The 57,671-nt window shown below is 52.1% G+C and carries 48 protein-coding genes and 2 pseudogenes (1 of these 50 cut by a window edge); 43 read left to right on the forward strand and 7 right to left on the reverse strand.

What is annotated here, in order from left to right; all coding sequences use genetic code 11:
* The 30 genes and pseudogenes from PsW74_RS29925 to PsW74_RS20660 form a co-directional block, all read left to right on the forward strand.
* Positions 1–209 (forward strand): annotated as a pseudogene (locus PsW74_RS29925) (phage portal protein); the annotation flags it as partial.
* Positions 202–390 (forward strand): hypothetical protein, encoded by a 189-nt coding sequence (locus PsW74_RS20520; protein ID WP_063288169.1) that lies wholly within the window; start codon positions 202–204, stop codon positions 388–390. The pseudogene PsW74_RS29925 and the gene PsW74_RS20520, both read left to right, overlap by 8 nt.
* A 51-nt stretch (positions 391–441) precedes the next feature.
* Positions 442–621: a hypothetical protein gene (locus tag PsW74_RS20525; RefSeq protein WP_057465885.1), complete on the forward strand. Its 180-nt coding sequence runs from the start codon at positions 442–444 to the stop codon at positions 619–621.
* Between the two features lie 25 nt (positions 622–646).
* Entirely contained in the window at positions 647–1,072 is a 426-nt protein-coding gene (locus PsW74_RS20530) for an HK97 family phage prohead protease (RefSeq protein ID WP_063288170.1), read from the forward strand.
* An 83-nt stretch (positions 1,073–1,155) separates the two neighbouring features.
* The gene (locus tag PsW74_RS20535) at positions 1,156–2,487 is read left to right on the forward strand and encodes a phage major capsid protein (protein WP_082830656.1); all 1,332 of its coding nucleotides are present in this window, start codon (positions 1,156–1,158) and stop codon (positions 2,485–2,487) included.
* 32 nt (positions 2,488–2,519) lie between these two features.
* Positions 2,520–3,092: a head-tail connector protein gene (locus PsW74_RS20540; protein WP_193775944.1), complete on the forward strand. Its 573-nt coding sequence runs from the start codon at positions 2,520–2,522 to the stop codon at positions 3,090–3,092.
* Positions 3,089–3,427, forward strand: a complete 339-nt coding sequence (locus PsW74_RS20545; protein ID WP_063288172.1) for a phage head closure protein — start codon at positions 3,089–3,091, stop codon at positions 3,425–3,427. Before PsW74_RS20540 ends, PsW74_RS20545 begins: the two co-directional genes overlap by 4 nt.
* Positions 3,411–3,821, forward strand: a complete 411-nt coding sequence (locus PsW74_RS20550) for a DUF3168 domain-containing protein (protein WP_063288173.1) — start codon at positions 3,411–3,413, stop codon at positions 3,819–3,821. Before PsW74_RS20545 ends, PsW74_RS20550 begins: the two co-directional genes overlap by 17 nt.
* 24 nt (positions 3,822–3,845) lie before the next feature.
* Positions 3,846–4,262, forward strand: a complete 417-nt coding sequence (locus tag PsW74_RS20555) for a phage major tail protein, TP901-1 family (RefSeq protein WP_063288174.1) — start codon at positions 3,846–3,848, stop codon at positions 4,260–4,262.
* Between the two features lie 10 nt (positions 4,263–4,272).
* Complete coding sequence (locus tag PsW74_RS20560) at positions 4,273–4,623, forward strand: gene transfer agent family protein (RefSeq protein WP_063288175.1); 351 nt, start codon at positions 4,273–4,275, stop codon at positions 4,621–4,623.
* Positions 4,620–4,847, forward strand: a complete 228-nt coding sequence (locus tag PsW74_RS20565; RefSeq protein ID WP_063288176.1) for a phage tail assembly chaperone — start codon at positions 4,620–4,622, stop codon at positions 4,845–4,847. The genes PsW74_RS20560 and PsW74_RS20565 overlap by 4 nt, the downstream gene beginning before the upstream one ends.
* On the forward strand, positions 4,844–5,389 hold the full coding sequence (locus PsW74_RS20570) for a phage tail tape measure protein (RefSeq protein WP_063288177.1): 546 nt from the start codon (positions 4,844–4,846) through the stop codon (positions 5,387–5,389). Before PsW74_RS20565 ends, PsW74_RS20570 begins: the two co-directional genes overlap by 4 nt.
* 210 nt (positions 5,390–5,599) lie before the next feature.
* Positions 5,600–6,244 carry a DUF2460 domain-containing protein gene (locus tag PsW74_RS20575; RefSeq protein ID WP_063288291.1) on the forward strand — a complete coding sequence of 215 codons (645 nt, stop codon included), beginning with the start codon at positions 5,600–5,602 and terminating at the stop codon, positions 6,242–6,244.
* A 22-nt stretch (positions 6,245–6,266) separates the two neighbouring features.
* A complete protein-coding gene (locus PsW74_RS20580) occupies positions 6,267–7,154 on the forward strand; it encodes a DUF2163 domain-containing protein (protein WP_063288178.1) in 888 nt (295 codons plus the stop codon).
* A gap of 2 nt (positions 7,155–7,156) precedes the next feature.
* A complete protein-coding gene (locus PsW74_RS20585) occupies positions 7,157–7,597 on the forward strand; it encodes a peptidase P60 (protein ID WP_063288179.1) in 441 nt (146 codons plus the stop codon).
* Positions 7,598–7,615: 18 nt separating this feature from the next.
* The gene (locus PsW74_RS20590; protein ID WP_063288180.1) at positions 7,616–11,494 is read left to right on the forward strand and encodes a glycoside hydrolase TIM-barrel-like domain-containing protein; all 3,879 of its coding nucleotides are present in this window, start codon (positions 7,616–7,618) and stop codon (positions 11,492–11,494) included.
* A 137-nt stretch (positions 11,495–11,631) separates the two neighbouring features.
* The gene (locus PsW74_RS20595; RefSeq protein ID WP_208988084.1) at positions 11,632–11,925 is read left to right on the forward strand and encodes a hypothetical protein; all 294 of its coding nucleotides are present in this window, start codon (positions 11,632–11,634) and stop codon (positions 11,923–11,925) included.
* Positions 11,926–12,116: 191 nt separating this feature from the next.
* On the forward strand, positions 12,117–12,782 hold the full coding sequence (locus PsW74_RS20600) for a response regulator transcription factor (RefSeq protein WP_057465896.1): 666 nt from the start codon (positions 12,117–12,119) through the stop codon (positions 12,780–12,782).
* Positions 12,775–14,196 carry an ATP-binding protein gene (locus PsW74_RS20605; protein WP_057465897.1) on the forward strand — a complete coding sequence of 474 codons (1,422 nt, stop codon included), beginning with the start codon at positions 12,775–12,777 and terminating at the stop codon, positions 14,194–14,196. The genes PsW74_RS20600 and PsW74_RS20605 overlap by 8 nt, the downstream gene beginning before the upstream one ends.
* 223 nt (positions 14,197–14,419) lie before the next feature.
* Positions 14,420–14,851 (forward strand): RT0821/Lpp0805 family surface protein, encoded by a 432-nt coding sequence (locus PsW74_RS20610; protein ID WP_208986598.1) that lies wholly within the window; start codon positions 14,420–14,422, stop codon positions 14,849–14,851.
* A 208-nt stretch (positions 14,852–15,059) separates the two neighbouring features.
* A complete protein-coding gene (locus PsW74_RS20615; RefSeq protein WP_063288182.1) occupies positions 15,060–16,526 on the forward strand; it encodes a hypothetical protein in 1,467 nt (488 codons plus the stop codon).
* A gap of 138 nt (positions 16,527–16,664) precedes the next feature.
* On the forward strand, positions 16,665–17,825 hold the full coding sequence (ccmI, locus tag PsW74_RS20620) for a c-type cytochrome biogenesis protein CcmI (RefSeq protein WP_063288183.1): 1,161 nt from the start codon (positions 16,665–16,667) through the stop codon (positions 17,823–17,825).
* Between the two features lie 155 nt (positions 17,826–17,980).
* Complete coding sequence (gene ccmE, locus PsW74_RS20625) at positions 17,981–18,454, forward strand: cytochrome c maturation protein CcmE (RefSeq protein WP_082830659.1); 474 nt, start codon at positions 17,981–17,983, stop codon at positions 18,452–18,454.
* A gap of 70 nt (positions 18,455–18,524) precedes the next feature.
* On the forward strand, positions 18,525–20,540 hold the full coding sequence (locus tag PsW74_RS20630) for a heme lyase CcmF/NrfE family subunit (RefSeq protein ID WP_063288184.1): 2,016 nt from the start codon (positions 18,525–18,527) through the stop codon (positions 20,538–20,540).
* A gap of 5 nt (positions 20,541–20,545) precedes the next feature.
* Complete coding sequence (locus PsW74_RS20635) at positions 20,546–21,028, forward strand: cytochrome c-type biogenesis protein (protein ID WP_206599771.1); 483 nt, start codon at positions 20,546–20,548, stop codon at positions 21,026–21,028.
* A 167-nt stretch (positions 21,029–21,195) separates the two neighbouring features.
* Positions 21,196–21,954 (forward strand): annotated as a pseudogene (locus PsW74_RS20640) (alpha/beta hydrolase); the annotation flags it as partial.
* Between the two features lie 172 nt (positions 21,955–22,126).
* Positions 22,127–23,677 carry a Do family serine endopeptidase gene (locus tag PsW74_RS20645; RefSeq protein ID WP_063288293.1) on the forward strand — a complete coding sequence of 517 codons (1,551 nt, stop codon included), beginning with the start codon at positions 22,127–22,129 and terminating at the stop codon, positions 23,675–23,677.
* Between the two features lie 299 nt (positions 23,678–23,976).
* Positions 23,977–24,657, forward strand: coding sequence for a response regulator transcription factor (locus PsW74_RS20650; RefSeq protein ID WP_057465903.1), 681 nt, complete (start codon positions 23,977–23,979; stop codon positions 24,655–24,657).
* Entirely contained in the window at positions 24,641–26,137 is a 1,497-nt protein-coding gene (locus tag PsW74_RS20655) for a HAMP domain-containing sensor histidine kinase (protein ID WP_063288186.1), read from the forward strand. The genes PsW74_RS20650 and PsW74_RS20655 overlap by 17 nt, the downstream gene beginning before the upstream one ends.
* The gene (locus PsW74_RS20660) at positions 26,101–29,130 is read left to right on the forward strand and encodes a bifunctional [glutamine synthetase] adenylyltransferase/[glutamine synthetase]-adenylyl-L-tyrosine phosphorylase (protein WP_063288187.1); all 3,030 of its coding nucleotides are present in this window, start codon (positions 26,101–26,103) and stop codon (positions 29,128–29,130) included. Before PsW74_RS20655 ends, PsW74_RS20660 begins: the two co-directional genes overlap by 37 nt.
* Before the next feature lie 74 nt (positions 29,131–29,204).
* On the opposite strand, the gene PsW74_RS20665 is transcribed toward PsW74_RS20660, so the two are convergent.
* Together PsW74_RS20665 and pepN are read right to left on the reverse strand one after the other, a co-directional pair.
* The gene (locus PsW74_RS20665) at positions 29,205–31,580 is read right to left on the reverse strand and encodes a PAS domain-containing sensor histidine kinase (protein WP_057465906.1); all 2,376 of its coding nucleotides are present in this window, start codon (positions 31,578–31,580) and stop codon (positions 29,205–29,207) included.
* Between the two features lie 192 nt (positions 31,581–31,772).
* Positions 31,773–34,409 (reverse strand): aminopeptidase N, encoded by a 2,637-nt coding sequence (gene pepN, locus PsW74_RS20670; protein ID WP_063288188.1) that lies wholly within the window; start codon positions 34,407–34,409, stop codon positions 31,773–31,775.
* A 270-nt stretch (positions 34,410–34,679) separates the two neighbouring features.
* Between pepN and PsW74_RS20675 the strand changes: the two genes are divergently transcribed.
* The 7 genes from PsW74_RS20675 (at position 34,680) to PsW74_RS20705 (ending at position 44,703) form a co-directional block, all read left to right on the forward strand.
* Positions 34,680–35,855, forward strand: coding sequence for a CaiB/BaiF CoA-transferase family protein (locus PsW74_RS20675; protein ID WP_063288189.1), 1,176 nt, complete (start codon positions 34,680–34,682; stop codon positions 35,853–35,855).
* Positions 35,856–36,026: 171 nt separating this feature from the next.
* Positions 36,027–37,814, forward strand: a complete 1,788-nt coding sequence (locus tag PsW74_RS20680) for an adenylate/guanylate cyclase domain-containing protein (protein WP_208988085.1) — start codon at positions 36,027–36,029, stop codon at positions 37,812–37,814.
* A 140-nt stretch (positions 37,815–37,954) separates the two neighbouring features.
* Complete coding sequence (locus PsW74_RS20685) at positions 37,955–39,856, forward strand: ABC transporter ATP-binding protein (RefSeq protein ID WP_063288191.1); 1,902 nt, start codon at positions 37,955–37,957, stop codon at positions 39,854–39,856.
* Positions 39,853–41,769 (forward strand): ABC transporter substrate-binding protein, encoded by a 1,917-nt coding sequence (locus PsW74_RS20690; protein WP_063288192.1) that lies wholly within the window; start codon positions 39,853–39,855, stop codon positions 41,767–41,769. Before PsW74_RS20685 ends, PsW74_RS20690 begins: the two co-directional genes overlap by 4 nt.
* A 126-nt stretch (positions 41,770–41,895) precedes the next feature.
* Complete coding sequence (locus PsW74_RS20695) at positions 41,896–42,924, forward strand: ABC transporter permease (protein WP_063288193.1); 1,029 nt, start codon at positions 41,896–41,898, stop codon at positions 42,922–42,924.
* Entirely contained in the window at positions 42,921–44,093 is a 1,173-nt protein-coding gene (locus tag PsW74_RS20700) for an ABC transporter permease (protein ID WP_063288194.1), read from the forward strand. The genes PsW74_RS20695 and PsW74_RS20700 overlap by 4 nt, the downstream gene beginning before the upstream one ends.
* A 16-nt stretch (positions 44,094–44,109) precedes the next feature.
* Positions 44,110–44,703 (forward strand): class I SAM-dependent methyltransferase, encoded by a 594-nt coding sequence (locus PsW74_RS20705; protein ID WP_063288195.1) that lies wholly within the window; start codon positions 44,110–44,112, stop codon positions 44,701–44,703.
* Here PsW74_RS20705 and PsW74_RS20710 read toward each other — a convergent pair.
* Genes PsW74_RS20710 through PsW74_RS20730 form a run of 5 tightly spaced genes read right to left on the reverse strand, consistent with a single transcriptional unit; the run spans position 44,678 to position 50,330 of the window.
* Complete coding sequence (locus PsW74_RS20710) at positions 44,678–45,529, reverse strand: polysaccharide deacetylase family protein (RefSeq protein WP_208988086.1); 852 nt, start codon at positions 45,527–45,529, stop codon at positions 44,678–44,680. The genes PsW74_RS20705 and PsW74_RS20710 overlap by 26 nt on opposite strands.
* A complete protein-coding gene (locus tag PsW74_RS20715; RefSeq protein WP_063288295.1) occupies positions 45,519–46,718 on the reverse strand; it encodes a glycosyltransferase in 1,200 nt (399 codons plus the stop codon). Before PsW74_RS20715 ends, PsW74_RS20710 begins: the two co-directional genes overlap by 11 nt.
* Entirely contained in the window at positions 46,718–47,848 is a 1,131-nt protein-coding gene (locus PsW74_RS20720) for a glycosyltransferase family 4 protein (protein WP_057465914.1), read from the reverse strand. The genes PsW74_RS20715 and PsW74_RS20720 overlap by 1 nt, the downstream gene beginning before the upstream one ends.
* Entirely contained in the window at positions 47,848–49,086 is a 1,239-nt protein-coding gene (locus PsW74_RS20725) for a glycosyltransferase family 4 protein (RefSeq protein WP_063288196.1), read from the reverse strand. Before PsW74_RS20725 ends, PsW74_RS20720 begins: the two co-directional genes overlap by 1 nt.
* Positions 49,087–49,088: 2 nt before the next feature.
* Complete coding sequence (locus PsW74_RS20730) at positions 49,089–50,330, reverse strand: glycosyltransferase (RefSeq protein WP_063288296.1); 1,242 nt, start codon at positions 50,328–50,330, stop codon at positions 49,089–49,091.
* A gap of 253 nt (positions 50,331–50,583) precedes the next feature.
* Between PsW74_RS20730 and PsW74_RS20735 the strand changes: the two genes are divergently transcribed.
* The 6 genes from PsW74_RS20735 to PsW74_RS20760 all read left to right on the forward strand — a co-directional run.
* Positions 50,584–53,175 (forward strand): ABC transporter ATP-binding protein/permease, encoded by a 2,592-nt coding sequence (locus PsW74_RS20735; protein WP_063288197.1) that lies wholly within the window; start codon positions 50,584–50,586, stop codon positions 53,173–53,175.
* Positions 53,176–53,275: 100 nt separating this feature from the next.
* A complete protein-coding gene (locus PsW74_RS20740) occupies positions 53,276–53,716 on the forward strand; it encodes a cyclic nucleotide-binding domain-containing protein (protein ID WP_193757786.1) in 441 nt (146 codons plus the stop codon).
* A 13-nt stretch (positions 53,717–53,729) separates the two neighbouring features.
* Positions 53,730–54,551: an MBL fold metallo-hydrolase gene (locus tag PsW74_RS20745; protein ID WP_063288198.1), complete on the forward strand. Its 822-nt coding sequence runs from the start codon at positions 53,730–53,732 to the stop codon at positions 54,549–54,551.
* Positions 54,552–54,637: 86 nt separating this feature from the next.
* Positions 54,638–56,107: an adenylate/guanylate cyclase domain-containing protein gene (locus PsW74_RS20750; protein ID WP_057465918.1), complete on the forward strand. Its 1,470-nt coding sequence runs from the start codon at positions 54,638–54,640 to the stop codon at positions 56,105–56,107.
* Between the two features lie 111 nt (positions 56,108–56,218).
* On the forward strand, positions 56,219–56,986 hold the full coding sequence (locus PsW74_RS20755; protein ID WP_057465964.1) for an SDR family NAD(P)-dependent oxidoreductase: 768 nt from the start codon (positions 56,219–56,221) through the stop codon (positions 56,984–56,986).
* Positions 56,987–57,170: 184 nt separating this feature from the next.
* On the forward strand, positions 57,171–57,671 hold the beginning of the coding sequence (locus PsW74_RS20760; RefSeq protein WP_063288199.1) for an FAD-binding oxidoreductase. 840 nt of this gene lie beyond the right edge of the window; 501 of the gene's 1,341 nt are visible here — the first part of the coding sequence; the start codon lies at positions 57,171–57,173; the stop codon falls past the right edge of the window.

Genomic DNA, 57,671 nt, shown 5'->3' on the forward strand with positions numbered 1-57,671 from the left:
CGCTCGCCGCGCGGGTTCTCTCCGAGCTCTCCAATTGGCTCTCAGCTGCTTACGATGAGCAGGTCACGCTGGAGCTGGACCTTGATGCTGTCGAAGCGCTGGCGCTGGAACGCAAAGCACTGTGGGATCGCATCACCGCAGCGGACTTCCTCTCCCGTGATGAAAAACGCATTGCCGTTGGCTATGGGGCGGAGGGCAAAGATGAATGAGCTGCTGGCTGCGCTCGCTGCAAAAGGAGATCTTGCCCATGTGGCGCTTGGTGCCTGGGCAGGCACCTCCACATCATTGCTCTTGTGGGTACTTAAGCAAGTCATCCGGTTCAATCGCAGGTTCGAGGAGTTCATGAGTGAACTGGAAAAACTCAACCAGCTGCTCCGCATGGATCAATGAAAATCGCACCCTTTGACTATTGAGATAATTTGAAAGGTTGAAGGTGACGCCTTGACCCAAAATCACAAAACACAAGCCGTGCCCGTTGAGCAAAAACAACAGCCAACGCAGCGCGGCAATGAAGCCCCTGCACAGACCTTCGCCAACTTCACCAAGGCCCTCGCCGGAGCACTGGTGGAGCGACGCGCGGCAAAGTCGGAGGGAGCAAACTCCGGCAGAAAAAACAATTGAAAGCTCGCTAAGGGAGGCAATCAATTTGAACACAGATCACCCCATCGCCATTGAGGGCTATGCCAGCCGGTTTGAACTGAGCGATCAGGGCGGCGACGTGATGCGCAAAGGTGCGTTTCAAAACACGCTGCAAAAGCAAAAACTCACGGATGTAAAAATGCTCTGGCAGCACGATCCATCCCACCCCATTGGCAAGTGGCTGCACATTCAGGAGGACAGCATCGGCCTCTTTGTAAAGGGCTTGCTCTATCCGGGCATCACACAGGGCCAACAAGCCATCGCCATGGTGCAAACGGGTATTCTGGACGGACTGTCCATCGGCTTCAAAACCCGCCGCGCCCAGCGCAACAGCAAAACCGGCAGACGGGATGTGCTGGCGGTAGATCTCTGGGAGATCTCGCTGGTCACGTTCCCGTTGCTGCCATCAGCACGGCTGACTGTGGTCTCCTGAAGCTCCTGACTATTTGAAAGTACGATCTGTGGTTCCAATCGGCGCCGCATTTTTTTTATATGCTTTACAAGGAAAATAATCCTATGAAAAACACATGCAATCCAGCATTAGAGACCAAAGACTTCGCAAGGGAAGCTGCAGGAAAATCAGCTCATCCCGCACTTTCTGGTCCGGCAACAGGGCAGTTTGTGTCTGGAATGGAGGCCTCTGGCAGCTTTAACCAGCTGAACCACGCTTATTCTGAGTACACCCAGACCAACGACATGCGTCTGGCCGAACTAGAGCAAAAATCCGGCTCGGATGTGCTCCTGGACGAAAAACTGGCCCGTCTGGACGAGATCATCGACGGTCAGCTGCGTCATCTGAACGAACTCCAACTCAAATCCCAGCGCTTGCCGCGCTCTACGCCAGAAACCACCGGCGGCCCATCAGCTGAGGTAGAGCACAAATCTGCGTTTGAGACCTACATGCGTGACGGGCAGGAGGCCCGCCTTAAAACGCTGGAGCAAAAGGCCATGTCCTCCGGCACTGCTGGCGATGGCGGATATCTGGTGCCGGAGCAGCTGGAAACGGACATCCTGCGCCGCATCACGGCCCTGTCCCCCATCCGTTCCATCGCGTCCAACCGCAAGATCTCCGGCGCATCCTACCGCCGTCCTGTCGTAACGGTGAACCCGGATGCGGACTGGGAAGGCGAAACCGATGCCCGCAGCACGCCCACAAACGCAATGAAATTTGAGATGCGGGAGGTAAAGATCTTCGAGCTTTCTGCTTTGCCAGCCGTCACCCAAACCTTGTTGGACGACGCAGCGGTCAACATCGGGGAAATTCTGGCGGAAGAGGTGGAAACCGTCTTTGCAGAAAAGGAATCCGCTGCCTTCCTCAATGGCAACGGCACCAGTCAGCCACAAGGGCTGCTCAAAGGCACAATTCACGGCACGCTGAATGATACAGGCCTCTCCATCGGGTCCATCAAGACAGGACAGGCAGGGGCGTTTCCCTCTTCCAACGGAAGCGATCTGCTGATCTCGCTGATTTACGGCGTCAAAACCGCCATCCGCCGCAACGCCCGCTTCCTCTTCAATCGCAGAACGCAAGCTGCCATCCGCAAGCTGAAGGACGGGCAGGGCAACTACATCTGGCAACCACCAGCCGCTGCAGGTGCTGACCCAAGCCTCATGGGCTTCCCGGTCACGGAAGCTGAACACATGCCAGACATGACCGCTGGCTCTGATCCATACGCCATCGCGTTTGGTGACTTCCACCGTGGCTACATGGTGGTGGACCGCGTCGGCATCTCTGTTCTGCGTGATCCGTACACCAGCAAACCAAACGTGCTGTTTTACATCACCAAACGCGTCGGCGGCGGCATCATGGATTTCGACGCCTACAAACTGCTGAACTTTAGCGCCTAATCATCTTCAACAACAATCGAGGAGGAGCCGCCGTGACGGCTATACTCACAGTGCCACCGGTTCTGGAGCCGGTTTCTCTCGCCCAGGCGCATGCGCAGCTCAGGGTCTCCCACACCCACGAGGATGATCTGATCGAGCGTCTGATCAAAGCCGCGCGGGAACAGGTGGAGACCCTCACACGGCGGGCTCTTATCGATCAGGAGTGGCGACTGCTTCTGGATGATCTTTCACCAGACCGCCTGATCCGCCTGCCTGTCGCGCCGGTCGCACAAGTCCTGCAGGTCTACACCTATGACAGGGAAGGCAACCAGCATCTGGTACCAGCGTCGAACTATCAGGTGGATTTGGCCGGAAATCCCGCCCGCCTGCGCTTCAAGGCAGGTGCGGTTGGGCCATTGCGAGACCTCAACGGCATCGAGGTTGACTTCAAAGCTGGCTATGGCTCAGCAGCAACCTCGGTTCCCGCAGGCCTGCAAACCGCGATCCTGATGCTGGTCGGCTTCTGGTACGAGCGCCGCACCATGCTGGAAGAAGACCGCCTCACAGGCCTCATGCCCCACGGCTTCGAGGCAGCACTCTCGCCTTACAAGGTGCTCAGGATATGAGAGCAGCAGGCACACTCAACGAACCCCTGCTGTTACTCAGGCCAGAGATCACCAATGGCACGGATGGCTCTGTCACAAGGAGTTACCAGCAAATCGCCATGGTCTGGGGGCTGGTAGAGGCATCCACTGGCTCACAGAGTACCGTGGCAGGCCGTATCGCCAGCACTTACCCGCTCACGCTCACCCTTCGCCGCCGCACAGATGTGGCGGAGGGCTGGCGGGTGGAGCGGGATGGACAGAGCCTCAGGGTAAAAGCAGTTCTCCCGCACTCAGAGCAGGCGCCCTTCATGCAAATCCTTTGTGAGCAAGAGGAGGGCAATGATGGGGGAGCTTGAGTTCCGCAAAGCCCTATTTCAGGCAATCCACGCCAAGGCATCGCTAAGGCCCTATCTGGGAGATCCAATGCGGGTGTTTGACGGCGTGCCAAGAGGGGCAACTCTGCCCTACGCCACGCTGGAGGCTGTCACCACACAATTGCTGACAGGTCATCTGGATGACGGCGGCAGGCTCACAGGCTCCATAGGCATCTACTCCCGCCATGCAGACCGGGCTCAAACCCAGGAAGTCCTGCAGATCTTCAACGAACTGCTGGAGACGGGTGTCACGCCACCTGCTGGACTTGAAACCTCAGGCCTGACCATGACTGAAACAAGCTGCCGCCGTCTGGGCGATGGTCGCACATGGTACGGACGCATCAAATTCTCCGTCCTGCTGCAAAAGACTGCTTAACACCAACCTTTGAGAGGAAAACAGATGGTCGCTCAGGCCGGAAAAGACTTGCTGTTGAAACTGGATACAGTAGGAGACGGCACCTTTGAAAGCGTGGCAGGCCTGCGCTCAAGACGCCTCGCCCTCAACGCCACACCCGTTGATATCACTGATGCCGAAAGCACAGGCCGCTGGCGCGAGCTGCTGGCAGGAGCCTCCACTCGCCACGCCTCGCTCTCTGGCAGTGGTCTGTTTCGCGATAAAGCATCCGCAGAAAAAGTCCGCACCGCCTTCTTTGCTGGAGAGCTGCGTACATGGCAGGTCATCCTGCCCGGCTTTGGAACACTGGAAGGCCCGTTTCACCTGTCTGCATTGGAATACTCCGGCGACTACCGATCTGAAGTTACCTTTGAGATCTCGCTGGAATCCGCCGGTGCTCTCACGTTCACCCCGCTAACCTGAGGAGTACAGGATGCCACCTAAAACCTATGGCAGAGGTGTTAATCGCAGGCGCGGTGAAGTCCTCGCAGACCTTGGCGGTCAAAAGCACATTCTTGTGCTCACACTCGGGGCTCTGGCAGAGCTGGAGGACGCGCTCAGCTGCAGCACATTACAGCAGCTGACCGAGCGGTTTTCCTCTGGGCAGCTGAGTGCTGCCGACATCATCAAAGTGCTGGGTGCAGGCCTTCGCGGGGGTGGACTTGTCATTGAGAACGAAGAGGTCGCAGAACTCTCCCATGAAGGCGGCGTTGCAGCCCTTGCCAAGCTGGCAGGGGAACTGCTGGTCGCCACGTTCTCTCCACCTCAGCAGTCAAAACCGTGAAACCCGGGCAATCTGAAAATCAAGCTGTGCCCTGGCATGACCTGATGCACAAAGCCTGCCGGGAGCTTGGCTGGTCACCGCACACCTTCTGGCAATCAACACTGGTTGAGCTGGAAATGGCTTTCACTCCACCGGGAACCCGCAGTGCCCGCACGATCACACGAGGTGTACTGGAAGGGCTGCTGGCCCAGTTCCCAGACAAAGAGGATCAACAAACACCATGACCGATAGTTTTAATGAACCGCTGAACGTAGAAGACGCGCGTGAGTTGGAAACAACCATGCAGGAGGTCAACACCCTTGCCAAAGAGTTCTCTTCAGAGCTTGGCAAAGGCCTGCAAAGCGCAGTCACCTCTGGCAAAGACCTGCAATCGATCCTCTCACAAGTCGCGCTCAACATGTCCAGCTCTGCACTCAACAGTGCCTTAAAGCCACTTGAAAACCTGCTTTCTGCCGGAATTTCATCAGCTATTGGCAATGTGGCAGGCGTGACGCCCTTTGCAAAAGGCGGGGTTGTTTCCAGCCCGACGATGTTCGCAGCAGGCAACACGGGATTGGGGGTGATGGGAGAGGCGGGGGCAGAGGCAATCCTGCCTTTGCAGCGCGGTAACGATGGACGTCTGGGCGTTGTCATGAATGCGGGCAACACGCAGCCCAGCGTCACAATAAATGTGGCGACACAGGATGTGCGCAGCTTTGAAAGATCTCAGGGGCAGATTGCGATGATAATGGCCCGCGCCACCGGACGGGGGCGACGCGGGCTATGACGTCGGCATTGAAGAGGAGGGACTCAAGGACCGACGTGGCTTTGCTACCGGACGGTGGTAGCAAACTTTTTGGAAAAATCCGTTGCTTTGCAAAGAGGGAGGAGCATCGACAACGGGTCTACGCAAATCACGCAGATTACTTTCCCATGTCAAACCTATTAGATGCTTCGCGGGCGCCCAGCCTTGAGCCAAGTCAAACAGGAGGGTGAAATGCAACCATGTTTTGTTGATGAATCATTCCCACTTGGAATTTCCCTAGGGGCTTCTGTCAGAGTAGAAAAACGCAGTCAGGTCACAAGGTTACTCAATGGCGCAGAAACCCGAAACGCCATCTGGAAGGGAACGCGACGGCATTTTGATGTGGGGACCGGATTGCGCAGCTCGGCAGACCTGCAACGGGTGCTCTCATTCTTCGAAAAAGTGGGTGGTCGCCTCTGCGGATTCCGGTTTCGTGACCCCATGGATCATAAATCCTGCGCCTTTGATGCAACTCCATCTGCAACCGATGTGACGATCGGAACTGGCGACGGGACAACAAAGACGTTCCAGCTCATCAAGCAAGTGGGAGCGGCAAGCGTTGCCTGGCAACGCAAAATCACGAAACCAGTGGCAGGAACTGTCTCGGTTGCGGTCGCTGGTCAATTGAAAGCTGTCGGCAGTGATGTGCTTCTCGATCCTTTGACAGGCAATCTTGAATTTCAGGCAGGCCACATTCCCTCAAACGATCAGGTGATCACGGCGGGCTTCCTGTTCGACACGCCCACGCGCTTTGAAAACGACCAGCTGGAAATCAACCTCCTGCACTTTGAGGCAGGGCAGGTGCCGTCCATCCCACTCGTCGAACTTCTCATCTGAAACCAACTCTGCGAGCAAACCCATGTTCAATGCTGCTTTGAAAGAACACCTGACCGGTGAGGGCACAACCGTGGCCTACTGCTGGCGCTTAACCACTCCATCCGGCCTCAGCCTCGGTTTCACCACCCACGACCACCCAATCTCACTGCTCGGTAAAACCTATGAACCCGGCATCGGGTTGGATGGCACTCAGTCCATGGCCCAATCTGACTTTCAGGCCGGACAGGAAGAAGCACTGGGTGTCCTCTCTTCCGACAGCTTAAGTGAGAAGGAGTTGAGTGCGGGTCTTTGGGACAATGCCGAAGTCGAGGTCTATCTGGTCAACTGGCAAAAACCAGAGGAGCACCAGTTGCTCCGGCGCGGCTCCCTTGGCGAAGTCACAAGAGATGCCGATGTATTCCGCGCCGAGTTCCGCTCATTGGCCACCAAACTCTCTGAGCCCAAAGGCAGGCAGCTCTCCCACCAATGTCATGCAGATCTGGGAGATACCAACTGCGGGATCAGCCTGGACGCCGCTGCCTACACAAGACAGGTGAGTATCACAGGCAAAGAAGACGGCAATCGGTTGGTCATCGAAGGCAACACCGATATCGGCACAGGCTGGTGGTCCTTCGGCAATCTCACCTTTCAATCCGGCCCATACGCCAATCAACCCTTGCGCATAGCCAGTCACCTCATTGAGCAAGGCAAGCACAAACTCACGCTCTGGGCACCCTTGTTATTGGAGCAAACTTATCCGGTATCCGCGTCCGTTTCCACAGGCTGCGATAAAGGCTGGGGCAACTGCCAGACGAAGTTCCAGAACACCGAGAACTTCCGAGGCTTTCCTCATATGCCGGGCAATGACTTCATCCTTGCCGGACCTGAAAGCCAATCTGCCGCCAACAACGGCGAAAAGCTGGTGGGGTAATCATGCAGCAGTCTCCCCAAACCCTCCTGAAGGAAGCGCGCAGCTGGGTCGGAACGCCTTACCAGCATCAGGCCACAACCAAAGGTGCCGGCTGCGATTGTCTTGGCTTTATCCGCGGCCTCTATCGCTTTTTGCATCACACCGAACCACCCGTTCCCGCCAGTTACGCACCTGAATGGGCGGAGCTGAACGGCGAAGACCAGTTGCTCAATGCTGCGCATCAATATCTGAACGAGGTGCAAGGGTCTTTGCAAAAGCCAAAGCCAGCGGAAGTCATTCTGTTTCGCTGGGCACCGCAGTCTCCCTGCAAACACCTTGGATGTATGACCAGCAAAGACCGCTTCATCCATGCTTACGAGGCGGTGGGAGTGGTTGAAAGCCCGCTGGTGCCCATGTGGCGCAACAAGATTGCAGGGCGTTTTTCATTCTTCTCAAGTCAGTGATCCGGAAAGGACAGGACCATGGCAACAATGGTGCTATCAAGTGTTGGTGCAGCCGTTGGCGGCGCAGTCGGTGGCCCTTTCGGTGCCATAATCGGACAAACACTGGGGGCTCTTGGTGGAGCGTGGATCGATCAACAGATCTTCGATGAAAACAAAGAGCTTTCTGTCGGTAAGATAGGCGATCTGCAGTTACAAACCGCAGCTGAAGGCGCATCTCTTCCCTTTGTCTATGGCCGTGTCCGAGTAACGGGCAACATCATCTGGGCAACGCGGCTGGAAGAGGTGGTCTCCGAAGAAAAGCAGGGTGGAAAATCCACTGGCTCATCGACCAGTATAACCAGCCACAGCTACTTCGCCAACTTCGCTGTCGCCCTCTGTGAAGGCCCCATCACCGCAGTGCGCCGTGTCTGGGCCAACGGTAAGGAGCTGGACACCAGCGCAATCAATATGAGGGTGTATCTGGGAGCAGAAGATCAACAACCCGACCCCCTGATCGAAGCCAAGCAAGGCACCGCGCCAGCCTATAAAGGCACCGCGTATGTGGTGTTCGAACGCCTCTCTCTGGCAGAGTTCGGCAACCGCATCCCTCAACTCGCCTTCGAAGTACTCCGCTCCATTGAACCACTGGAACAGCAGATCAAGGCGGTCACACTCATCCCCGGAGCAGGCGAGTTTGCCTACCACCCGCAGGAAGTCATCGAGGAACTCGCTCCCGGCAACACCCGGAGCGTCAACCGCCATGGTAAGGGAGAGGAAACCGATCTGGTCCGCTCTTTGGATGAACTTCAGGCACTTTGCCCAAACCTGAAAAGCGTCGCGCTTGTCGTCGCTTGGTTTGGCGATGACCTACGCGCTTCCCAGTGCACCATTCAGCCCAAAGTAACCTACCAGACCACAAAGCATCTACCTGAGAATTGGAGCGTTGCAGGCCTGACCCGCGCTGAAGCGCAGGAGGTCTCCCGCATCAATGACAGACCTGCCTATGGTGGCACGCCCTCCGATGCTTCTGTCACAGAAGCAATTAAGGAACTAAAGCGTCGCGGCCTTGCTGTCATGTTCTACCCCTTCGTGATGATGGACATCCCCGATGACAATCAGCTGCCCGACCCGTATGGCGCAACCAAGCAGTCCAGCTTCCCCTGGCGCGGACGCATCACTTCTGACATCGCAGCAGGACAACCCGGAACGCAGCAGGGAACCAGCGCAGTTACACCGCAGATAGACGCTTTTGTCGGCTCAGACAGCGACTGGCGGTTCCGCCGTTTTATCCTGCACTATGCCAATTTGGTAAAAGAGGCCGGTGGTGTGGAGGCGTTTCTCATCGGCTCAGAAATGCGCGGTCTCACCCAATGTTGGGCAGGTGGCGGTACGTTTCCTTTCGTTGATCACCTGAAAACACTGGTCACTGAGGTCCGCCAGATTGTCGGCGACCAGACCAAACTTTCCTACGCAGCCGACTGGAGCGAATATGCGGGCCACACCCCTCAATCCAGTGACCTGCGCTTTCCTTTAGACCCACTCTGGGCGCATGCTGATATCAATTTTGTCGGCATCGATAACTACCTGCCGCTATCCGACTTGCGTCAGAACGATGACCCGCAAACAGCCTACAACCTCAAGAAACTTCGGGAGGGAGTAGCCTCTGGCGAATATTACGACTGGTATTATGCCAATGACTCAGACCGAGCTGAGAAAACCCGCAGCCCGATTACGGACGGAGCCTACAACAAGCCATGGGTGTTTCGGCAAAAAGACCTTAAGAACTGGTGGCAGAACCAACATTTTGAACGTGTTGCAAGTGCTGAACAGAACACGCCAACCCCCTGGGTGCCGCAATCCAAACCCATCTGGTTCACCGAACTCGGCTTTCCTGCTGTAGACAAAGGAACGAACCAGCCCAATGTCTTCGTGGACCCCAAGTCTGCTGAAAGCGCATTACCGCATTTCTCTAATGGGCAGCAGGATGACCTTGTCCAGCGTCGCGCGCTGGAAGCAAGCCTCAGTTATTGGGGAACAGACCATCCGGACTGGGCGCAGGGCGACAATCCAGCCTCAAGCGCTTACGCAGGTACGATGGTCGATGCGGACAACTCCTTCCTCTGGACATGGGATGCCCGCCCGTTCCCCGAGTTCCCGACATATTCTGATGTCTGGGCAGATGGCCAGAATTGGCAGCTCGGCCATTGGCTGACAGGTCGTCTCGGCGCAACCTCTCTCTCAGGCCTCATCCGTGCCATGCGTGATGATTTTGGACACACACAAGAGCTGACAGAGATCGCTGAACTGGGCGAAACCCTCGAAGGTCTGATCGTGACAGGCCCAACGTCCTTACGCTCTGCGCTTTCTCCCGTCCTGCAACTCGCCGGAGGCATCGCCGTTGATCGCGGAACCCATCTGGCCATCCTCCCCAAATACGCCAAGGCCACAGATTATGGAAAACTGAGCCTTGCTGACCTGCTGGAAGCTGAAGAGGAGGAGGGCTACATCTCCATCAGCCGCAATGATGGTAGCGACCTGCCAGCTGAACTCCGACTGCGGGGAATGGACCCCAATAACAATTATGAGCCTCTCGTCGTCTCCTCCCGCCGTCTGGAAGGCATGGACAGGCGCACCTCCAATATCCAGCTCCCCATCACAGCTTCGCTCTCCTCAGCCAAAAAGCTGGTTCAAAAAATGCACCAGAGCGTGTGGCTGGATCGGGAGGCCCTTCAGTTTAAACTTGCTCTGAGTAAAATTGCTCTGAGACCGGGGGATGTGCTTGAACTTCCCGGCGAGCTTCTGGGTGATGGCACCACTTCCGTTCAGTGCCGGATTGATCAGATCTCATCTGGTGCTCATCTGGACGTTCAGGCCATACGGCTCAACGGATATCCTAATATCGCTGCAGCAGTCACGGAGGGATCATCACAACGATCTTTCAACGACACCACCTCAGGTCCGCCAATTGTCAGCGTCTTGGATTTGCCAAGGTTCCACAGTGAGGGAGCGGATGATGGAAGCCCGGTGGTCGCTATCTACAATGCGAATTGGCCGAGTGCCTATCAGCTGTACAGCTCCAGCTCAGGTGAAGAATTCACACCGCTAGTGCAGGTGACAGAACCAGCCACCATGGGCATATTGCAAGAACCTCTCAGCCCCGGCCCACTTTGGCGATGGGATTTGGTCTCTCATATCACCGTAAAACTCTACGGAGGCCAGTTACAAAGCCGAAAGCAGCTCGACGTGATGTCAGGTGCAAATGCCTGTGCCATTCGCAAAAATGATGAGTGGGAAGTGATACAGTTCTGCAAGGCTGAACTGATTGCCCCCATGACTTACAAACTCACGCAGTTACTCAGAGGGCAATTGGGTACGGAGCATCTGGTTGCTTCGTCGAGTGAGGAGAACGCCGAATTTGTCCTTTTGGACCAATCCCTGCTGAAACTGCCATGGACCAGCGACAAAGCTGATGTTGCGCTCTCATATCGTGTCGTTCCAGCTGGCAAACCCCTGGGCTTTAAATGGGCAGTGAACACAAGCCATGCCGGAAAACAAAGCTCACTTAAACCATTCGCACCGGTTCATCTGAGTGCAAGCCAAACAGATAGTGGGGATTTGGAACTTAAATGGATTCGCAGAGCCAGATGGGAGGCGGACAGTTGGGCAACGCCAGATATTCCTCTTCAAGAGGATAAACTTCAGTTTTCGGTCACGCTTTATCGTCAGGATGGGGGCGAAAATGAACGAACCGCCTTGCGTGAATATGAGGTGACACAGGAAAGCCTGATAATCCCACAAACCGAGCTGCAATCGCTATTTGGAGCAGGTCAGCATCTGGTGGCCTGTGAAGTTGCTCAAAACTCAACGAAATTCGGTTTGGGGACAACTTCAGATTGCTTGGCGAGCGTAACACTTTAACAATTGCTTTTACCGGATTATTTGCAAACCAAGCCAAGAAACATCACAGACCCCAGAGAATCTGCTAGGTCTTTGTTTTGAAATATATAACACCTCGTTCATGTGAGGTTCAGCCAGTGCCGGTTAGAAGACGCCCTATGAGACACCAATTCCACAACCTCTTTTTTCGTTCATTGATGGCACTGGCTTTGGCGGCAACGGTTTTTACATGGTCTGCACCTGCGCAGGCCGCGTGTTTGTCCTCCAGCCAGACCAGGCAAGCTGTTGCCAGCGGTCAGGCGCGGCCTTTGGGTTCGCTGCGGGTCAATGGGCAGATACTTTCAGCCAAGCTCTGTGAGCGAGGAGGGGAATTGGTCTATGTGCTGTCCGTACTCAACAACGGCAACGTCTCGCAAGTGACACTGGATGCACGAACTGGGCGCCGGTTGTAACCGATCTGAGAAGAACTCTGGATAGAGATTTTTCTGCCTGAATTTGAACGAATTTTGAAAGCGATATTAGGCAATACTGCGCATTCCTATCTGAAAAGTGGAAAACGGTTTTCAGATAGGAATGCGCAACTGAAAAATTAGAGCAGTCTGAACTGCTTTATGAGCCTGAGTGCTTGTGTGGGGTAGATCTTATGCGAATGTTGATCGTTGAAGATGATCGGGATTTGAACAGACAACTGTCTGAAGCGTTGGAAGACGCCGGTTACGTTGTCGACAAAGCATATGATGGCGAGGAAGGCCATTTCCTCGGTGACACCGAACCCTATGATGCTGTCATTTTGGATCTTGGTTTGCCGCAGATGGATGGTCTCAGTGTACTGGAACGTTGGCGCAGAGATGGTCATTCCATGCCAGTCCTTATCCTGACGGCTCGTGATCGTTGGAGCGATAAGGTTGCTGGCATTGATGCAGGCGCAGATGATTACGTTGCAAAGCCCTTCCACATGGAAGAAGTGCTGGCACGGGTGCGGGCATTGGTGCGCCGCGCCGCCGGTCTGGCCTCCAACGAGATTTCCATTGGCGACATTGTTCTGGACACCAAGGCAGGCAAAGTGACGAAAAACGGCATGTCCGTAAAACTCACCTCTCACGAGTTCCGCCTGCTGTCTTACCTCATGCACCACAAAGGCCGTGTAATTTCCAGAACCGAACTGGTTGAACATCTGTACGATCAGGACTTTGACCGCGACTCCAACACCATTGAGGTGTTTGTAGGCCGATTGCGCAAGAAGTTTGGTAGTTCACTGATCGAGACCGTACGTGGATTGGGCTACAGGCTACAGGAAGAAAATGCCTGATAAGAACAGCGCAGACACCAACAACTTGCAGGGGCTGCTCAACTGGAACCCCATCAGGTTCATTCGCAAGAAGCAACAGGCGTCATTGGCATGGCGTCTGATTTTTGTTGCGGGCCTGTGGGCTGTTGTCAGCCTTGTTGTTGCGGGTGCTATTCTTGTTGCTCTGTTTCGTGAAGCGGGTGAGAAAGCACTGGATGAACGCCTTGAAGTCCACATGACAGCAATTGTCAGTGCCCTTGCTGCGGAAGGGGAGCAGAAGAACCCTGCATTAAGCCGTATCGGTGATCCACGGTTTAACATGCCGCTGTCAGGATGGTACTGGACCGTGCAACGTGGTGGCAAAGTTCTGTTTGAAAGCGAATCTCTTTTTGGTGACACGCTGCGCCTGCAAAACATGAAGGGCGAACTGGAACTCAAACAAAATATCACTGGCCCAGCTGGCCGCGATCTGCGCCTCCTGCAAAAGCGTATCCAGTTTGGTGGTCTCCAACCTGTAACAATTGCAGTTGCCGGAAGCACGCGAGAGCTTGGCGAAAGTACCGCATCCTTTGCATGGCAAGCAGCGATCACGCTGGGTGTTCTCGGTCTTGGTCTTGTCGCCGCCATCTTCCTGCAGGTGCGCTTTGGCTTACGGCCGCTAACAGAACTTCAGGAGAGCCTTGGTCGGGTTCGTCAGGGAAAAGAGGAAGAAGTTCAGGAAGATCTGCCCAAAGAGCTGAAACCGCTCGCTGTTGAACTCAATGCTCTCATCCACTCAAACAGAGAAGTCGTGGAACATTCCAGAACACAGGTGGGAAATCTTGCTCATGCCCTGAAAACGCCTCTGTCTGTCATTACCAACGAGGCCAGAAGTTCAGATGAACCGCTCGCTTTGAAGGTTTCAGAGCAAGCGGATCTTATGAGAGGGCAAGTTCAGCACTATCTGGAAAAAGCACGGATGGCAGCTCAGCGCCGGGTGATCGGTGTGTCGTGCGAAGCTGCACCTGTGGTGTCGCGCATGGCACGTGCAATGGAAAAAATCCATCGTGACAAAGAGCCTGAGATCACGGTTGATATGGATGAGACTCTGTTGTTCCGTGGTGAGCAGCAAGATCTGGAGGAAATCCTTGGGAACTTGTTGGATAACGCCTGCAAATGGTGTGATAAAAAAGTGTCAGTGGCGCTGAAAAGCAACAATTCCTCTGCGTCACTCATCGCTCTGGTCGTAGAAGATGATGGCCCTGGATTGGGGGCTGAAGAGAAAAAAAGTGCGCTGCGCAGAGGGCAAAGATTGGATGAAACCGTCCCTGGAACGGGTTTGGGTTTATCCATAATTGTTGACATTGCAGGTATTTACGGTGGTTCATTTGAACTTGGCGATAGCGAGTTAGGTGGATTGAAGGCAACGGTGATCTTGCCGTCTCTGACAATCTGATCTGTTTTGGGGCAGGGGTTGCATCTGTTTCAAACAGTCCTGATAGTAAGTGTAACTGTGTTTTAAGGGGTTGCTCCACGAAAGCGTTTTCAAGCTAATGACGCTGCTTTGGTTTGAGGCCTTACTGGAAGACCTTGGAAGGGACAAAGAGCCTTTCCGGAAAACGGATAAGTCGCAAAAGCGACAAAGAGGATGCATGTTGGTGCGAAACTGGAAAAAACTGATGGTCTTACCTGTCGTTGTTGGCGGTTTAGCCAGCTGTGCGACATCTGATCATGTCACCAGTGCTCAAACCGATGCCGAATCCTCATCTATTTTCGGTTTCTGGTCTTCTGACAGTGAGCAAAACGCAGCAGCACAGGCTGCAATCGACAGCGCCACAGAAGGCGAGTTGAAGCAACTGCTCAGAAGCGGTGACCTCGACACCGTCTATAAAGCACAGAGCAAAGCGTTGAATGCCTCTGATGCAGGCAACAAAGTTGTCTGGCGCAACCGATTCTCTGGCGCGCAAGGCACAGTTAAGTCTGGTCCTGTCTATTACGTGAATGACCGCCGCTGCCGCGATTTCCAACATACCATTGCGTATGATGAGAAAACGCAGCTGATCAAAGGTGCGGCTTGTAAGGACGGTGAGCGCTGGGCAGCGCTGAACTAGCCCGAAATCCCTCGCTATAAGCAGTTTTTGCGGAAGGAAACACACCTTTCGCATGCGAAAAAGGCTGCTTATCAAGATTTGATTAAGCAATTCCGCCGATAGTTTTGATCAACAAATACAATTTTAGCAGTTGTCGTCTGCTGCATGTTGTGAGGGTTGAGCGTGTATAAGCTCAACCAGTGTAAAGCTGAGTACCAGAGAGATTTGGATGCACGAGGTCAACCATAAAGCATTGCAAATGGAGAAGGTGTTAGGAGCCTTGTCTCAATCTGCTTTGCGGATGTTGGAACGGTCTGTCGATGATACCGTGCAAAGCGGAACATCTGTGCCAAATGCCGAGCTCATGCTGCTCACTATTCGCAGGCTCCTTGGTGAAGCCTCTTACATTCCTGAGAATAAGCTGTCTCTGGATACGCCACTCAAGCGCGCAATTCTAAGCCCCCTTCAACCATTCCTCATTCAAATACCGCTGAGCACGCCACAACAAGGTCGGATCGATGCCACAGTAATGGAGCCGCTCTGGACCTACATGCGCCAGGTGCTTCTTTCTAATGAGTTTACCGAAGCGGTAGAGGCCTTGGAAGAGCTGTGTCAGCAACAAGATTTGCCCACGACCCACGAAACCATCCAGAAAGCACTCTATACATGCGCTGAAGGTCTCCGCCTGCGTTTGGTTGCTGCTGCAAAAAAAGAGCTGGAAGCAGCAGATCAAGACATTCAGATAAAGACAAAGCTTCGCCGCAAGGTTGGAGGCCACGTCAATTTTGATTTCTTCTGTGACGTTCTGGTAATTTTGGAAAGAGCACCTGCATGGGAAAAGGTGATGGCAGACACTCCACCTTTTGCAGAAGACATCCTGTCCATGTCCTCCGGTAACAGTTTGCAAAACATGCGTGCCCATATGGAACAGCACAGAGCTGAGGCCAATTATCTTGCAGCGCTGTCATTCCTTCGTCTGGACGAAGCGCCTGTTGACCTCATTAAACTGGCTCAAACCCTAGCAGCTGTTCCTGGCCTGAAAGATGTTACGGGCACCCCTTACGCAGCCTTTATAGAGTTTGCTTTGTCTTCTTTGGAGCAAAGTGTGTCTGTCGTTGAAGGCTGGCGCATGGAAGAGGAGGCCATTGTTGGACTTCCGGAAGCAGCCAACGCCTGCCTGCTGCATTTTGAGGAACTGGAAGAACTCGAAGGCTTCAGCGCTTGCGGTCAATGGAACCAGCGTGCTGTTCAGCTCAAAAATCGTTTGTGTATTCTGTTACGCGATGAACTGCGCAACCTCCCAGCACAACTGGAGGAGGCAATTTCTTCAGAAACAAAACCTGACCTTGCAGATTTGCAGGGTGGTTATCGGCTGGAGCAGATTCAGCGCGCCTATCACAAATGTTTGAGGGGATTAAAACTCGCCAAGTTAGCGTCGCAATATGCAGGCGTGCTTGGCTTGAACGAGCTGCAAATCTCAACCAGAGATCATGTCGAACGTTTCATCGATCGCAACTCTGAGAAGCTTTTGACAGCTCCCAAAGACGAGCAAAACGAGACTGAAAACCTTCCGAATTATGGCGAAATTTCGAGAAAATTGAGCCGTTTAATCTCGATGAGTGAGATCTCGCTGGAGCCGGAAGACACTGCGAACCTCATTCGCAGACAGAAGACTTACCTGAAAGATGCCGCCTAACCCCCTAGTAGTGCCTGCGTCTTTTAGAAAATAAGTGCAACTTCATAGGTATTTTGTGGGTATATGGCTTGTGCGACTGCCCGTCGCAGGGGGGGAACTGTTGCCTTTCACATTTAGAACCTGTCTATTTAAGCCACTATGACATTCTGGTTAGTTCTCGCAATTTTGACGGCGGCGGTCGCATTGGCCGTACTCGTTCCATTGGCTCGCTCTCCCAAGGTTAGTCCTGATGAGCGCAATGATGAAGCTGTGTTTCGTGCCCAGCTCGAAGAAATACAAAAAGATCTTGAGCGCGGTGTAATCGCGCCGGACATGGCAGAAGCCGCCAAAATTGAAGTGTCGCGTCGCTTGTTAGCCGCGCACAAGCAAAACCAGGGAGACCACCAGTCAGCTCCCTCTAAAATGCGCATGCGCATTGTGCAGCTGACAGCGGTTGTTTTGATACCTCTGGCAGCGCTAGGTATGTATTTACAATACGGTTCTCCGGAAATCCCTGACCAGCCACGCGCTGAGCGTTTGGCTGAAACCGCAGGGCAGGCTGATCTTGAAGTTCTGATTGCCAGGACTGAGGATCACCTCAAAGAAAACCCGAACGACGGACAGGGTTGGGCTGTAATCGCACCTGTTTATATGCGTACCAGCCAATTTGATAAGGCCCGCCGCGCCTATGCGCAGGCGTTGAGCCAGTTCCCTGAAAATCTCGATTTTATGGTTGGTTGGGCTGAAGCAAGCATTTTCGCAAATGAAGGACAAGTGTCCGATGAAGTTGAAAAGGTTTTGCGCCGGATCAATCTCGCTAAGCCTGAAATGCTGCAACCCTACTACTATCTGGCAATGGCTATGGGCCAGAAGGGCCAGATAAACGAAGCGCTGGCTGCCTGGAATGCTCTGCTGAAGACTGCAGATCAAAATGCTCCTTGGGTGGACGCAGCAAAAGCACAGCGTGACGAACTGATCGCACGAGGCGCTGTTGTATCTGGTGAGGCTGAGGCAATCCCGGCACTTGGACAGCCAGCTGGACCTTCTGCTGAAGAAGTTGAAGCAGCAGCTGAGATGAGTGCAGAAGATCGCAATGAAATGATCAACCAGATGGTTGTGCAGTTGGATGAACGCCTTAATGATCAAGGTGGTTCTGTTTCCGAGTGGGGACGCCTGATACAAGCCCGCATTATTCTCGGGGAGCAAGTGGAGGCCGCAAAAGCAGTCGCCCGCGCCAAGCAAAACCTGAAGGACGATGCGGCTGCACTGGAACAGATCAACCAACTGGCCGCGAGCCTGAATTTGAGCCCTGCCGAATAAGGCAGGGGTTGCATATCTCTGATGAATACCAAGCGGTTTTCGGAAATAAGATATGCCTAGGACAAAGAGATAGAGCTTCTTTTGATGTTCTATTGAGCTGCAGAATACAAACGCCGTAAGGCATTAGTTGGCAACGTATCTACGGAACTACGAGTATGACACGTAAACAAAAAAGACTCGGGCTTATTGGTCTTGCGGGATTGGTGCTGGGGTCAGCTGTCGGCTTGGTTCTTTATGGACTCTCCAGCAGCGTGACTTATTTCCAGAGCCCAAGCGACATCGCTGAACAGCAAGTTGAAGTTGGGCAACGCATCCGTCTTGGCGGTTTGGTTGAAGATGACTCTCTTGATAAGAGCCGGGGCTCAGTGATCCTCTTCCGTGTAACCGATCAGGCAGAAGCTATCCCGGTTTCTTACAAGGGCATTTTGCCAGATCTGTTCCGTGAAGGGCAGGGCATCATCGCAGAAGGTCACATGAACGAGAAGGGTGTCTTTATTGCAGACACAGTTCTGGCCAAGCATGATGAAAGCTATATGCCAAAAGAAGTCTACGAGACCTTGAAGGAAGATGGCCACTGGATGGAAGAGGAACAGGCCGCCTCCGCAGAACAAAGCACCAAAGTAAACTAAAAAGTAAAATCAACCGGCTCTGCCCAAAAGGGCCGGTTATCCAGCGCCAAATGGATACTAGGATATCGTAATGATAATTGAACTTGGCCACTATGCACTCATTCTGGCATTGGTAGTCGCGGCTGTTCAGTCGGTCTTTCCAGTGTGGGGTGCAGTGAATTCAGACCACCGTCTGATGGGGATGGCACCTGGCCTTGCCGTACTTATGTTCCTTTTGACTTGCGTTGCCTTTGCCGCATTGACCTGGGCATACCTGAACTCAGACTTCTCGCTTCTGAATACCTACCAAAACTCCCATAGCGACAAGCCGCTGGTCTATAAGATCTCCGGTGTGTGGGGCAACCACGAAGGTTCTATCCTTCTCTGGGTGCTTATTCTGGTGTTGTTCGGTGCATTGGTTGCAGTGTTTTCACGCAACATTCCACAGCGCCTCCGGGCTGCTACTCTTGGCGCTCAGGGCTGGGTTTCCTTTGCATTCCTGCTCTTCGTCATTGTTGCATCAAACCCGTTCACCCGTATCAGCCCTGCACCGTTGCAAGGCTCGGGCCTCAACCCAATGCTGCAGGATGTCGGCTTGGCGATCCATCCGCCAATTCTTTACATTGGCTACGTTGGCTTCTCCATCGTGTTCGCGTTTGCTGCAGCTGCGCTCATTCTTGGCAAACTTGATGCCGCCTGGGCACGTTGGGTACGTCCTTGGATTCTCGTAAGCTGGATCTTCCTGACCCTCGGCATCGCAATGGGTTCTTACTGGGCTTACTACGAACTCGGCTGGGGTGGCTGGTGGTTCTGGGATCCGGTCGAAAATGCATCCTTCATGCCATGGCTCACCGGTACAGCGCTACTTCACTCCGCAATCGTAATGGAACGTCGGGATGCTCTGAAGGTTTGGACTGTTTTCCTCGCACTGCTGACATTCTCCTTGTCGCTGCTGGGGACCTTCCTCGTCCGTTCAGGTGTTCTCACCTCCGTACACGCATTCGCAGTTGATCCGGCACGTGGTCTCTTTATCCTTGCGATCCTGCTAATCTTTGTCGGTGGGTCACTCACACTGTTTGCATGGCGCGCACCATTGCTTCGTCAAGGTGGCCTGTTTGCACCAATCAGCCGCGAAGGTTCGCTGGTACTGAACAATCTGTTCCTGACAACAGCCTGTGCTGCGGTCTTTGTCGGTACGCTTTACCCACTCGTTCTGGAAGCTTTTTCTGGCGACAAAATCTCCGTGGGTGCGCCATTCTTCAACCTGACATTCGGCCCAATCATGGTGCCAGTACTGATCCTGATGCCATTTGGCCAGCTTTTGGCATGGAAGCGTGGTGATGCGTGGGGTGTAGCCCAACGATTGACCTCTGCTTTTGTGATCGCAATGCTCGCAACTTTCGGCCTGATCTGGTTCATGGGCGTCAGTACAACAAGCATCATGACAGCGCTTGGCTTCGGTTTGGCATTCTGGGCGATCTTTGGCTCCCTTTGGGAAATCGTTGAACGTTCCCAGCTGTTCAAAATTGGCTTTGGTCGTTCCATGGCCCGTATCAAAGGCTTTGCACCAACCGTCTGGTCTACTGTTCTGGGCCATGCCGGTCTTGGAATTACAGTTCTGGGTATTGTGACGACAATGGCGTTTGAATCTGAACGCGTTGAAGTGATGCGACCAGGCGATACGCTGGAACAGAACGGTTACAATGTGACCTATGAGAAGAGCTGGACCCAAAATGGTCCGAACTATCAGGAGATGGTCTCCCAGTATACTCTTCGCAAAGGTGGTAACGTCGTCGGTATCATGGAGCCATCCAAGCGTGCTTATAATGCCAGTGGAATGCCAATGAGTGAAACATCCATCGCGACCTTCGGCTTCTCGCAGGTGTACTTTGCAACGGGTGATTCTGACGCAAATGGTGGTATTGTTACGCGCATCTACTTCAAACCGCTGATCACGCTGATCTGGATTGGTACTCTGCTTATGTCTCTGGGTGGTTGTATTGCCCTCTTTGATCGTCGCCTGCGTGTTGGTGCTCCTGTTTCAGCCCGCAAGCGCAAAGGCGTAGCAGGCGGTGTTGCAACAGCAACCCCAACTCCGGCGGAGTAATGACCATGAAGATGAAGTTCGTACTGGTATTGATCTCTTCTGTTCTTCTGGGAGCTCCAGCTGCTTATGCAGTCAACCCGGATGAAGTCTTGAAAGATCCTGTTCTGGAAGAACGTGCACGCGAAATTTCCAAGGAAGTGCGCTGCGTGGTCTGCCAGAACCAGTCCATTGACGACTCCAACGCTAAACTGGCGAAGGATCTACGCCTGCTGGTGCGTGAGCGACTGGTGGAAGGAGACAGTGACAAGGAGGTCATGGACTATCTTGTTGACCGCTACGGTGAGTTTGTCCTTCTCAAACCGCGCTTTGCGTTCCATACCCTGTTTTTGTGGGGCGGCGGACCTCTCGCATTGCTGCTTGGAGGCTTTTTCCTGTGGCGTACATCGCGAAAGAAAAAGCATGCACCGCTGAAGAGCAGCACAGCGGGTGTCAAACCGCTCTCGGATGAAGAGCAGGCCGAACTCGACAAGCTCATGTCTTCTAACTAAGACCAATAACAGAGCCCCGCAGACATGGTTTGCGGGGCTCACGTTTAATCACATCTTCTTGCAACCAGTTGAATTGTAAAGACGCCTGTAAGCGCGCACTAGATACCTGTCTCTTAATATATATTCCGAATGTGCCAGCTGCGCAGGAAATGACAGGAACAGTTCAAATGGCAAACGATCCCATTAAATTGGAATTTGAAGGCTCTCAGGGAGCGCATCTTGCAGCGCGTCTGGACACACCAGATGGTGAACCAAAGGCCTATGCCCTGTTCGCCCATTGCTTCACTTGTTCCAAGGATCTTTCCGCAGCACGACGCATTGCATCTGCTTTGACCAAAGACGGGATTGCTGTTCTGCGCTTTGACTTCACTGGTCTTGGCAACAGCGGCGGCGACTTTGCCTCCACCAACTTCTCATCAAACCTTCAGGATCTTGTTCGCGCCGCTGATTACCTGCGAGAGCATTATGAAGCACCAAAGCTGCTTGTAGGGCATTCTCTGGGCGGCGCAGCTGTGCTCGCAGCAGCCTCTGAGGTGCCAGAGGTAAAAGCGGTTGCCACAATCGGTGCACCAGCCTCAGCTGATCATGTGATTCATAACTTCGGAGCTTCCCTTGATGAGATAAAAGAGAAGGGCGAAGCCACCGTCCAGCTTGGTGAACGACCGTTTAAGATCAAGCGCCAGTTTATCGAAGATCTTGAAGCGCAGGATGTTCGGTCACGCGTCGCTGTGCTGAAAAAGGCGGTGTTGGTTCTTCACTCGCCGGTTGATGCCACGGTTGGCATTGAGAATGCTGCTCAGATTTTTGAAGCAGCGAAGCATCCGAAATCATTTGTGTCTTTGGATGATGCCGATCATCTGCTGTTTAAATACAAAGATGCAGATTATGCAGCACGCGTGATTGCAGCATGGGCAAGCCGCTACATGCAAGGCTAACTAAAGCGAGGTGGGAGCAACTACGAAGTTTTCCCATCATTACAGAAGATTAATGTGGCAGATAGGTGTTTGTAAGGTTCGCTCTGGCATAGTCATTCTCAACGAAATGCAAAAGCCCGTTTTCCCCAGTTGGGCTGAGATTGACTAAATGGAGTTGAGCCAAATGAAGTTGACCAAGAACGCAAGTTCCAACGTTGTTTCCCTGTCTGCTGCAAAAACCACTTCCAAACGTCGTTCCCGTCTTCTCAATGGCACCATGGCACTGGCAATTGCAGGTGCAATGGTTGCTCCGCTGACACTTGTTCCGGCAACCGCTCAAGCCGAGCCTGTCCGCGTAAACGCGCCAGCAATGCCGAGCTTTGTCGGTTTGGTCGAAGCCGTTCAGCCAACAGTTGTTTCCGTTCGTGTGCGCTCTGAGGTTAGAGAGAATGATCGTCTGGCGGGCATTCCTCCAATGTTCCGCGATATGCCGGATGATCACCCACTGCAGAAATTCTTCCGCGAGTTTGGTGGTCCAGGTGGTGAGCAAAAAAAGAAAGCCCCACCACGCAAGCGCTTCGATCAATCTCAAGGGTCTGGCTTCTTCATCTCTGATGATGGCTATGTGGTGACCAACGAACACGTGGTTGAAGGTGGAACTGAGTTCACAATCGTAACCAGTGAAGGTGAAGAGCTGGAAGCCTCGCTGGTTGGTTCCGACAAGCGTTCTGATCTGGCTCTTCTGAAGGTGGAAAGCGAAGAAAAGTTTGAATACGTCGCCTTTACAGATGATGCACCACTGGTTGGAGAATGGGTCGTCGCAGTTGGCAATCCGTTCGGTCTGGGTGGCACGGTAACGGCTGGCATCGTCTCTGCTCGTGGTCGTGACATCGGCGCTGGCATCTATGACGATTTCCTCCAGATTGATGCCTCTGTAAACCGTGGTAACTCCGGTGGTCCTGCATTCAACGTGAAGGGTGAAGTTGTCGGCGTAAACTCCGCAATTGTGTCTCCAAGCGGTGGCAATGTGGGCATCGCATTTGCGATCCCGGCACAGACTGCGAAAAAGATCATTTCTGACCTGAAAGAAGACGGCGCAGTTACTCGCGGCTGGCTTGGCGTTCAGATCCAGCCTGTGACCAAGGATATCGCTGAATCCCTCGGTCTCGAAAACGAAAACGGCACGCTGGTTGCGGAAGTTCAGGGCGATACCCCTGCAAAAGCAGCTGGCTTCCAGGCTGGCGACATCATCCTCAAGGTCGATGGTGAAGAAGTGAACGGCCCGCGTGAACTGGCAAAGGTCATCGCTGGATATTCACCAAACACCGAAGTGAAGATCGAATATTGGCGCAATGGTGAAATCGAGACCGCGACTGTGAAGCTCGGCACTATTCCTGAAGAGAAAAAACAAGCCTCAGCGAGCAAAAGCAAGGATGCGAATACCGCATTGGTAGACAGCCTAGGGCTGGAACTGGCAACTGCTGAACAGGCAGGTGTTGATGAAGAAGGCGTTGTTGTCACTAAGGTAGATCCAGATGGACCTGCTGCTGACAAAGGCCTCGCACCTGGTGCGATCATCACCGAAGTTGCTGGTGTTAAAGTTGAAACACCAACCGATGTTGCAGAACAGGTTGAAACAGCACGTGAACAGGGACGCAAGGCAGTTCTGCTGCGTGTCACCCGTGGTGAGAATACACTCTTTGTGGCGATCCCGCTGGAAAATGGTGAGGAATAAGCCACTTACAAGAATGCGGATCACGAGAAACGCCCCTCTCGTGATCCCTCGTCGAAACACCAAGGATACCCTCACAGGTGTTTCGGTTGTTTGAGGGGCTGATAGCAAGGGTAGCCCTCTACTTGATGTCAGTCCTAAAAACCAATGCTGGAAGAAAAGGCAGGGACCTTATCATCTGCCAACTTCACCTATAAAACTTATGCAAATGCTGACGGTTACCCCCAACAGCATTTGCTTTTTTTTATCGTTTCCCGTCAATGTGAGGAAACGAACAATGCCTTGCTCTGGGAAATGAAAAAATGAGAATCTTGATTATTGAAGATGATCGGGAAGCGGCAGACTATCTGCTCAAAGCACTGAAGGAAGCAGGGCACTCACCTGATCACGCAGACAATGGCGAAGACGGACTTGAGCTGGCAATCTCCAACACGTGGGATGTGCTCGTCGTTGATCGCATGCTGCCCAAACGCGATGGCCTCTCCATCATCGAAACACTGCGCGCCTCTGGTGATGAAACGCCTGTATTGATCCTCTCAGCGCTCTCGCAAGTAGATGATCGTGTGACCGGTCTGCGCGCAGGTGGAGATGACTACCTCTCAAAACCCTACGCCTTTTCTGAACTGCTCGCCCGCGTTGAAGTGCTGAGCCGCCGTAAAGCTGGCCCACAAGTTGAAACCAAGTTGCAAGTTGCTGATCTTGTTCTGGATCGCCTCGCGCACTCTGTTAGCCGTGCTGGACAGGAGATTGTGCTGCAGCCCCGCGAGTTCCGCCTTCTTGAATACCTCATGAAGCATGCTGGACAGGTGGTGACCCGCACCATGTTGCTGGAAAACGTCTGGGACTATCATTTCGATCCGCAGACCAACGTGATCGACGTTCACATCTCAAGGCTTCGGTCAAAAATCGACAAAGGGTTCGATTTCCCGTTGCTTCATACTGTTCGTGGTGCTGGGTATTCCATCCGTGACAGCTCTAACTAGAATCCTCTCAACCACAGCCTTCAAGCTGGCCGCAATCTATCTGACGTCGTTTACGGCGCTCTCTGTGTTTCTGTTCATCTTCATCTCGCAGAACACCGATGACCTGATGAATAAACAGGTGGTGCAGACGGTTGATGCAGAAATTCAGGGCCTTGCCGAACAATATGCACAAAACGGTATCAACGGGCTCGTCGTTGGTGTGGAGCGCCGTGTCCGAAGCCCCAACTCAAACCTCTATCTCATTCTGGACTACTCTGGAAACGTCATTACGGGCAACATCGCCTATCTGCCTGAGAAAGTTCTCTCAGTGTCCGATGGCCGAATTCAGTTTGTCTCCTACACACCACTAGGGTTTGTTGAGACGGACCAGAACAAAGCCAAAGCGATCGTCCGCATCTTCGAATTGCCCGGCAACTTCAAGCTGCTGGTCGGACGTGATCTTGAAGATCAGGTCCATCTTAAAAGCTTGCTCGGTGACGCTTTGACCCTCTGGCTGGTCGGGATGGTTGTTCTGGCTGGTATCACGTGGTTCTTCCTCAATCGCCGTATCCTGAAACGCATCGATAACCTTTCCATGAGCTCACGCCTGATTATGGAAGGTGATCTTGCCGGTCGCCTCGATGTGACTGGTAACGGAGATGAGTTCGACCGTCTGGCCAGCAACCTCAATGTTATGCTGGATCGTATTGAAGAGCTGATGAAGGGCCTTAAGGAAGTCTCCGACAATATTGCCCATGATCTCAAAACACCGCTCACACGTATGCGTGGGCGCGTGGAAGCTGCGCTGCGGCAAGATTTGAGTGAAAATGAAGGCCGCGAATGTCTGGAAGAGACACTGGTTGAGACCGATGAGCTGATCAACACTTTCAACGCACTGCTGCGCATCGCACGTGTAGAAGCTGGTTCCACTGGAGCTGAGCTGCAATCAATCAAGCTGGGCAACATCGTCAAGGACGTGTGCGAACTTTATGAGCCCGTTGCCGAAGATGATGGTGTTGAGTTCTCTGTCTCACTGGAAGATGAGCCTGTCATCGAAGGTGATCGGGAGTTATTGGCGCAAGCTCTCGCAAACTTGATAGAAAATGCTCTCAAATACGGTCGCCCAACCGAAGAGAATGTCAAACCCACAATCAAAGTCGTACTGTCTGGAAATGATGAGCAGGCTATACTCAGCATAGAAGATAATGGTGCTGGTATTGCTGCTGCTGATCGTGAGCGGGTGTGTAATCGCTTCGTTCGGCTTGATAGCTCTCGCCATGCACCGGGTTCTGGGCTTGGATTGTCACTTATCAAGGCGGTGGTAACTCTCCATCATGGAGAATTGCAGCTAACATCGGCTGGGACAGCAGATGATTCTGAAAGTGATAAGCAATCTGGCCTGCGTGCCCGGATTGTTCTGCCCTTAAACAAAGGGCAAAGAGGTGAGGGAGAGGGCAACGAAGCATGGGACAAGGCTCGGAAGAAGAACGCCACCAGCTAAAAAGCAGCATTCTGAAGCGCGAACATCGTGAAGGAGCTCTTGCTCCTTTATTTGAGCGCTTGGAACGCCAGCCCATCTGTGCAGATGATGATCTGGGTGATCGGCACTTGAAAGATCTTATTGAGAAGCTGGAACGAAAAGATCTCATTTCTGAGTTTGAACAGCTCTGTCAGGGTGCCCACCATCTGCGCAGCTTTGTTAAAGGCTTCATGGTCAGTGCGCCGTTCCTGCGCGAGACCATGTTGCGCGATGTTCAACGCTTCCTGCGTATCTTGAATACACCGCCGGAAGAGACCATTGCGATCCTCTTACAGGACTGCCTGAATGCCCGCCCTGAAAGCGAAGCTGCACTTATGCAGTCGTTGCGTCTGGCAAAACAGGAAATGGCTCTCACGGTTGCGCTGGCGGATATTGCAGGTGCATGGCCGCTGGAAAATGTAACGGGTGCTCTCACCAAGTTTGCAGATGCATCATTGACCGCCTGCCTACGCTTCTGCCTTCGTGAGCTTGAAGTCAGAGGTAAGTTTATTCCGGTTGATCATGATGAACCGGAAAAAGAGGCAGGCTTCTTCATTCTGGCCATGGGCAAGCATGGCGCGGGTGAACTTAATTACTCCTCTGACATCGATCTGATCGTTCTTTATGATCCTGAGCGTAGCCGCCTGATTGGTGGTGCAGAAGCGCCTGTTGAATTCGTCCGTATCACCCGCCGTCTGGTGAAGCTCATGAACGAGCGTACCGGGGATGGATATGTTTTCAGAACTGACTTGCGCTTGCGACCAGATCCTGGAGCAACGCCACTGGCAATCTCTGTTCCTGCAGCGCTGGTCTATTATGAAAGCCTGGGCCAGAACTGGGAACGCGCCGCGCTCATCAAAGCACGCCCATGTGCAGGTGATATTGAAGCGGGTGAGATCTTCCTTGAAGAGATAAGGCCATTTGTCTGGCGCAAATATTTGGACTATGCCGCCATTTCAGATGTGCACTCCATCAAACGCCAGATCCATGCTCACAAAGGCTTCAGCAAAATCACGGTTGCCGGTCATAACGTGAAGCTGGGACGAGGCGGCATTCGTGAAGTTGAGTTTTTCGCGCAGACCCAACAGCTGATCGCAGGTGGCCGCAACCCGCAACTACGCGACCGGCGGACACTGATCACGCTGGAAAGACTGGCTGATTGTGGCTGGATCGACCAATCCGCGGCAGAAGATATGGAAGAAGCCTATCGCTACCTGCGCGAGGTTGAGCATCGCATTCAGATGATCAACGATGAGCAGACCCACATCCTGCCTAAGGATGAAGAGGCATTAGCACGTGTCTATCACCTTATGGGCATACAAGGCCGCTCTGAGTTTGCTGACACGATCCGCTCTAAGTTTGAGTTGGTGCAAAAGCACTACTCAGGCTTGTTTGAGCATGAGCCAGATCTGGCAACCAACCTTGGCAATCTGGTCTTCACAGGAGATGATGAAGACCCCAATACGCTCGAAACTCTCAGCCAGCTTGGATTCCAAAGACCTGTCGATGCAATCCGCACCATCCGTCAATGGCACTACGGCAGATATCCGGCAGTTCGTGCGCCAAAGTCTCGTGAACGGTTGACCGAGTTTACCCCAATTCTGCTGGATGCATTAGCGCGTACTGAGAATGCAGACAAAGCACTGCTGACATTTGACTCCTTCCTCTCCAAACTGCCAATGGGTGTGCAACTCTTCGGGTTGCTCAAGTCTAACCCGCACCTGTTCAACTTGCTGACGATGGTTATGGGCAACGCACCACGTATGGCCGAGATCGTCTCCAAACGCGTCCACGTTCTGGATGCGCTTCTCGACCCGGCATTCTTTGGTGGGGCGCCATCAGCAGAGCAGATTGAAACAGCGCTTGCTGTGACGCTCGATCAGGCTGGGTATTATGAAGAAGCGCTCGACCGGGCGCGTATCTTTGTACAGGAGCAACAATTCTTGCTCGGCCTGCGCTTGATCACAGGAACGATCACAGCAGCAGAGTTAGGCCAGGGACTTTCAACACTTGCAGACGCAGTGCTCTGTCAGCTATTGCCACGTGTGCAGCAAGAGTTGGAAGACGCCCACGGTAAAATTCCAGGAGCTGAACTTGCTCTTGTTGCCATGGGCAAACTGGGCGGACAGGAAATCACGTGTGCTTCAGATCTTGACCTGATCCTGCTCTACGATTTTCCCGAGGATGTCGTTCAAAGTGACGGCAAACGCCCGTTGGCCCCAAGTCAGTACTACTGTCGCCTCACACAGCGCCTTGTATCCGCGCTGACTGCGCCGACGGCAGAAGGCGTCCTTTATGAGGTCGACTTCCGTTTGCGGCCCTCAGGCAACTCTGGACCGCTTGCAACGCGTTTTGCATCCTTCAAAGACTATCAGTCCAACGATGCCTGGACGTGGGAGCATATGGCCCTTACACGCGCTCGTGTCATCACCAGCTCAAGTCCTGAGTTCGCTCAGCAGATCGACTGTGCGGTCTCCCAGCTGTTACAGGACAAGCGAGACATTGACAAACTGGCCCGTGATGTCTGCGATATGCGTGCGCGCATCCAGAAAGAAAAGCCAGCAAAGAGCCCATGGCAGATCAAGGGTATTCCGGGTGGCTTGATCGATATTGAGTTCATCGCCCAGTTCTTGCAGTTGGCTCACGGTGTCGAGCATCCTGAAGTCCTGCAGGCGCGCACCGAAGATGCATTGCTTAAGGCGCGTGATTTTGGAGTATTGCGTGAAGAGGATGCTGACACGCTTATTCCAGCCCTTCGAAACTATGAGGACCTGACACAGATCCTGAAGCTCGCTCAAACCGGACACTTTGATCCAAAAAAAGCTCCGGGCGGCTTGCTCGATCTTCTTGTAAATGCAGGAGGTGAGCCAGACTTTGAACGTCTGACCATCTACATGCAGGAACAACAGATCATGGTCCGCCGAACCTTTGAACACCTCATTGGCAAAGTGGAAGAAGCTGAAAAGACTAGCTAAGATAATGTACATCTGAAAAACAAAAAAGGGCCGCTGATGAAGCGGCCTTTTCTTTGAAGATTGTCTTCTTGCTCTTAAGCAGCGTTCAGGTTGCTGATGCCTGTCAGGCGGCCTTTGTCGCGTCCCTTAGCTTTCAAGGGCAGCTTGATCGTAACCTCGGTGCCTGTACCAACTTCAGAAGCAATTTCCATGTAACCGCCGTGCAGCTCGCTGAGAGACCGTGCAATTGCCAGACCAAGGCCAGACCCTTTGTGCGTCTTAGTGAACTGGTTCTCCACCTGCACAAACGGCTTGGCAAGACGGTCGATATCCTTCTTGGAGATTCCGATACCGTTGTCAGAGATCTTCAGTTCAGCAAAGGCACCGACCTTGCGGGCAGAGACCCGAACCTCACCATTGTCTGGTGTAAACTTGATGGAGTTTGCAAGCAGGTTAAGCAGGATCTGCTTAACAGCGCGGCGGTCAGCCTGCAGATGCATGTGAGGCAGATTTTCGCTAACAACCTTGATGTTCTTCTCAGCTGCTGTTGCAGAGATAATCCGGGCTGCATCCTGAACGATCTGCTGGATCTGAACATCCTCAACAGACAACTCAATCCGGCCCGCTTCAATCTTGGACATATCCAGAATGTCGTTGATCACATTCAGCAGATAGTTACCGGAGGAATGAATGTCCTTGCAGTATTCTTTGTACTTGTCGGAACCAAGGTCACCGAACATGCCTTGATCCATAATCTCAGAGAAGCCGATGATCGCGTTTAGTGGTGTTCTCAACTCGTGGGAGATGTTTGCAAGGAATTCGGACTTCGCTTGGTTTGCATCTTCCGCGCGGGTCTTCTCATCCGCATATTTCTCGGTCAGTTCCACCAGCTGTTGAGCCTGTAGTTCAAGTTTCTGGCGGGACTGGCGCAAGTCGGCAATGGTCGCCATATGACCGCGCTCAGACTCAAGCAATTTCTCTTCTTTACGCTTCAGCTCTGTAATGTCGGTGCCAACGGAAACGAAGCCACCATCTTTGGTCCGGCGCTCTGAGACCTGTAACCAGCGACCACCTTCCATCTCAACCTTGTAGGAACTGCCCATGTCGCTGTCGATGTGGTCGCCTTCCTCAGGCTCAGAAATAATCGGTTGGCTCGCGGAAGACATGACAGTTGCATAAGGCGTGCCCGACTGCACAACATGGTCTGGCAGCTGATGCAGCTTGCGGTAGTTGGAGTTACACATTACCAGATGGTTGTCAGCATCCCACAAGACAAAGGCCTCGGAGATGTTCTCAATCGCATCACGTAGGCGTAGATCAGCAGTACGGCTCTGCTCTGCCAAGCGCTTCTGCTCGGTCACATCCATACAGATGCCGATCAGGTGAGGTTCATTGGTGCCCGCATCGGTTTGAACTTCAGCACGTACCCGAAGCCAGACCCAGGAACCATCACTGTGACGCATGCGCCATTGACGATCCACGTTGCTCTTGCCGGTATCCAGCAGGCTCTTTGCAAGATCATAAAGATCAACGTCATCGGTATGGGTCAGGGATTGGATCTCAGCAAAGCCCATAATGTCATTACGTGGATCCATGCCCAGCATTTCATAGAGTGAGGCGGACCAGAACACGCGGCCACGGGAAAGATCCCAGTCAAACAGGCCACAGCGACCACGGTTGAGGGCAGCGTCTATGCGAGAGCGCGTCGCCGAGTAAATGCCATCTGCCTGTTGCGCTCGGGTTGCCTGCGCAAAATAGGCATAGATAATGACCAGCAGCACCATGGAGGTTGCAACAAAGATCGTGACATTAGCGGAAAGTTCAGCACGCCAGGAAGAGAAAATCGCGTCTTCTGGCTGCATGATAGCAACCATGCCGATTTTGTTTGGTAAATGATGAACTGTTGCCCGTGTTGCGTCTTTGGTGCCCTCATTGAGCGTCAGCACGCCTGCGCGCTTTCCAAAGAACGTCATTGGCTGAGTGTCACCAAGGAAACTGGTAATTTTCAACCCTTCCATATCAGGGCGGGTCGGAGCACTGGCAACAATGGTACCGTTCGGGTCAGTCAACAGAATTTGACGGCTTTGGCTGGTGGCCCGGGGGGGCAGGGCTTCAGAAAGTGCACGCTGCAAAGCAGAAGTCAGGCCGGCGGAGCCTTTTTCTTGCTCGGAAATTTCAATGCTGGCGGTCAGGGCAGTTGCAATAAGTGTGAGATCGTCCTGAGCCTTCTGGCTGACATTCTCATAATTGTAAGCAATCTCAAGTCCGCGGAAGATAGCGGTACACGCAATGAACACGATGCAAAGAGCAGGAATAATTCTGCGCATCATTGGTTCCGTTGTTAAGAGGCGTTGGTAGGCTGGTTGAGCGAGCAACTTGATATGTCCGGTCAGAGCGTCTTTTTTGCCTGTCCGTTTGGTCGAGTTCAAGAGTCGTCGAGCGGTCGCGCCCCCTGCAAAGGCTCGTGCCATGAATGCCCCCATGTGTCAGATTCCGCCGCAAATAACTCGGGTTGCAATTCACCCGAATCACATTCATTTGAATCTATCCGAATCAACTTGTCCAGAGTCTCGACACAAAAAAATGGTTAACGGCAGCGCTTTTTGCTGCCGTTAATTTTCATAGGACTCTCAGAGACTTCGCTGGGTGCAAAGTAGACTGTCTTAGTCTAGACACAGCTCAACTATTTCTTTGACATCAATAGAGAGTTGCTGATCAGCTGCAAGAATTCGCTTCAAAGCGGCTTCTGCCTTTACTCTGCGTTCCGCATTCATATTCTTCCAAGAGCCAAAGCTTTTGACCATTCTGGAAGCAACCTGAGGGTTAATCTTGTCCAATTGCAACGTGATTTCAGCAAGATAATCATATCCTGAACCATCAGCCGCATGGAAACCTCTTGTATTGCCACCGAGGAAGCCGCCAATGAGCGCGTAGATACGATTTGGATTATCCCAAGAAAATGCCGGATGTTCTGTAAGAGTACGTAGAGCGCCAATCGTGTCTTTGCTCGGCGCGCTGGCCGCGACACCTAGCCATTTATCCATGGCAAGAGCAGTGTCCTTGTGGCGTTCCTCAAAGGAAGCCATGGCTTCTTGCGCCCCTGCCAGCTTGAACTTGACCAGGCAGTTCAAGGCGCTGATCCGGTCCGTCATGTTATCGGCAGCATCAAAATGTGCCTTAGCCAGAGTAGCGCTGCCTTCACTATTACTTGCCGCTAAGTAGGACAAACAACGCAGCTTCAGCGCACGTTTGCCAGCTGAAAGAGCATCCGGGCTAAACGTTGCTGGCATCTCCAAAGCATCATAGATACGCTTGAAGGTGTCATAGAGTGCAACGCCGATCTCTTTGGAGAACGCATCACGGGCATCACCGATCGCATCAGTATCGACGTCTTTGCCGATTTCAAGTGCGATTGCCTGCTCGCTAGGCAGCATCAGGCCAAAACCACGGAACGCATGGTCAAGGTTCTCATCCTCTGCCATGTGACCGAGCGCCTCAATGAAGGCGTCCTTGCCTGTCGGCTCTGCACCATTGGTCAGCTCAATAAGCAGATCGGTCATCAACGTCTGAGCAGCCTGCCAGCGATTGAACGGGTCAATGTCATGGCGCATCAGGAAGATCTGATCTTCACGGGACAGACCTGTTTCCAATTTAACTGGAGCCGAGAATTCACGCAGAAGGGAAGGAACTGGCCTACTGCCAATACCATGGAAGACAACGGTTTGTTTGTTGTCGCTCAGACACAGCAAGTCGCCATCGACTTGAGCACCTTCGGCACTGGAATAGGCGAGATCATCTCCATTCGGGCCAACCAGGCCAAAGCGAATTGGAATGAAGAATGGCTTCTTTTGGTCTTGTCCAGGTGTTGGAGCATTAATCTGTTCCAGCTCCAGAATGAAAGTCTTTGCAGCTTCGTCGTAAGAACTTTTTGCTTTCACAACTGGTGTACCGGACTGGTGGTACCACAGGCTGAAATGAGACAAATCGATCTTGGTCGCATCTTCAAAGCACTTGATGAAGTCCTCAATGGTTGAGGCATCACCATCATGTCGCTCGAAGTAAAGATCCATCCCTTTTCTGAAGTTGTCTGCACCAAGAATAGTCTTGATCATACGAACCAGCTCAGCGCCTTTGTCATAGACAGTCGCCGTATAGAAGTTATTGATCTCTTTGTATTCTGTCGGGCGAACTGGATGTGAAAGGGGGCCTTGATCCTCAGGGAACTGACGGGATTTCAGGCGGATCACATCAGCAATGCGCTTCACAGGGCGGGAACGTTCATCAGAAGAAAACTCCTGATCGCGGAATACCGTAAGTCCCTCCTTCAGGCAAAGTTGGAACCATTCGCGGCAGGTGATGCGGTTGCCAGTCCAGTTGTGGAAGTATTCGTGGGCGACAACAGTCTCAATACCCTCATAGTCTGTGTCGGTCGCTGTGTCGCTATCCGCCAGAATGAACTTGTCATTGAAAATGTTGAGGCCCTTGTTCTCCATCGCACCCATGTTGAACGCAGAAACAGCAACAATGTTAAACACCTCAAGGTCGTACTCGCGGCCAAATACTTTCTCGTCCCACCGCATGGACCGGACCAGACTGTCCATGGACCAGTCTGCGCGGTCCTCATTGCCTTTCTCGACAAAGATGTTCAGATCGACTGGTGTGCCGGAAGCTGTCATATACTTTTCTGAAATGCAGGCAAGATCGCCAGCAACAAGCGCAAACAGATAAGCTGGCTTCGGGTGTGGATCATGCCATACGGCAAAGTGACGGTCAGTGCCTTCAATGTCACCTGCGTTCTGTGGATTGCCATTACCCAGCAAAATCGGATTGGTCGCTTTATCAGCCTCAATGCGTGTCGTGAATACTGAAAGCACATCCGGGCGATCATAGTAATAAGTGATCCGGCGGAAGCCCTCTGCCTCACACTGAGTGCAGTAGATGCCCTGAGAAAGGTAAAGCCCTTCCAGCTTGGTGTTCGTGGTTGGGTTCACCTTGGTGATAACTTCCAACTGGAAGCGCTCAGCAGGTGGTGCATGAACCGTCAGCTTGTCTGCAGAGGCTTCGAAAGCGTCTTCTGCTAATGGTGCACCATCAATAGCGGCTGAAATTAGCGTAAGCTCGTCACCATCCAGCTCAAGTGGAGCTCCGTCTTCTATGCCATCACGCTTGGAAATGGTGAGGGTGGAGATAACTTCGGCTGCTTCTGGTTGAAGTTTGAAGACAAGAGAAACACTCTCTATGACGTAGGGTGTCTCTGTGTAGTCTTGCAGTCTAATGAGCTGAGCTGTTTCAGATCGCATACCTGTTCTCCCAGTAAGTATTAAAGCAGCTTGATCACCCCTTGGCGCAGCGCTTCCAAATTTTTATGTAGATCGGCGGTACCGTTGAAAACGGTTCCGGTCAAATGCAGGGAATGAAAACCTCATCACTTTTGCACCCAAAAATCAAATTATCAAGCAAGGGAAGGACTGGAAGGAGATCATGACAGATCCTCGTAAGCACTATCCCGAAAAAACAGGTAGCACTGGGCTCCTGAAACAGATCTATACAAAAAGGCTGAGGTTGCTTCCGTGACAGCTCCCCTGGAAAACATAAAAGTATTGGAACTGGCGCGCATTCTGGCAGGCCCATGGATTGGACAAACCCTTTCTGATTTGGGTGCCGATGTCATCAAGGTGGAAAGCCCGCGCGGTGATGATACCCGGACCTGGGGACCTCCGTTTGTCGAAGAAGAGGACGGAAGCAAAAGCGCAGCCTACTTCCATGCCTGCAATCGCGGCAAGCGCTCCATAACTGCTGACTTCTCAAAGCAGGAAGACCTTGAGTTGATTTATGATCTAGTACGTCAAAGTGATGTGCTGATCGAAAACTTCAAAGTCGGTGGGCTAGCCAAGTTTGGCCTCGACTATGATAGCCTCAAGAAGATCAATCCGAAGCTGATCTATTGTTCCGTAACTGGTTTTGGTCAGGATGGCCCTTATGCCCACCGCGCCGGATACGATTTTATGATCCAGGGCATGGGCGGTATTATGGATCTGACTGGTTCGCAGGGCGGCGAGCCACAAAAGGTAGGCGTTGCTTTTGCTGATATCTTCACGGGCCTATACGGGATCATAGGTATTCAGGCAGCTCTGCGCCGCCGTGACCTGACCGGTGAAGGCGAATGGATCGATATGGCTTTGCTGGATGCTCAGGTCGGTGTTTTGGCCAATCAGGCGATGAATTATCTAAGCAGCGGCAATGTCCCTAGCCGTATGGGCAATACTCATCCAAACATCGTTCCATATCAGGTATTCGAAGTGAAAGATGGTCATCTCATTGTGGCGGTTGGCAACGACACTCAGTTTGCGAACTTCTGCAAGATTCTCGGACAGGAAGAACTGTCTGAGGACGGGCGCTATGCCACCAACCCGTCTCGTGTGAAGCATCGCGAAGAATTAACAGAAAAGCTTCAGGCTCTCGTGATGAACTTCAACCGGGATGAACTCCTGTCAAAAATGGAAGAACGCGGCGTTCCGGCAGGTCCGATCAATACAGTTGCTGATGTTTTGCAGGATCCGCAAATTGAACACCGGCAAATGAAGGTCAACTTGCCAACAACTTCTAAGCATCAAGGCGAGCAAACCTATGTCCGCACGCCAATTCGGTTTACTAATTCTAAGCTGAAACTGGAGAAGGGTGCACCAGCTCTCGATGAGCATAGAAATGAGATATTGAGAGAATTAGGCAAAGAAGCAGTAGAATAAAGACTGGCGACACGATGTGCAGGAAGGCAGTTTGACCCTCGGTCCGGGGAGTGGTTTAACGGGCTGGCATTCCTCACACAGGTGGGTCACGGTTTGAAGCTTTGGAATAGGATCAGGCGTAAAGCAATCGGCATACGGCGGTGCTATTACAAGTTGTCATTGACGTGGTTGGTGAGCCTAACCTTCGTGACTGTGGTGACCTTGTGCGGCGGTATTGTGCTGTACATGTCTGTTCATACCAATCTGAAGAATACCCGAAGCTTGATCGAAAAAGCGTCGATCATGTCCACCGAGGCAATCAACAATGCCTTGAGTGCCTATATGACCCCTGCATTTTCCTCGGTACATGCAATCAAAGTTTATGCGGAAGAACAGCCAACGGCGCAAAATGCGATCTTTCGCGCTCGCCAGACGTTTCGTGGCGTACTGTTCGGGGTGAAAAGTGTCGAAGGCTTAGTGTTGTCACTGCCCAATGGAACAGTCTGGGGCTTGCGTCACGCCGAAAACCGGCAAGATCTGATCCCATTCCAGCCTGAACAAGATCTGTTTGAATTCTCCAGAATGCAAAGCATCGATGCGCAAACTGCTGAAGACCCATTCTGGGGAGACTTCTACGCATCTGGTGAAGACCCATTTGCAACGGCGACAAGCGCTATCAAGTTTGATGGAGAGACGATCGGCTACGTTTCCGCAATCATCACGATGAAGGGAGTTGGCTCGGTCCTCGCCTCTTCAAAAGAAGATGGTATTGGAACCGAAGTAGACGAAGAGGATGTCACTCGCTTTATCCTGACTGACAAAAATCGGGTGCTCGCGTATTCCTCTCCAACCAATGAGCTGCAACAGCACAATCTGCTGGCGCATGTCACAGAGTTTGGAGATCCCGTTCTTGCAAAGTTTGAGGGCAGTAAAGCACAACCCTTTAGTCAGCGCGCGCGCAAACGAGGCGTTGAACTGCATTTGATTTACGATGGCGAGGACATGTATGTTCTTGTTTTACAAAAGCTTGTTTCACCAGATGGCGAGGTCTACTACGTCGGTGAATATCAGTTGGCAAACTCGCGTTATGATGAGTTTACTCGCCTGATTAACTCGGTCTTTGCTGGCGTGGCTGTTGTGTTCCTGTCCGCACTTGTGGCGATCTTCTTCGCGCGTCGTCTGTCATCGCCGCTGAAAGGCATTGCTGCACGCGCTCAAAAGTTCGGTGCTCTGGAGTTTGAGCACCTTGAACCACTACCACGCAGTCATATTCGAGAAGTAGATCAGATTACGTCTGCAATGAATGCCAGCACCAGCGGCTTACAAGCCATGAGCCGGTATATTCCAAAGTCACTCTATTCCAAGTTGATGGCAATGGGGATCGACCGCGCGGCCAAAGCAAAAGAAGCTGAACTGACGATCCTGTTTACGGACATTGAAGGTTTCACGTCGATCTCCGAACACAGAAGCGCTGGCGAAGTGGCTGGTCTGCTCAATGATCACTTCAAACTGCTTGTGTCTGCTGTGGAGGCTCATCAGGGGACTGTCGATAAATTCGTCGGTGACGGCATGCTCGCATTCTGGGGTGCACCAAACGAGATGGAAGATCATGCCCGCCGCGCAATCTTGGCTGCAGAAGATATGGTCAGCGCTATCCAGCAAGCCAATGCTGTTACACCCGAAAATGCTTTGAATGTACGGATTGCCATTCACACAGGCCCGGTAATTGTTGGCAATGTGGGGGCGGTCGAACGTTGGAACTACACCATTGTTGGCGATGCCGTGAATGTGTGCAGCCGCCTGCAAAGTCTGGGTGGCACCATCTCCTCCGTTAAAGGAGCATGTGTGGTGTTGAGCGGTGAAACTGTTGAGAGAGCAGGCCGACCCGATAACGTAACCCATCGCGGTAGCCATGACATTCGTGGCCGGAAGGGCAAAGTCGAGGTTTGGCAGCTCAACTCGACCATATGCGATGACTGATAATCCCGGCATTGTCTTCTAGTTTAATTTAAGTGTGCCACGTAACCCAACCTCATTGAAAGAAAGCCCTGTTCTAGTGTGAAAGCCGCGAAAGGTTTTCTCGCGTGCGCTAGCAACAGGCCAGTGAGGAAGGGACGCACGTGAACCTGCTTGACGTCAAAGGGTTGTCGGTAGAGTTTCATGGAGACGAAGGGCATCACCAAGTTGTCCGCGATGTGTCTTTTAGTGTCCCGGAAAACAAATGCGTCGCTTTGGTTGGTGAGTCAGGGTCTGGCAAGACCGTGATCTCCAGGGCGGTTATGGGGATCCTTCCTGCAAAATCTCGCATCACATCAGGTCAAATTTTATTTCGGGACAATCGCAAAAACGGTGAGAAAGTAGACATTGCAAAACTGCCTCCGGCTGGTCCTGCCATGCGCGCCATTCGCGGCGATCAGATTGCAATGATCTTTCAAGAGCCCATGGTCTCGCTCTCACCACTGCACACCATTGGAGATCAGATCAGCGAAGCAGCAAAACTGCACCGCTTTGTTGGCACGAAAGAAGCCCAGGAACTGACCAAGGATATGTTGCGTCTGGTTCATTTCCCCGAGCCCGAGCGCGCAATACGTGCCTATCCATTTGAGCTCTCTGGCGGCTTACGGCAACGCGCACTCATAGCCATGGCGATGATCTGCCGCCCCATGCTTCTTATCGCAGATGAGCCGACAACCGCGCTGGATGTTACCATTCAGGCCGAAATTCTGAAGTTGATTAAGGAAGTACAAGCTGAACTGAACATGACACTGCTCATGATTACGCATGATTTTGGTGTAGTCACAAACATGGCTGATGAGGTTGTCGTGGTCTACAACGGTGAGGTCATGGAAAAGGGTAGTGTTGAAGACCTGTTCCTGACCCCGCAGCACCCTTATCTGAAAGCGCTGCTCAACGCGGTTCCTTCGCTTTCTATGGAGCCGGATGAACGCCTTGTTCCAATCCGCCCAATCAAACCCCGCACGCATCATTCTGACTTTCAGCCAAGTCCGGTTGGCAAAGCTCACGCATTCCGTGGAACGCCGCTCATTGAGCTGGAAGGCGTTTGTAAGAACTTCACATTCAAGAACCTGCGCGGCAAAAAACGCAGAGGCATGACAACCGCACTCGACAATGTATCTTTGACGGTCCGTAGAGGTGAATGCCTTGGTATTGTTGGAGAGTCAGGTTCCGGAAAAACCACAGCCGCGCTTGCTATGCTGCGAGCTTTTCCTTTGACGCGTGGCAAAATCTCCTACACCACTGAGGACGGCGCACGCGATATTCAGGGTTTTTCTGAAAAAGAGCTCTTCCAATACCGTAAACGGGCTCAGATTATCTTTCAGGACCCGTTCTCTTCGTTAAACCCACGCCGAACACTCAACGAGATCCTGCAGGAGCCGCTCGTCATACACCGTATGGGTGACAGCCTCAGTCAAGGAGCGCGCATCCGGGAACTGATTGATCTTGTCGGCTTGTCGCCAAGATATCTGCGTCGTTACCCGCATTCCTTCTCCGGAGGCCAAAGACAACGTATCGGGATCGCAAGAGCTCTGGCGCTAAATCCGGAGTTCTTAATTTGCGATGAACCAACATCAGCGCTTGATGTCTCCGTTCAGGCACAGATCTTGAACCTTCTCAAAGACCTCAAAGATGAGTTGGGCCTGACCTATGTTTTCGTCAGCCACAACCTTGCTGTGGTTGACTACATTTCTGATCGCATAGCGGTCATGTGCAAGGGCAAGGTTGTCGAAGTCGGACCAACGCGGCAGATCATAGATAATCCGATCCATCCCTATACGCGTACACTTCTCAAAGCAGTGCCAGAACCCTCTTTGGACCACAAACTGGATTTTTCATCTCTGGCAGGAACCGCAAGCTCAGACCCAACACAATGGCCTTCGCCCTACCGGATGCGCTACACAACCGTGCCGTATTTGGTTGAGATTGAGACAGACCATTGGGTATGTGCTCCGGGAATGGAAAGTATGCGCGATATCGTCGGTTTAGGGGGGAGCCATATATGAGAAAACTTGGCCTCCTCACGACGGTTGTTATGCTCATCAGCCTCGCAGTGCCCACGGTCTCGGCAGCTCTGGTCCTGAAGGAAACTCCGGGAATTCCGCCGGGCCTGCCATCTATCGTAGATCGTGTTCCCAAAGAACCACTTGTGACCTACCCCGATGATATTGGCCGCGTAATCGGAGTGCAGGGTGGTGCGCTGCATACGCTCATTTCGCGGCCTAAAGACGTGCGTCTGATCAATGTGTGGGGCTATGCAAGGCTGGTTGGGTACAATGAAAACCTCGAGTTAAATCCAGACATTTTGGAGAGTGTAGATAATCACTATGACAAGATCTTCACTCTAAATCTGCGTGAAGGCCATAAATGGTCTGATGGCAGTTCCTTTAATGCAGAAGACTTTCGGTTCTGGTTTGAAGATGTCGCCCTAAACGAGGAGCTGAACCCCATCGGCCTACCAGGGTTCATGCTGGTGGATGGTGAAGGTCCTGAGTTCTCAGTTATTGATGAGACGACTGTTCGTTTTGAGTGGCATGAGCCAAATCCTCTGTTCCTGCAAGAACTTGCAAAAGCACGCCCACCGTTCATTTACCGGCCAGCTGCTTACATGAAGCAGTTCCATGAAGAATATGGAAATCCGGAATTTATCAGGCAGATCGCTCGTATTGAGAAAGTGCGCGGGTGGGCGCCTTTGTTCAACCGCATGGACGACATGTACGGCGCATCCAATCCGCATATCCCCACATTGCAGCCATGGGTGCCACGAAACACTTCGGGTGATCGCAGGGCAGTTATGGAGCGTAATCCGTTCTTCCATCGCGTAGACAGTGCAGGCCAGCAACTTCCCTATATCGACCGCATAATTATGGATGTGGTGGATGGTAAACTTATTCCGGCAAAGGCGCTGGCTGGTGAAAGTGATTTGCAGGCACGTGGACTTGGGTTCTCTGATATTTCCGTTCTTAAACGTGGTGAACAGACACAGGATTATGACACCCGTCTCTGGCTCAACTCCAAGGGATCTGAGATTTCAATCCTGCCCAACCTCAGCGTCAAAGATCCAACATGGCGCAAACTCATGCAGGACCGCAGATTTCGCCATGCGCTCTCGTTGGGCATCGATCGTGAACTCATAAACAAAGTACTTTATTTTGGTTTGGGGAGAGCTGGCAACGATACGGTTCTCAACATTTCTCCGCTGTATCAGCCAGATTTTCAAACGGCCTGGGCGGAGTTTAATCCAGATCTTGCCAATCAGTTACTGGATGATATTGGACTGACAGATCGGCGAGGAGACGGCGTCCGCTTGTTGGAAGACGGACGCCCGCTGCAACTCATTATTGAGACCACAGGTGAGAGTGCTGAACAGGATGATGCGCTGGAACTTGTTGCAGAAACGTGGAAGGAAATCGGTGTTTCCGCTTTTATCCGCCCAAGTCAGCGCGACACGATCCGGGCTCGCGCGCTTTCTGGCACTTTGATAATGTCTGTCTGGTCCGGTTTTGAAAACGGTGTACCAACAGCAGATATGCCGCCGATAGATTATGCTCCCACGCGCGAAGATTTTCTCTCATGGGCTCCATGGGGCAACTACTATGAAAGTGATGGACACGCAGGTGTTAAACCTGACTGGCCCCCTGCAATCCGCTTGATTGAGCTCTTTGATCAATGGCTCGTGAGCAGTAGTTTTGAAGAGCGGGACATGATTTGGGAGCAAATCCTGCAGATTCACGCAGATGAAACAATTCATATCGGTCTGGTCAATGCTGTCCGGCAGCCGGTGGTTGTTAAGGGGCTTTTGAATGTACCTGAAATGGGCATTTATGGATGGGATCCCGGTGCTCAGTTCGGCATCCACCGCATGGATCTCTTCTTTTTTGAAGACCTCTTACCGGATGAAGACGATCTCCCTCATTGATTTTCTCACTTGCCTTAAGCGCGGGCTAATAGGGCTTCTCAAACCTGATTAGATTTTCTCAGAGAAAGCCAAGAGAGCTCCTTTAGACTTCTCCCACGAGTGGTGTGAGAAAAGAAAGGGAAGCGGGTGCTCAATTACATCCTGCGGCGGCTGTTGGTGATGATACCAACGCTTGCTGCCATCAGTTTCCTGGTTTTCTTCATCATTGAATTGCCGGAAGGGGATTACATCTCCAACCAGATCTCCATGCTCCGCTCAACCGGAGAAAGTGCTTCTATTGGCAGATTGGAGTTTCTGCGCAAAGAGTTCGCTCTCGATAGACCGTTTGTGGAGCGTTACGGAATTTGGGTGGGGCTCTGGCCCGGACCCAATGGGTTTGATGGACTAATTCAGGGCAATTGGGGCTGGTCCTTTGAGTATGACCAGCCAGTCGGTGAAGTGGTTGGCCCAACATTACCGCTTACAGTTGCGCTCAACCTTGCTACGATCCTCTTCATTTACTGCGTTGCCTTTCCTATCGGCATTTACTCCGCGACACGTCAGTATTCGGTGGGGGATTACACCTTCACACTTATTGGGTATCTCGGTCTAGCGACCCCTAACTTCTTATTGGCATTGGTTTTAATGTATTTGGCCAACAGCTGGTTTGGACTGACTGTAGGGGGCATCATGGAGGAGCACTACATTGGCGAACCCTTGAGCGGCGGTAAAGCCCTGTCTATTGTGGCACATCTGATTGTTCCGGTGATTGTCATCGGAACATCCGGCACAGCCGCCATGATCCGCCGATTACGCGCGAACCTGCTGGATGAAATCTATAAGCAATACGTCACGACCGCTCGTTCAAAGGGAATGCGAGAAAGCAAACTCCTCGTCAAATATCCCCTTCGTGTCGCTCTCAACCCATTCATAGCAGATATAGGCAATCTAATTCCCTCGCTTGTGTCAGGCTCGGTTATTGTTTCTGTCGTCCTCAACCTTCCCACCGTCGGTCCTGTCCTTCTTGGAGCGCTTCAATCGCAGGATCAGTTCCTTGCAGGGTTTATTCTACTCTTCGTTTCCATCCTCACATTGATTGGCATGTTGGTCTCTGATGTCTTACTTGGTTATCTGGACCCACGAATTCGCCTTGGAAAAGAAGGGTCAAGACAATGAGCCCGGGTGAACGTGGAGAGGACAAAGCAGAGCACTACGTCAACCCAAAGGGTTTTGACCCCAAGGATGTTGAGATCCTGACCCGAGAGCAGGAGAGATATTATCAAGCGCCACAATGGAAAATCATCTGGTGGAAGTTCCGCAAGCACAAGCTGGCCGTGATCTCAGTGATCATCCTCTTCTTCTTCTATCTATGTGTCCCTTTTGCAGAAATTATTGCACCTTATCCGGTGGCAAAGCGAAACGTAGATTTCCTCTTTGCTCCGCCACAAGCCATCCACTTGTTCCATGAAGGCAAGCTGGTTGGACCCTTTGTGTATGGTCTGAACCCTTCAGTTGATCTGGAAAATTTGAAGTGGGTCTATGAAACAGACACCACAAAAGTTCAAAAACTCCGGTTCTTTTGCAAAGGAGATCCCTACAAGTTCTGGGGCCTGTTTCCCGCAAGCCTTCACGTTATTTGCCCCGCGAAAGACGGGACGCTGTTTATTGCAGGTACGGACAGATTGGGGCGAGATCAATACTCAGGTCTCGTTTATGGAGCACGGCTGTCTCTCACCATTGGTCTTGTCGGTGTAAGCATATCCATGGTGCTTGGTGTCTTGCTCGGCGGACTTGCTGGTTTCTTCGGTGGGTGGATCGATAGCTCAATTCAACGCGTTATCGAAATTATGCGCTCATTGCCCGAACTCCCACTCTGGATGGCTCTATCTGCCGCCTTGCCGATAACGTGGTCGCCGGTCTGGATTTACTTCGGCCTGACGGTCATTTTGGGTCTGTTGGACTGGCCGGGTTTGGCGCGTGCCGTCAGATCAAAATTGCTCTCACTGCGAGAAGAAGAATATGCCAAGGCCGCAGCTCTGATGGGGGCTAGCCCAAGCCGCATCATCGTCAAGCACTTGCTTCCCGGTTTCACAAGTCACCTTGTTGCATCAGCAACACTTTCTGTACCTGCGATGATACTTGGTGAAACAGCTCTGTCCTTCTTGAATCTCGGACTGAGGAGGCCCGCTGTATCCTGGGGTGTTCTTCTCAATGAAGCTCAGAATATCTCCGTCGTTACCATTTATCCGTGGTTGATGGCGCCGGTTATTCCGATCATCATTGTCGTGCTTGCCTTCAACTTCATGGGCGACGGGCTGCGCGATGCAGCTGATCCGTATAAGTAGCTGGAGCCTCAATATAATGGAAGATCTCTCAGGTGATTGGGATCGCCAGTACGAAGCAGGTCGCTGGCATTTTCTCAATGATATCAAAGAGGCTGCGCGCTACGGAATTCTCTCCGCATGGCTTGGGCAAACAGCAACAACACATGCGGTCCTTGATGTCGGCTGCGGTGAAGCAATTCTGTATCACTATCTCAAGTCATCAGGCTTGCAGCGGTATTGTGGCGTCGATCTCTCAGAAATTGCACTAAGCAATGCCAAGGTTGGGGAGGAGCATGTGCAACTGATGCAATCTGATCTTGAGAGCTTCAACGCTAAACCAGAGGAGACGTTCTCAGCAGTTGTCTTCAATGAAGTGCTCTACTTTTGCGAAGAGCCTGAATTACAGCTCAATCGGTATGCAAAATTTCTTGAAGATAACGGCGTTATTGCAATTTCCATGTACACGCCAGCTCGAGAAAAATCAGGCGCAAACAAGTCCATCAAGAAGATCTGGGATGAAACGGACAAAACAGATCATTGGCAAGTGCTCGATGACCTTGAGTTAAAGTCTTTTTCAAAGAATGTAGGGTGGAAACTACGGTTGGTCAGACCTGCCCGGCAGCCAAAGTAAAATCGTGTTTTGCTTGATCCAGAAGGTCTCGAGAACTAAGCCATTCAACTGCAGAGTGAGCAGACGTGAGCTTGAAAAATGCCTCCAGAAACTCAGAGCAGCCTTCACCATGATCCAGATGATGTGTCAGCAGTCCGATCGGCTCAGCGACATTGGTTCGACGTCGGCAAAGCTGCAGATCTAACCGTTTGCGAGCAGCCTCCCAACCGATAAAGCGTTTGTTTTTCTTCCATTTGATGATGTCGACGTGGCTTTGGAGGCGTGGCAGGCGGAAATGATTGATCCAGGTGAATGCGGATAATCCGTAATCGCTTTGCTGCTTGAGGAGTTGCACAGCACGTGGCGCAATTCGGTTCCATGGAGGCACAAACAACGGCACAAAGCGTTCACCGAACAAGTTTTGCAGGATCTCTCGACCTTCTGCCAGTTCTTTTGCCATCTCCTTAGACGTTCGCCGCCACCCAAACTCACTGGCTTTCTCGCCGTATATTTTCTTCTGATAATTCTTATGCTGCCAACCATGATGAACGGCATGAACATCCTGCGTGTTCGCAAGACGCTGGGCGAGCGCATCTGTTGCAAATTTTGGAATTACGGCAAGCGAAAGCGGAATGCGGAACCGGTCAGAAAACGCAAGCAATTCTTCAAGCGCAGGAGTTGGCGAAACAGCATCATCGTCCCGCCACCAGAACTTGACAGTAAGGCCGCGCTCTTCAAACCAATTGAGGTGCTGGGTGAGATGATGTTCAAACGCTCCTTGGCCGTCACCTGCGAAGTGTTCGGTTTCCGGAACAGGCTCAACGACAGGAGCAATACTAGAGATCACGAGAAACGTTCCTTTCCCAGATAATCCCGAGCGCATGGTCCATGGGTGTTTCCATGCCAAGATCTGCGGCAAGCACTTGAGCTGAAATCTCTGCTCCATTCAGCGCCACGTGTAAGTCTGGAGCGGGAAGCGAGAGTGCTTTTTGTGCTGCTTGTGCAAGCGTATTAGGGCTGAGTACTTTTTCGGGAACAGCCACCGCTCTGTGATGCTTCATGAGGCTGAGCGCGCGTTGAGTTTGCTCTGTCTCAGCTTCTTGCGCAAAAGGAACCAGAACGGATGGAATGCCTGCACGCAGTATATCGACAACCGTGTTGTAACCAGCTTGAGAAATAGAAAGTTTGGCGTTCTTCAAAAGCGCGGGAAAGTCTTTGCGAGCCCGCTCAATAATGAGCTCTGATGAAGAGTGCCTGGAAAACTGTTGGAACTCAGCGTCGGGAACGTCCTGTCCAACGAGCACGCGCCACCGATGGCTGATGTTGGGTGACATATGGTTGGGAGCAGACAGTGCGGCCCGCAACAAAGCAGAGCCGACAGCTCCCCCTCCACACGACACGATAATCTCACCTGCACCGTCAATTGAAGGTGCAGATGTTGTACGGTCATCACTGATATAGCCCGTGTAGCGGATATGCGAACTCACCCTGTTTGAGAACGGAAAACTCTCATCAAACGTAATGAGTTGTGGGTCTGAATGGACAAGGATCCGATCATAAAAGGCAGAGGCTTGTGATGCCATCCATTCTTCCTTCCATAACTCGTCCTTGCGCACCAGAATGTCACGCACGGAGCAAACGACCCAGGGCGGGGAGAGTTTGCTGCCAGCACATTCAAGAAGACGCGTCATCTCGGCTGCAAACATCCTGCGCCCAAAGGGGTAGGTTTCCGTGATCAATAAGTCAAAATGCTCAGAGGAAAAGGCAGAAAGGGTTGCCGTGATGCGTTTCTCCCACCACGCCTCATCAATCGGGACGTTATATTCATCCAGCAGAACATCAAATTTTGCATTGGCGGCACGCACAGCAGGCAACCGGACAACAGATAGCCCATCACAATTCAACGTGTCAGGAATACGGTTCCCAGTTGCAAGGGTCACTGCAATGCCTTGACGAACCAGCGCCTTGGCAAGCGCCACGGCCCGGACGATATGGCCCGAGCCAAGCAAGTGCTGAACATGGATGAAGGCTTTCATCATCGGCCTCCGTGAACTCTCCGTTTAAATTTGTGATGTTCAAGAGCTGCGTTGAGCACCTTATCCAGCCCTCTCGCCCCAGCTTCAAGACTATGGTTTTTGTGAATGTTTTCTATAGCTGCGAGCCCCATATTCTCCCGCTTGTGTGTGTTTTTTATGAGAGACATCAGGTTCTGAGCCAAAGCAGAGGCGTCGCCTTCATCTGAAAGCAAACCACTGGTACCTTCCTCCACGATGTCAGGTACACCAAACACCCGCCCACCAACCACGGGCAAGCCACAGGATTGAGCCTCCAGAAACACAAAGCCAAAGGCTTCACGAATGGCAGGCCAGACAAAAATGTCGTGAGACCGGTACAGACGTGGCATCTCTTGCCAAGGGATGAGCCCGACAAATTCTGTGCGTGCCGGATCAAACAGCGGTTCAATCTCACCTCGGGCCGGTCCATCTCCGGCAATGGTCAGGCGCCATGGCAAATCGGCAATCTGTTTCAGGGCGGCAGCAAGCACCATGTATGAAAACTGCTTGTCGCCTTCACGCATCATACCCGCACACAGCAGCCGTATCTTTCCATCAGCCGAGCCTTTGGTGACACTGTGACTGACCTCAAACTTTGCAGTTTCCAAAAACGGTGGCAGAACCGTCAGAACATCTTCATTCAGGACCTCTTTCAGGCATTGTGCATCAGATTTAGTCAGAGCGACCACCTGACTGGCCTGAGCAAGAGCTGCATCAGCTGCATTAAACCCGAGAGCCCAGTTACCCGCTTGCCGTTTTGGGGCACGACTGGCTTCCACGACCACATAAGGAATGTTGAATTTTGCGCACAGGTAGGGGCCGATCCAGTCAGGTGCTTTGTGGTAGAGGTGGTACGTGAGAAATACATCAGGCACTTCACTGTGTTCAATCCAGCGCTCTGCGATAGCTTTTGCCTCTGTAAGCGCCAGCTCTTTCACGTCGCGTGTCACGTCCTCACCACCCTCAGCGCGCCAGCTGCGAAAAGTGGAGGCAATTTCAACCTCATGCCCCGCCAAATGCAATGCTCGCACGATCAATCGCCCCATGGTTCGGTCTCCCGAAGGCACAGGGTGGTCAATAGGCTTCATGGGCGCTGTAAAGGCGACTTTCATCAGCAGAGCTCCAAACTTCTCGAGAACTTCTCCTCCAGAAAATCCAAACCGGGCGAGGCACTGAACCGGCGATGAACGCTTTCAAACGCATTGGTTCCAAGGCGCTCTCGCTCAGAAGGGCGGGTGATCAGAAGCTGCAGTGCCTCTGATAAGGCTGAGATGTCTTCAGCAGGACAAAGCAGGCCAGTCTTATTACTTTCAATGATCTCAGGAAGAGCAGATACCTCTGTTGAAACACATGGCAACGCCATAGCTTGTGCTTCCATCACCACGTTCGGCAGACCGTCCCGGTCACCTGACTTTGAGACACGGCAGGCAAGAGCGAAAATATCGGCGTTTTCCATCTCTTCCAACACAAGCTTCCTCGGTTGGGCTCCCAGCCATGATATACGGTCACTCAGACCAAGTTGCACACCAAGGTCCTTGAGTGAACATGACAGCTCACCTCCACCGATGTGGGTGAAGTGCCAGTTCAGGTCTTTTGGGAGTTTGCTGAAAGCGCGCAGCAAGTTGTCATAACCCTTCTTGTCTACCAGTCGCCCGACGGAGATAATCCGAACGCCGTCTGCTCCTGTTCCATCCCGTAACGTGGCAGAACGGGGAGCCTCAGGAAATCCGCAAAAATCGAGACCATGATAAACAAGACTGATTTTGTGAGGTTCCTTACAAAGGGAACGCAGGTAAGCAAGGTTCGCTTTAGTACAGGTTACTCCCCAGGCAGCATCAGCAAGTTTTGTCTCAAGCTCCCATCGTTCCGTGGTCCATATGTCTTTGGCATGAGCTGAGAATGACCAGCGACGCCCCGAGAGCAGAGCCGCGTAACGTGCAACACTACAAGGGCTGTGAAGGTAATGCGTGTGTATCCAGATAACATCCTCTGGCAGTTCATGAGCCATCACACAAGCTTGCCCCCATCGGCGGAAGCGCTCTGCATTTTTCTTGTGCTCTAGGTCTTTTTCAAAACATGCTCTGGCTGCTGCATATGCCGGTTGTTTCTTTGCCCATGCCATAGCTTTTTGGACACGAGACGGATCATCCTTGAGATACTCAGTGAGGTAAAGCACGTCGGAAGTGATCTTCTCGTGGACGTCATGCACATAAGGATCATAGGGGCGACGTAGCGCGACAATAAGCTGGCCTACACCGCGTTCCTGCAGGCCGTAGATTTCCTGGGCAATAAAGGTCTCGGAAAGACGAGGATACCCTTTCACAACCACAGCAATGCGACCAACTTCCATCACTACCCCGCATTATATGTCAGTTTGACATCGTCTCGAGGACCAAGACGTTGTGATAAATGCTGTTCACGCATGCCAAGAATTTCGGCAGTTCGCAGATTGATAATATCCAAACCGCCCAGATAGTTTTCGGAATGAGCATGAGACGGCGGTGCGAAAAATGGCAGGTTTGCCAATGCTTTCACCATCAGCTCAACACTCGGGTATGAGTCAATCGGAAGCATCTGCGCAAGACCCAATCGCTGGGCTTGCTCTGCTCGAATAGCCTGCTCTCTGCGTGGCACAACACGTGGAACCAGAAGGGCTGGATTGTCAAAGGAGAGGATCTCGCAGAATGTGTTGTACCCTCCCATGCCAATCACAGCAGTCGCATTGGCCATATAGGGCTCAATTTCGGGGGTAAATCGAAGGATCTCAACATCGCGCAAATGAGATGCACGCGTTGTAAACGCTTCCACATCTGCCTTGCTCATGAAAGGTCCGAGGACAATGAGAGCTGGGAACAAGGGACGCAAACGTGCTTCATAGGCCCGTATGACCCAATCGACAAGCTCAACACCGTCACCGCCACCCCCTGGGGTCACCAACACATAAGGGGCACCATCAAAGGGCGCTGTGAAATCCTGAGCTGAACTTGGCATTGACCGGCGCAGGTAGCCAGTAAAGAGCGTCTTTTCCATCACCGACTGGTCAAAGCCAAGCCCATCCAATGGATTGTTCATCACTGAAGGGCCGTAAACCCAGATCTCATCATAAAGATCATTGAGAGCAGGGTAGGCGCGTTTGCGAAGCCACTCCTCCTTCAGAACATGCGGATCATCCATCACATCGCGAAGACCCAAAACCAGCCGTGTTTTTTGCCCCTTGAGGTATTGAAGCGAGGGGAGAACCTCACCGCGCAGCCCAAGCGGCTCCTTATCGACGATGAAGATATCGGGTTTAAACACCTTGGCCGTGTGTTCGATGATGGATGATCGGATGGCGATCGTCTCATTGATATCAAGCTGCAAGGAGAGCGAAGTGTACTCACCACTGCGCAGTTTGATCACGCCCGGAATGCGGACAAAATCGACCCGGGAACGAAACTCGAAACTACCAATGATGGGAGATCCTGAAAGGATGAGAACGGACATTTCCTGGAAGGAGCCAACCAAAGATTGTGCGATTGTGCGGCATCGCCGCAGATGGCCCAATCCAAAGGTGTCGTGGCTATAAATCAGAATTTTTGGCGTCATTACCGTCATGCGCTTCTTATTCCATCTGCTGCGCATAAACCTCAGCATCAGATCAGTTTGGCGGGGGAGGGCCACCAAGGAACGGTCAAACCTGCTTTGAAGCGTTTAAACACCAAAGAAGTACCCCCATAAATCCAAGGGATCTTGCGGGTTTATGCCGTTTTTTAAGATCTTGAAGCGTAAAGTTCCCTTGCGTCAGTTAGAGCGTAAATCGCATCGCCTCAGTTTGGGTTAGCCTGATCTGAGCTTAATCGGAGTGGACATGGAAAAATCGCTTTTCCAATTCATCTGGAAGAACTCAGCCCGCTATCAAGTGGCGATTCTTCTAGTCACCATATTGTCCTATCCGGTGAGTTACATCCTGCTGGATCTACCTAAGACAATTACCAATGAAGCAATTCAGGGTAGCAATTTTCCAGTAGAACTTTTCGGAATGCAGCTCGGTCAGATTCAGTATTTGGCGGTGCTATGTATTTTGTTTTTGGTTCTTGTTGTTGTTAGCAACTGCATCAAGCTCTACCTCAACGTCTACAAGGGTAGACTGGGTGAGAGGATGCTACGCCAGTTGCGGTTTGAGCTGTTTCAGCGCGTACTCCGCTTCCGCCTGCCTCACTTTAAGAAGGTCAGCTCCGGCGAGATCATACCAATGATTACCGCCGAGGTCGAGGATGTTGGTGGTTTTGTTGGCGAGGCCTTCGCTTTACCAGCCTATCAAGGCGGAATGCTGGTCGTTCAGGTCGGCTTTATTTTCATGCAGGACCCACTGCTCGGACTGGCCGCTATCTCACTTTATCCGGTGCAGGGATATATCATTCCCAAGCTCCAGCAGAAGGTCGTTCGCCTGTCTCGTCAACGTGTGAAGAATGTGCGCGTGATCGCCGATAAGGTGGGAGAGAGCATCTCAGGTATCTCCGAGATTCATAGCAACGACACGTCAGCGTGGCATTCAGCAGACCTTTCAGACAGACTCTATCGAAACTTCCGTATTCGTTTCGATATCTATAATCGCAAGTACTTCATCAAGTTCGTCAATAACTTCATGAATCAGCTGACACCGTTTTTCTTCTACTTTATCGGCGGCTATCTGGTCATCAAAGGTCAGCTCAGCATCGGTGCGTTGATTGCGGTGATTGCAGCATACAAGGATCTGGCTGGTCCATGGAAAGAGCTGCTGGCCTACTACCAAATGACAGCAGACGTCTCAGTCAAATACCAGACAGTGGTTGAAAACTTCGATCCACCTGATCTCTACGACAAACAACGTCTGCTGGATGATGAATCTCTGGTGCTCACAGGCACACTCACCTTGGATAAACTAGCGCTATCAGGAGTAGGGACCGGGCAGGAAGTGCATAATGTTTCACTTAATGTCGAGCCGGGTAAACCACTGGCTGTTTCTGGTGTGGATGGTTCTGGACGCGCTGAATTGTTGCAGATGGCAGCTGGATTGCTGAGCCCCACCTCAGGATCAGTCACCATCAACAACACTAATTTCGAAAGCATGCCAGAAGCGACCTTGGGTCGGCAGATTGCCTACGTGGGTGGTCATTTGCATGTCTGGACGGGGACAATTCGCGATAATCTCTTCTACGGGCTGCGTCATCGGCCTCAGGAAAAGGTCGAGTATGAAGGCAGCGATCTGAGGAAAAGGCAGCGTCAGTTGAAGGAAGCTGCCATGACGCTTAACCCATACTTTGATTTGAAAGCGCGCTGGGAAGATTACGAATTAGCTGATGCTGGTTCTATGCAGGAGTTGGAAGATAAAGCCCTCGAGCTGTGTAAAGTAGCAGGTTTCTCGCGTGATTTGTACTTACTGGGCGTTGAGACAGTCATCAATCCAAACGAGACTGAAGAGCTCAATGGCGGCCTCATGCCCAAATTGGTTGAGGCGCGGAAAGCCTTGCGCGAGAAAATCCAGAATGACACGAAACTTCAAAATCTCGTCGAGTTCTGGGACCCTGAAAAATTCAATATGTCTGCCAATCTGGCGCAGAACCTGTTTTTTGCAAGTCCCAAAGAACACTTCATGACCATTGAACATGTTCCGACAGACCCGCAAATTTCAGCTTTCCTCAAAGAGACCGGGTTTGATGTGCTCCTGGCAGATATCGGACTGAAAATTGCAAAGACTATGGTCGAACTGTTTGCTGATGTGAGTGCAGACAGTGATTTGCTGAACAGGTATTCTTTCATCAGTCGTGAGGATCTTCCGGAGTTTGCCCGTATTGTGAATGAGCAAAAGGGTGAACAGCGGCGCAAGCGGCTCAAGGATGTAGATCGGGCCCGTTTGATTGCGCTGGCGCTCAAGCTCATTCCAGCAAAGCACCGCCTTGGTGTTCTGGATGATGATATGCGGGAGAAAATCCTGGCAGCTCGGAAACAGTTTATGGAAACAGTGGGCAAAGACAATGAGCGTTTCGAGTTCTTTGATCCAGACACTTATCTCACCACTTTGAGCATCGAGGACAATCTGGTCTTCGGACACGCAAGGTTGGACCGCCGCGATGCCCGCCAGAAAATACAACAAGTTCTGCAAGAGCTCGTGCGTGAAAGAGATCTGATCGCCCCAATTCGCCGCGCTGCCTTCGATTATCAGGTGGGCATTGCTGGTGCGAAGTTATCCTCCCATCAACGTAGGTTGATCTGTCTGGTTCGTGCCCTGTTGAAGAATGCACACATCTACGTTCTGGATGAAACGGCAAACAGTGTAAGTGCAACAGATAAGACCCTGCGCGAAGACCTCAGGAAGCTCATGAGTGACAAAATTCTCATGTTCGGAGTAAGTAATGAAAGTGTTGCTGAGGAGTTTTCTACGACGCTTCACCTAGAAAATGGGAGGGTTATCGAAAGATAGTCTTGGGAACTATGGTGAAACAAAGGCGAGATGATGTGAGCTGGAACACAGTTTGCTGGGAGAACTTCAGCTATGCTCATCAAGTTATTGGGAGTGAAATGTGACTATTGATGCAGAAGTCCAAGCTTTAAGCCGTGTCCCTCTCTTTCAGGGATTGGAACCAAGCAAACTGCGTCTTCTTGCGTTCATCAGTGACCGCATGGAGTTTCAGGATGGGGAGCATTTGTGCCATCAGGGAGATGATGGAGACAGTGCATTTGTTGTCCTTTCCGGTGAAGTTGCTGTGTTTGTTGATGAAAATGAGGTTGCGAAGGTTGGACAATATGCCATCATTGGTGAGATTGCGATCCTGTGTGATGTGCCAAGAACAGCGACCTTACAGTCAGTGGGTACAACTCACATTCTGGCAATATCCAAAGACGATTTTTTGAAGCTCATCGCGGAGTTTCCGAAAGTTTCGCTCGAGATTATGCGTGTATTGGCGTTGCGATTGGAAAAAACGACCAGAGAACTTGCGCAGGCACGCCCTGCGTCCACTTGAAAGGCCAGATTACTTGAACGAGTTTTCTCTTAAAATTTGGGGTGTTCGCGGTTCAACAGCTGCTGCTGGTCCCGAAACACTTAGATACGGCGGAGAAACAGCCTGCTTTGAAATTCGGGCGGGGGACGTTCTGTTGATGGTCGACTGTGGGTCTGGTGCACGCAATCTGGGCAAAGAGTTGATGAAAGGCCCACACCGAGACATCGATCTTCTCTTCACGCATACACATCTTGACCACATCTGTGGTTTGCCCTTCTTTGAGCCGGCGTACGATCCCAATTTCAGTATTCGCCTTACCGCAGGCCATTTTAATGACCCGTGTGATTTGAAGGATATCATCTGTCGGATCATGTCGCCCCCTATTTTCCCGGTAGGAGCGAACACGCTAAGTGCTGTTTCCTTTAAAAGTTTCAAGGCAGGGGACACCCTGAAGAAAGACAATGGGCTGATAATCAAAACCGTTGCGCTAAACCATCCTGGCGGTGCCTGTGGCTACCGGATGGAGTACAATGGTAAGTCCATGTGCATCATCACAGATCACGAAATGGGGAGCGCATCTCACGATGCAGCTGTCCTAGAGTTTATCCGTGATGCAGATGTTGTGATCCAGGATGGGATGTACACCTGTTCCGAATACCCTAAGTATAAGGGTTGGGGACATTCCACATGGGAGCATGTGGTCGGAATATGCCAGCGCGCCAACGTGAAAACGCCCGTGATCTTTCATCACGATCCGCGTCGCACGGATGATGAATTGGACGAGATAGGTTTGGCTGCCCAGCAGATGCATCCACGAGCAATCGTGGCCTCTGAAGGGATGGTCTTCAAACCTTAAGTTCATTCACCCGTCGCTCGCAACAGATCGGATGAAACTGCGAGCAAACCAGCAACACCTGTTGAATGGTGTGACGGGAGACAAGTGTGGCAGTTGGAAGTGGTCCAGAAAATTCCGATCCTTCAAAAAAACGTGGATCTGAGAAAAAGCCGGATGTGGACTTGAGCGAAAAGTTCCATGGCATCTCTTACCAGAAGAAAGCTGAACCTAACTTCTATCAGCAGCTGAAGCGCGGTGTTTTAGGGCCAAAAGCTCCGGAAGGGGACTTGCCTTTACGTGTGCGTAGTGAAGTAGCGCGTCAGGAAGCGGCCTCCGAACGTCTGATCGGTATCGTCCAGCTTGGCGTCATTATCTTTTTTGCTGTTCTGTACGCCCTTGCTCCGAGGGCCGAAGGCACTATGGGCTTCAACTTCGTTCCCATCGCCTTTTCCTGTTATCTTGTCTTTACGCTTATTCGTATTTACGTCTCTTTCAGAACCACCCTGCCGGTCTGGTATCTGGTCCTGTCTATCATGGCAGACGTGGCGCTTCTGGTCGGATTGATTTTCTCCTTCCACATCCAGTATGCCCAACATCCCACTTTTTACCTCAAGGCCCCGACCTTGATGTACCTGTTCCTGTTCATAGCCCTGAGAGCCCTCCGCTTTGATCCAAGATACGTGATCCTCACTGGCGTCTTCGGGGCTCTGGGTTGGTTAGGGTTGGTGTTCTATGCTCTGACCTATCAAGGTGGCTCAACACTCATCACTCGAAACTACATCGAGTATCTGACCGGCGAGGCGGTTCTCATCGGGGCAGAGCTGGATAAGTTGATAATCATCCTGTCAGTGACAGCGCTTCTTGCCCTTTCTATCTTCAGAGCCCGCCGCACCTTCTTCTCAGCCATTCGCCAGAAGAATGCAGTAAAAGACTTGAGCCGCTTTTTCACGCCAGAAGTTGCAAATTCCATTGTGGAATCTGAAAGCAGGCTCATGGCTGGAACCGGTGAAATCCGGGATGTTGCCATCCTTCTTGTAGACATCCGGTCCTTTACAAAAACTGCCGCCAAACTGCCGCCAGAAACCACCATGCGTGTTTTGAGCCTCTACCAAAAGAAAGCTGCAAAGGTGATTTTGGGAGAGGGGGGCAAAATTGATAAGTTCCTTGGTGATGGAATCCTTGCAACCTTCGGCGCTGTATCAGACAGCGAAACGTATGCAGCTGATGCGTTGCGAGCAGGTGTCGAACTGACACACATTCTGGAGGAAGAGTGCGCCGATCTGGAAGCTGCAGGCTGGCCCATGAAATTTGAAGTTGGTGTAGGGGTCGCAGCAGGTCCGGTCAGCGTCGGAGTTGTTGGTGTGCGGGACCGGTTGGAGTTCACCGTGATCGGTGATGCTGTCAACCGCGCTGCAAAGCTGGAAGCCGCCAACAAGGTCCAGGGCACGCGGTTCCTGACAGATGGTGCAAGTTATTCCATGGCTCTACGACAAGGGTATAAGGGAAACATGATAGATTTAAAGTCCGAGTGTGTTGCGGGAATCAATGGAAAAGTAGACCTTGTGGCTTTGGCGTGAGAATGATTTTCTCATGCCGACCCGCAATCCAGCATTTTGCTGCTTTCAAAGAATTTTGGCGGGAGCTTTGAAAGACAGCGGGGCAAACAAAATGAATCGGGATGGGATTCCATGCAACTTAATAAAGAAATTGCAGCCGTTGTAACCGGCGGCTCATCAGGTCTTGGCGCGGCAACCGCACGGAAATTGGCTGGCCATGGCGTTAAAGTAACTCTTTTCGACGTGAATGAAGAAGCTGGTAAAGCACTGGCACAAGAGATTGGTGGTCAGTTCGTAAAAGTTGACGTCACCAGCGATGACAGCGTGAAAGCAGGTCTGGATGCAGCTGAAGCAGCGCACGGCCCAACACGTATTCTCGTCAACTGTGCAGGTATCGCGCCTGTTGCAAAAACCACCTCTCGTGGTGAGCCGCACCCAATGGATATGTTCCAGACGGTGATCAACGTAAACCTTGTCGGCACATTCCGCTGTACGTCGTTTGCTGGAACACGCATGGCAAATCTTGAGCCACTGACAGAAGATGGCGAGCGCGGCGTGATCATCTCCACTGCATCTGTGGCTGCATTTGACGGTCAAATCGGCCAGGCAGCTTATGCAGCATCTAAAGGTGGCATTGCCGCTCTGACATTGCCTGTTGCACGAGACCTGTCCAAGTCCGGCATCCGCGTGATGACTGTTGCACCGGGTATCTTCGAAACTCCAATGCTTCGTGGCCTCTCTCAGGAAGTGCAGGACTCACTCGGTCAGCAGGTGCCGTTCCCGTCCCGTTTGGGCCGCGGCGACGAATACGCTCAGCTGGTGGAAGCAATCTGCACCAACCCAATGCTGAACGGTGAAACCATCCGCCTGGATGGCGCAATCCGCATGGCACCGCGCTAAGCAATTCTCTGGTCTGAGAGCGTTGAGTTCTCAGGCCAGCTTCTGGTTGCGAAACAACCAGACCTACCAATATGGTCTAATCCAAAGGTCGACTAAGTGCTTAGGCACCCCCTCGTGCAGTGGTATCTTAGTCCTGCTAAGTTCATCGGATTGTAATTTATAGATCCGATTCCTAGAGGCCTTCATGGCGACCTATACCAGCTCCACTCCCCAACAGTTCTTCGGCGACCTTCCAGAACAGACTGATGTTCTGATTATTGGCGGTGGCGTGATTGGCACCTGCACAGCCTACTGGCTGGCGCAAAAGGGTGTGAACGTGACACTCTGCGAAAAGGGTCGCGTTGCCGGAGAACAGTCGAGCCGCAACTGGGGCTGGGTCCGCCAGCAAGGCAGGGATGCCGCAGAACTCCCTATATCCATGGAAAGCAGCCGGCTCTGGCAACAGCTGATGAAAGAAACCGGAGAGGATCTCGGGTTTCGCCAGGAGGGCGTTTATTATCTGGCAGAAAAACAAGAGGACCTCAAAAACTATGAGGACTTTCTTGAACTTGCCAAACAGCATCAACTCGATACCAAGCTCCTCAGCAAAGACGAGGTCTACGCCAAAATTCCGGGACGTGACGGTAAATGGGTTGGCGGAATGGTCACACCAAGTGATGGCCGTGCTGAGCCATGGATAGCTGTG

It is taken from the genome of Pseudovibrio sp. W74, from assembly GCF_001623085.1.
Lineage (GTDB): Bacteria > Pseudomonadota > Alphaproteobacteria > Rhizobiales > Stappiaceae > Pseudovibrio.

What these genes read in the sequence shown, in the direction of transcription:
- PsW74_RS20520 (WP_063288169.1), top strand. Translation starts at nt 202, where the DNA reads ATGAATGAGCTGCTGGCTGCGCTCGCTGCAAAAGGAGATCTTGCCCAT.
- PsW74_RS20535 (WP_082830656.1), top strand. Translation starts at nt 1,156, where the DNA reads ATGAAAAACACATGCAATCCAGCATTAGAGACCAAAGACTTCGCAAGG.
- PsW74_RS20545 (WP_063288172.1), top strand. Translation starts at nt 3,089, where the DNA reads ATGAGAGCAGCAGGCACACTCAACGAACCCCTGCTGTTACTCAGGCCA.
- PsW74_RS20550 (WP_063288173.1), top strand. Translation starts at nt 3,411, where the DNA reads ATGATGGGGGAGCTTGAGTTCCGCAAAGCCCTATTTCAGGCAATCCAC.
- PsW74_RS20555 (WP_063288174.1), top strand. Translation starts at nt 3,846, where the DNA reads ATGGTCGCTCAGGCCGGAAAAGACTTGCTGTTGAAACTGGATACAGTA.
- PsW74_RS20560 (WP_063288175.1), top strand. Translation starts at nt 4,273, where the DNA reads ATGCCACCTAAAACCTATGGCAGAGGTGTTAATCGCAGGCGCGGTGAA.
- PsW74_RS20570 (WP_063288177.1), top strand. Translation starts at nt 4,844, where the DNA reads ATGACCGATAGTTTTAATGAACCGCTGAACGTAGAAGACGCGCGTGAG.
- PsW74_RS20575 (WP_063288291.1), top strand. Translation starts at nt 5,600, where the DNA reads ATGCAACCATGTTTTGTTGATGAATCATTCCCACTTGGAATTTCCCTA.
- PsW74_RS20580 (WP_063288178.1), top strand. Translation starts at nt 6,267, where the DNA reads ATGTTCAATGCTGCTTTGAAAGAACACCTGACCGGTGAGGGCACAACC.
- PsW74_RS20585 (WP_063288179.1), top strand. Translation starts at nt 7,157, where the DNA reads ATGCAGCAGTCTCCCCAAACCCTCCTGAAGGAAGCGCGCAGCTGGGTC.
- PsW74_RS20590 (WP_063288180.1), top strand. Translation starts at nt 7,616, where the DNA reads ATGGCAACAATGGTGCTATCAAGTGTTGGTGCAGCCGTTGGCGGCGCA.
- PsW74_RS20595 (WP_208988084.1), top strand. Translation starts at nt 11,632, where the DNA reads ATGAGACACCAATTCCACAACCTCTTTTTTCGTTCATTGATGGCACTG.
- PsW74_RS20600 (WP_057465896.1), top strand. Translation starts at nt 12,117, where the DNA reads ATGCGAATGTTGATCGTTGAAGATGATCGGGATTTGAACAGACAACTG.
- PsW74_RS20605 (WP_057465897.1), top strand. Translation starts at nt 12,775, where the DNA reads ATGCCTGATAAGAACAGCGCAGACACCAACAACTTGCAGGGGCTGCTC.
- PsW74_RS20610 (WP_208986598.1), top strand. Translation starts at nt 14,420, where the DNA reads ATGGTCTTACCTGTCGTTGTTGGCGGTTTAGCCAGCTGTGCGACATCT.
- PsW74_RS20615 (WP_063288182.1), top strand. Translation starts at nt 15,060, where the DNA reads ATGCACGAGGTCAACCATAAAGCATTGCAAATGGAGAAGGTGTTAGGA.
- ccmI (WP_063288183.1), top strand. Translation starts at nt 16,665, where the DNA reads ATGACATTCTGGTTAGTTCTCGCAATTTTGACGGCGGCGGTCGCATTG.
- ccmE (WP_082830659.1), top strand. Translation starts at nt 17,981, where the DNA reads ATGACACGTAAACAAAAAAGACTCGGGCTTATTGGTCTTGCGGGATTG.
- PsW74_RS20630 (WP_063288184.1), top strand. Translation starts at nt 18,525, where the DNA reads ATGATAATTGAACTTGGCCACTATGCACTCATTCTGGCATTGGTAGTC.
- PsW74_RS20635 (WP_206599771.1), top strand. Translation starts at nt 20,546, where the DNA reads ATGAAGATGAAGTTCGTACTGGTATTGATCTCTTCTGTTCTTCTGGGA.
- PsW74_RS20645 (WP_063288293.1), top strand. Translation starts at nt 22,127, where the DNA reads ATGAAGTTGACCAAGAACGCAAGTTCCAACGTTGTTTCCCTGTCTGCT.
- PsW74_RS20650 (WP_057465903.1), top strand. Translation starts at nt 23,977, where the DNA reads ATGAGAATCTTGATTATTGAAGATGATCGGGAAGCGGCAGACTATCTG.
- PsW74_RS20660 (WP_063288187.1), top strand. Translation starts at nt 26,101, where the DNA reads ATGGGACAAGGCTCGGAAGAAGAACGCCACCAGCTAAAAAGCAGCATT.
- PsW74_RS20665 (WP_057465906.1), bottom strand. Translation starts at nt 31,580, where the DNA reads ATGGCACGAGCCTTTGCAGGGGGCGCGACCGCTCGACGACTCTTGAAC.
- pepN (WP_063288188.1), bottom strand. Translation starts at nt 34,409, where the DNA reads ATGCGATCTGAAACAGCTCAGCTCATTAGACTGCAAGACTACACAGAG.
- PsW74_RS20690 (WP_063288192.1), top strand. Translation starts at nt 39,853, where the DNA reads ATGAGAAAACTTGGCCTCCTCACGACGGTTGTTATGCTCATCAGCCTC.
- PsW74_RS20700 (WP_063288194.1), top strand. Translation starts at nt 42,921, where the DNA reads ATGAGCCCGGGTGAACGTGGAGAGGACAAAGCAGAGCACTACGTCAAC.
- PsW74_RS20705 (WP_063288195.1), top strand. Translation starts at nt 44,110, where the DNA reads ATGGAAGATCTCTCAGGTGATTGGGATCGCCAGTACGAAGCAGGTCGC.
- PsW74_RS20715 (WP_063288295.1), bottom strand. Translation starts at nt 46,718, where the DNA reads ATGAAAGCCTTCATCCATGTTCAGCACTTGCTTGGCTCGGGCCATATC.
- PsW74_RS20720 (WP_057465914.1), bottom strand. Translation starts at nt 47,848, where the DNA reads ATGAAAGTCGCCTTTACAGCGCCCATGAAGCCTATTGACCACCCTGTG.
- PsW74_RS20725 (WP_063288196.1), bottom strand. Translation starts at nt 49,086, where the DNA reads ATGGAAGTTGGTCGCATTGCTGTGGTTGTGAAAGGGTATCCTCGTCTT.
- PsW74_RS20730 (WP_063288296.1), bottom strand. Translation starts at nt 50,330, where the DNA reads ATGACGGTAATGACGCCAAAAATTCTGATTTATAGCCACGACACCTTT.
- PsW74_RS20735 (WP_063288197.1), top strand. Translation starts at nt 50,584, where the DNA reads ATGGAAAAATCGCTTTTCCAATTCATCTGGAAGAACTCAGCCCGCTAT.
- PsW74_RS20755 (WP_057465964.1), top strand. Translation starts at nt 56,219, where the DNA reads ATGCAACTTAATAAAGAAATTGCAGCCGTTGTAACCGGCGGCTCATCA.